The sequence below is a fragment of the Fusobacterium perfoetens genome (genome assembly GCF_021531475.1).
Taxonomy (GTDB): domain Bacteria; phylum Fusobacteriota; class Fusobacteriia; order Fusobacteriales; family Fusobacteriaceae; genus Fusobacterium_B.
This window is the reverse complement of the sequence record NZ_JADYTX010000001.1, coordinates 1-57,671: the sequence shown is the minus strand read 5'-3', so window position 1 is coordinate 57,671 and position 57,671 is coordinate 1. Positions and strand designations below refer to the sequence as shown.

Genomic DNA, 57,671 nt, shown 5'->3' with positions numbered 1-57,671 from the left:
TTTTCCACTATGTTTTTATTACTATTTTTTCCCTGTAATCTTATTATTATTCCAAAATCTTTTACAAGAAATTCATAATCTATTCCCTCTTCTGTAAAAAATCCACTTATCATTTGATCAAGGTGTGATTCTCCTATTCCATAAACAAGTAAATCTCTTATATAAATTTCATCTACCAATAATTTTTTCTCTTCTGAATACCATTTTAAAAATCTAGGGAACATATCATATACTTCTGAAGGAACTCCTGGAAAACAAACTATTCCATCTACATAAACAGCTGGACACATCCCCACTTGATTTTGAATTGAAACTGCTCCCTCTGGCTTTTCAACTTGTTTTATATTATTTGGAGTATATTTAACTTGTCTATCTTCAAATTTCTTTTTCATTATTGCTAAATCTTCATCATCAACAACAATTTTTTTATTCAAAAACATTGCCACAGCATCTTTTGTAATATCATCAATTGTTGGTCCAAGACCACCTGAAGTTATAATAAGATCACTATGCTTTCTTGCAAAATCTAAAGCTTCTAAAATATCTTCTATAGTATCTTTTGCTGTTAGCTTATATTTTATCTCAATTCCATATTTATTTAACTCTTCTGCCATAAAGATACTATTAGTGTCAACTGTTCCACCACTTAAAAGTTCCGTTCCAACAAGAATTATACTAGCTTTCATCTCTCCATCTCCCTTGATTATTTATTAAAAGAAAAATGTCCATATACAAAGTAATATAAAGTTTCCAATAACTCCTGCTAAAAAGTCGTCCATTGTAACTCCTATTCCATCTTTTAACTCTTGCACCTTATCTATTGGACCTATCTTTGTTATATCTAAAAATCTAAAAATTACAAAAGCAAGTACTATAGCTATCAGATGTTCTTTAAATCCAACAGGGTTTACAAGAAATAATGTAGTCATATATCCCAAAACTTCATCTATAACCACTTGTTGAGGATCCTCTTTTTTAAATATAATTCTCTCACTTACATCTGCCACATAAACACTTAAAGCAAAAAATGTCATCAAAAACATAAAGTAAAAAGAATTATATAATGTTATATTAGGAAATAGATTTCTTAAAAAACTAATCCCAATATAAAGAGGTATCCCACCTAAAGTTCCAAAAGTTCCCGGAGCTTTTGGCATATCTCCCAATCCAAACCAAGTAGCCAGATTTCTAATTGTCATCATTTTCATCTAAAATACTCCTCTCTCATAGTTGTATGGACTATAAGTATTTTCTTTTTTATCTATATTATTTATTATATCATTTATTTCTTGCTCTGTTTCATCTAAAAACTCAATAACAACCTCATCTATTCCTAATTTTCCAAGTCTTCTCACTTGACTTAATACATTTAAAGGTTTTTTGAAATAAATTTCGTCATTTCCAAGCTCGTTTATTCTTGAAATAAAAATATCATTTTGCTCATTCACAAAAGTATCTCCATCTCCCAATATTCCAAGCTCAATATACATTCCTTTTAATTTTGAATATCCAAGCATAGCTTTTCTTACAGGTACTCTTCCAATATTTTCAATTTCTTCATATTTAAGTTCTGGAGAAAGTATAATAGTTTTTACATTTGGAATTTTAGAAAACTCATTTAGAGAATAAATATTTCCAATATTTAAGTTCCAACCAACTGTTATATCTTTTGTTTTATTTTCTAAAACTTGATATAAATTTGTAGCTAAATGAGAGTTTAAATCAATTTTTTCAAGATTTCCCTCTTTTGCCACATCAAAACCTCTGTGATAAATTTTCTTTATTCCTAAATTTCTAACTATTTTTTCTTGCTCTTTAGTTGTTAACATTACAGAAATCTCTGGAGTTTTTACTATATCTTTTTCTATTTCTAGCCTAAAGATTTTTCTTTCTCCAAGTTTTCTTCTATAACTTTCAACTAATTTTTCCTCTAATATTTGAAGTAAATTTCTTCTTAACTCTTTTAAAACTGATACTGGCATAAAAATATTATTATCTATATACACTTTACAATCTGTTACAACAAAAGGTGTATCTCCTGTTTCACAAAGTTTTTCTTCAATATTTTTTGCATCAGCACTTTTTTTACTAGCTTGTTCTATAATATTTTCTCCAACTATTGTTTCAAATATCTCTTTTCCATAGTTATTAGTTATTTTTCCTTTTAGAACTGGTTTTTCTCCAAGTTTTCCTTCAAAAATAAGCTCAATCTCTTGCTTTTTATTTTCTTGTTTTAATCTTTGAGTAATTTCATCTATAACTTCTTTATCAAAGTTTTTGAAAACATATTTTGCACCTTTTGGAGCATTTCTAAGAATTATCTTATCTCCAATATTTGCTTCTTTAAATTTTTCCCTTTGATTTTTCTTTTCTATTCTATTGATATATTCTCCACCAAGAACTTCATAATCTCTTGAAAGATAAGTTATACCATCTCCTAAGATTATTCCATCTTCAAGAATTAACTCTTTTCCACTGATTATTCCAATATTTTTCCCCATTGTAGCAGAATAATTTCTATTCATTATATCACTAGACTTAGTATCTGAATAAAAATATCCTTTAGAGTAACCTCTATTAAATACATTTGAAAGTTTTTCATCTCTATCAATATCAGCTATCATATCTTTAAAATATGTCACAGCCTCATTAACATAAGTTTTTTCTTTCATTCTTCCTTCTATTTTTATACTATTGATACCTATACTTTTTAATTTTTGAATTTCTTCTTTTCCCATAAGTTGATCTTTTGGACTTAATAAGAAATTACATTTACTATCTTTAGTATACAGTTTTCTACAAGGTTGGGCGCACATTCCTCTATTTCCACTTCTACCACCTATAAAGCTACTCATATAGCAATTACCAGAATAAGAGATACATAAAGCCCCTGATACAAACACCTCTAATTCTATCGAAGTGTTTTCTCTGATTTTTTTTATCTCCTCAAAAGTCATTTCACGTGGTAAAACTACCCTTTTGAAACCTAATTTTCTAAGATATTCTGCCTCAAAATGATTTGCCACTGTCATTTGAGTACTTCCGTGAATATCTATATCAGGAAAGTTTTCTTTTATAAATCTAAAATATCCTAAATCTTGAACTATTATTGCATCTAATCCATATTCATAAAGAACTTTTAAATTTGTATATAAAAAATCTATCTCTACATTTTTCATAAGAGTATTTAAAGTTAAAAATATTCTACTTCCTCTTTTGTGAGCGTAATCAATAGCTTCCTTATACTCTTCTAATGTGAAATTCTCGGCATTTCTTCTTGCTCCAAATCCTTTTATACCCATATAGATTTCATCTGCTCCAGCATTAACTGCTGAATAAAATCTCTCTAAATTACCTGCTGGGGCTACTATTTTCATTTTTTCCTCCAATTATCTTATCTCTTCTAAAATTTTTTTATAAACTATCTCTACTTTTTCTTCTAATTCTTCCAATAAACCATTATTCTCTATAAGAATATCTGATTTTGATTTTTTTTCATCTAAACTCATTTGAGAATCTATGATTTTTTTTGCAAGTTCCTTTGTTATTCCATCTCTTGCTATCAATCTTTCTATTTGAATATCTTCATTTACATACACTAAAATGTTCTTGTCACATAAAGTATACATTCCTGTTTCAAATAGTAAAGGTACATCAAATATTATTATATCATTTTTAGAAGAATTTAACTTAATTTTTTTAAATTCTTCTCTAATTTTTGGATGATATATTTTATTAAGTATTTCTAATTTTGATTTATCACAAAAAACAATCTCTTTCAGTTTAGCTCTGTCCACGTTTCCATTTTTATCTATAACAGTTTTTGAAATTTTTTCTCCAATTTCATCTATAACATCTTTTCTATTTCCTAACTCTTTTGCTATCTTGTCTGCATCAGCTATATATATCCCATACTTTTTAAAAATATTGCTCACTGTTGATTTTCCACTAGCTATTCCACCTGTAAGACCTAATATCATTTTTTCCTCCTACAAAAATATCCTATCCTTTTATTGTAGTGTTTTTTTAATATTTTTTCAATAAAAATTTTTATTTCAATTTTCTTTTATAGTTTTTATTTTTGAAATAATTTTATTAAAAAGATATTTTTTTGAAACCACAAAGCAATAAAAAATTATTGTAATTTGAAATAAATTTTTTCATCAAAAAATTGCTGTAAATAAATCCACTTTTATTAGCAGCACTTGGTGTTGTTTCTGCAGTAGCTTACGCAGCACCTGAATTAACAGTTACATCAGTAGGACAAGAAGTTGAAATAGAACACACTAATGGATCTGATGATACAACAGCTTGGTTATATAACAATGTTGGATTAGCATATGGGGATTGGTCATTTGGATTCCAAGGTGCAAAACAATGGAACTATGATAATGATGACAATGGTGTGGATAAAGAAGGAAAAGGAATTTCTTCTGCTAACAACAGAGTACAATTTGATGCTTGGAGAAAAATAAATGACAATTTAAAATTAGGATTTAGATACAGAGGTCAAAAAGATATGGATAGATTCATGGCTAGATACGACTTCAACTATGGAATGTTCTTATCATCAGGAGATTTCTGGTATCAATTCAATAATAACAATGCTGAAGACAACATAGAAATGGAATGGTTCCCAATTGGAGTTAAAATAGGTCCAGTTACAGCTAAATATTTATTAAACTATAAAGAAAATAATAATGCTGTTAAATCTGAAGAAAGTTACACAGAACATCAAATTAGATTATATGCTCCACTATATAAATGGGATAGATTATCTTTATCAACTGAAGCAAGAATAACTTTACATGCTGAAAAAGATATGGTTAATGATAAAGACTATACTACATGGGAAGATTTCGGAAGAAATAGATTATATCTAAAAGCTAACTATGCTGTTTCTGAAGACTTAAATGTTTATGTAAACTATGCTTATGAATTCAATGAAAATGAAAGAAGAAATGGTTCTACAGCTGATGAATCAGTTGGAAATTATCAAAACTTAACATTTGGATGGAATTATAAATTTTAGTCTGAATTAAATTAATAAAAAATTTGAGGAAAGTGTAAAAACTTTCCTCTTTTTTCATTTGCATTTTAATTTATAATCAAAAAATATTTTATTATTGAAATGTAAAGCTTTTTCATTTACAAATTTCTAAAAAAATGGTATAATACCTGTAGAAACAAACCCGTAGGGTACTGAAATATTAGTTTAAAAGGTCAGATAGAAGCTCTCAGTTTTTTGGGAGCTTTTTTCTTTACAATTTATTGAGAAAATGATATAATACTTATAGAAACAAACCCGTAGGGTACTCAAAATAAATGATTATTAAGCTTAGGATAAAGGCTCTCAAATTTTTGGGAGCTTTTATTCTGCCCTTAAGCAAGGTAGAAAAATCATTTATTTTGAGGAGGGTGTACTTATGGTAGTATACATCGAAAACATCAATTTGAATGCAGGGATTTTAATAATTCTTTGTGTTTTTGCTTGGTGGTGGCATAGCAACAAATAGTATCCCTCAACCCTTCGGGGTCTTTTTTATTTTTATGAAAATATAGCACAAAAAAAGAGGGAAAATAAACATCCCTCTAATTTATTAATTTAGTTTATATCAAACTAGAATTTGTATGTCCATCCAAATCCTAATTCTCCATAGTAGTCATCTGCTTTAGGAGCTACATCGTGTTCATCATATTTGTTAAATTCATATTGATAATATCCATCAATTGTTAAGTTTTCTGTTAAATTATAAGCTGCATTTAATATTGCAATGTGTCTATTGTTTTCAACACCTTGTTTTCCATTTCCTAACTCAACATCATGTAAAAATTGATATCTATATTCTGCACCAATTCTATAATCTTCTGTTGAATATAAAGTTCCTCTTAATCTGATTTGATTTTTATAATCATGAGCTGTATCTGTTCCTTTAGCATCTCCAGTATATTTAACATATTCTAAGAAGTAAGCTAATTGAACTGGTCCAAGTTTAACTTGTAAAGGTTCTCCATCCATAAAGAATGCATCTTGTCCACCAGTAGTGTTATTGAATTGGTAACCAGGAGCAATATTTCCTGAGAACATTCCAAATTTATAAGAAACAGGTACTTGTAATCTGTCATAATCTTTTTGAGCTCTCCATTTTAAAGCTGCTGAATAATCTCCAAAGCTTCTAGTAGCTACTATTTCCATTCTATGATTAGTTGATTCAAATCCTTTGTGAACTTTATTGTTTGTATCTTTCCACTCATTAGTAGAAGCTGACCAAGTTTTTCTTGCTAAGAAATTGAATGTCCAATCTTCATAAGCTAATCCTAATTTATTTACAAATTGAACCGCTTCTCCTATATTTTGAGCTCCAGAAGTATTTTCAACTGCTAAAGTTTGTCCTATAGATGTTACTCTTAATTCAGGTGCTGCGTAAGCTGCTGCAGAAACAACACCAAGTGCTGCTAATAAAAGTGGAATTCTTTTCATTAATTTTTTGACAAAATTTTATCAAAAATCTTAAGAAAATAATCGGGCTTTTTTATTTAATTAAGATTTTCTTTAATTAAAAAATAATTTTTATTTTTTCACAAATAAATAGATAATATTTTATCTATTATTGACTTTTTTTAAAAAATTAGATAATATATTATATATGAAGTTAGATTTTTTTAAAATTAATACACCAAAAGATATTCAAAAAAAAATAGCAGAAAATGTTAGAGCCAGACGTAAAGAAATGAAATTAACTCAAGAGGAATTTGCAAAAAAAACGGGGGTGAGTTTAGGTTCTATTAAAAGATTTGAAAATACAGGAGAAATTTCTCTTTTTTCTTTAACAAAAATTGCTATTATTCTTGATTGTGATGATGAACTTATGCAACTTTTTTCTAAAAAGCACTATAATTCTATAGAGGAGATCTTAGATGAATAAAATTAAAAAATTGGAAGTAATATTCAATGAAAAAAAAATAGGAACACTTGCACTTCTTAATAAAAGTAAAATTGATTTATTAGCTTTTCAGTATGATGATGAATGGATAAAAAATGGTTTTTCTATAAGTCCTTTTAGTTTGCCTTTAGAAAATAAGGTTTTTATTCCTAAAATAGACCCTTTTAATGGAATGTTTGGAGTTTTCTCTGATAGTTTGCCTGATGGTTGGGGAAAATTACTAGTTGATAGAACTTTGAAAAAAAATAATATCGATCCTTTTGAAATAACTTCACTAGATAGATTAGCAATTGTTGGTAATTCTGGAATGGGTGGACTTGAATATATTCCTCAATATGATTTTGAAATAAAATCTGAAATAAAAGATTTAGATGAATTGGCTCTTTCTTGTAAAAAAATTTTAAATACAGAATATTCTGAAAATTTAGATGAATTATTTTTATTAGGAGGATCTTCAGGAGGAGCAAGACCTAAAATACTCACTAATATTAATGGAGAAGATTGGATAATCAAATTCCCTTCAAAATTTGATAATGATAATATTGGAAAACAGGAGTATGATTATTCTTTATGTGCTAAAAAGTGTGGAATTTTTATGCCTGAAACAAAGTTATTTCCATCAAAAAATTGTTCTGGATTTTTTGGAGTAAAAAGATTTGATAGAGAAAAAAATTCTGAAAATAAAATAAAAAAAATTCATATGGTTTCTGTCAGTGGGCTTTTAGAAACTTCTCATAGAATTCCAAATCTTGATTATGATATTTTGATGAAATTAACTCTAAAATTGACTAATGATTTTGAAGAAGTAAAAAAAATGTATAGACTTATGTGTTTTAATATTTTTGCACATAATAGAGATGATCATTCTAAAAATTTTTCATTTTTATACAATGAAGTTAAAAGAAAATGGGAGCTTTCACCAGCATATGATCTAACTTATAGTAACTCTATTGGTGGAGAACATGCAACAACAATAGCAGGAAATGGAAAAAATCCAACTATTAAAGATATTTTAAAAGTGGCCGAAAATATTGGATTGAAAAAAGATGAATCTGAAAAAATCGCTTTAGAAATAAAAAAAATAGTTGAAAATGATTTAAAAGAATATTTATAAAATGATACAATGGAGCTGTCTAATAATTTATAACAGCTCCATTTTTTCTAAATTTCAATATAATTTTTAATAAAATTTGCTACTGTTCCTCTATCCACTCTCAATCTTCTAGCTATTTCTGATTTTGAAATATTTTTATTTAATAATCCTTTTATATATCTCTCTTTTCCTGAAAGTTTAACAGTTTTAGCCTTACCTAAAGGACGACCTAACTTTACACCTTCAGCTTTTTTTCTAGCAAGAGCTTCTTTAGTTCTTTGGCTAATTAAGTTTCTTTCTATTTCAGCAGATAACCCAAAAGCAAAAGCTAATACCTTGCTTTGAATATCCTCTCCTAAACGATAGTTATCTTTGATAGTCCAAACCTTACATTCTCTAGTCATACAAATATTTAAAATTTCCATTATCATAAAAAGATTTCTTCCTAGTCTTGATAATTCAGAACAGATTATTAAGTCATCTTTTTTAATTTTTTTTAAAAGTTTTCCTAATTTTCTTTTATCATAATTTTTGGTGCCACTGATGGTTTCTTCAATCCAACCATCGATTTTTATTTTTTCTCTTTTACAAAATTTAATAATTTCAAATTTTTGATTCTCCACTGTTTGCCTATCACTACTAACTCTTACATATCCGTATATCATGGTGCACTCCTTTCAAAAAAAGTTATTATTTTTATTTTAATACTTTTATTGAAATAAGTGGAGTAATTAAATTAATGATAAAAATAAAAAAGAGGAAAGTTCTTACACTTTCCTCAAATTTTACTAATTTAATTCAGATTAGAATTTATAAGACCATCCTAAAACTAAGTTAGAAGTGTATGATTTTACATTATCCTTTTTAACTGTTTCAAATTCATAGTCTCTAAATTGATAGTAGTAGTTAGCATATACATTTAGGTTTTCAGTCATAACATAGTTAGCTTTTAAATAAACTCTGTTATTTCCGAAATCATCATAAACTTTTTGAGTAGCATTAGCTTCTCCGTTATATTCATTAGAAGCGTGGAAAGAGAATCTACCTTCTGTAGAAAGAGTTAGTCTTTCTCCTTTATATAATGGAGCGTATAATCTTATTTGGTGATCGAAAGCTTCTTCAACTTCTCCTACTTGAACATCCCCTAAAGTTTTTACATATTCAAAATAATATTTAACTTGAACTGGACCTAAGCTAACTCCAATTGGATGCCATTCAGCATGGAATGAGTCATGATCTGTTCCATTTACTGAATCATAGAAGAAATCTCCAGATGATAAGAACATTCCATATTTATAATCATAGCTTGCTTGGAATCTATCAAGATTATTTTGTCCTCTATATCTTCCTTTTAAAGTTAAATTATCTGTTACTGGTTTAGCTACATCAAATTGTAATCTATGGTTACTAGATGTAACATCATCATTTTTATCGCTATATTTCCATTGTTTTGCTCCTGTAGCAGTAAAAGACCAATCATCATATTTTAATCCAACAGAGTTAAATAACCAAGCTGTTGTCCCATCAGTTCCATTTTCATGTTCTATTTCTAATTCTTGTCCTACTGATGTAACTGTTAATTCAGGTGCTGCGTAAGCTGCTGCAGAAACAACACCAAGTGCTGTTAATAAAAGTGCTAATTTTTTCATAATAAACTTTCCTCCTTGAATGTACATAATATATTATCTAAGATGTTTATCTTTTTCATCCCTAAGACAATCATACATTATTTTTTGTATTTTGTAAACCTTTTTTTTGTTTTTTTTTAAACTTTTTTTGTTTTTTTTCAGACAATTCTTTTTTTTATTTCTTTTTTTATCTTAAAATATTTAATTTACATGTTTTATATAAATATATATTTTTTGAATGAAATAAATATAAAAAATAGATTTTATTTCAACAGATCCTTTAACTTTTTTTACATTGATATTTTTTCTTTTACACAATTTTAACATTTCTTAACTTTATTTCTTATTTTTGATTTATTTCTTCCGTTTTAAAACATATTAACTTTATTTCAATTTATAAAATCACTCTGTTTTAAATTTATTTCTTTTTTTTAATTAAAACAATATATTAACTAATTTTATAAATTTTTATTATTTTAATAAACTAACTTTTTATTATTGAAATATATGTTCTCGTGTGCTAATAAATGTTAATATTTTTTTACTTCTCTTTTTTACAAAAAATTTGTTTTGTTTTAAAATGAAAAAAATAAAAAAGAACAGAGGTATAATCAGCTATATATTTTTTGTTTTTTGAAAACCTTGAAAATAAAGGTTTTTTTATGGTATAATCCTTTTATATCAAGAAATTTTAAATAAAAATTATTTAATATATAGTTAGGAGACGATTTTTATGCAAACATTAAAATATGTATATGGTCCTATTCCATCAAGAAGACTTGGACGTTCTTTAGGAGTTAGTCCTATACCTAAAAAAACTTGTAACTATTCTTGTATCTATTGCCAACTTGGTAGAACTAATAAGATGACAAATACAAGGCAAGAATTTTTTAAACTTGAGGATATTGTAGCAGAATTTAAAGAATATCTTAAAAACTCTGATGCTTTTGATGTGGTTACAGTAGTAGGAGAGGGGGAACCTACTTTATATTCAAGACTTGGTGAACTTGTAAAAACTTTAAAATCTTTAACTACCAAACCTGTAGCAGTTATCACAAACGGAGCTTTACTTAATGATAAACAAGTACAAAAAGATTTAATGGAAGCTGACATAGTTCTTCCATCAATCAACGCTTATAATGAAGAACTTTCAAAAAAAATAGATAGACCTTATGGTTTAATTAAATATAATGAAATTTTAGAAGGACTTATTGAATTTTCTCATCTATATAAAGGAGAACTTTGGCTTGAAATTATGTTACTTGATGGAATGAATGATGATAAACATTCTATTGATGAGTTTAAAAAGATTTTGAAAAAAATAAAATATTCGAGAGTTTATCTAAATACTCCAGTAAGACCACCTGCTGAATCTTATGTAAATATGGTTTCAAAAGAAAATATGAAATATGCAGTAGAACAACTTCATGGAATCTCTATTGATATGTTAAGCTCTGGATCTTTTTATAGTGAGATTGATGACCACCACGAAGCTGTTTTAAGTCTTTGTAAAAGACACCCAATGAATCAATTTGAACTTAGAAGTTTTTTAGCAAGTAGAAATGTAGAAAATATTGAAGAACTTGTTCAAGAAATTGAAAATGATGAAAAAATAAATATTATAGATTATAAAGGAATTAAAACTTACCGTCTAAAATAAAAATATTAAAAATTTTTTGTTAATTTTTAATTAACAACTTTATTTTTATGTATTTTTTTAGAAAATATTTTTTTGACTAAAATAATATAAATACCAATTTTTATAGAAAGAGTAGACTAATCATCTACTCTTTTTTGTTTACTTTTAATTCATATGTTTTATCTTTATGTTTAAATTAATTTAAACTTGTACTTAAAATATACTTTTTTTAATTTTTTGTTATTGCTTTTTAATAATTTCCATGCTATAATCAAAGCATAAATGAAACAAATACAATTTTAAGAAAGTTAATAATTTTTCGATATAGGAAAGTTAAACGAAGGAGGTAGGTTATAATATGTCTTTTAAAACAACAGAGGTACACGAAAATCTTCGTCAAAAGGTTAGAGAGTTTGCAGAAAACGAAGTAAAACCAATAGCATTTATGTTAGACCAAAATAATGAATTCCCTACTGAGGCTATTAAAAAATTTGCTGAAATGGGACTTATGGGTATCCCTTATCCAACAGAATACGGTGGAGCTGGAATGGATACTTTAAGTTATGCTATCGCTGTAGAGGAATTATCTAGGGTTGACGGAGGAACTGGAGTTATTCTTTCGGCACATGTATCTTTAGGTAGCTATCCTATTTATGCTTTCGGTACAGAAGAACAAAAACAAAAATATTTAGTTCCATTAGCTAGTGGAGAAAAACTTGGAGCTTTTGGACTTACAGAACCTAATGCTGGATCTGATGCAGGAGGAACTGAAACTACTGCCGTTCTTGAAGGAGATCACTACATCTTAAATGGTGGAAAAATATTTATAACAAACGCTGACAAAGCTGACACATATGTAGTATTCGCTGTTACAACACCTGGTATTGGTACTAGAGGAATCAGTGCCTTTATAGTTGAAAAAGGTTGGGAAGGATTTACTTTTGGAGATCACTATGATAAGATGGGTATCCGTTCATCTTCAACAGCTGAATTAATATTTAATAATGTAAAAGTTCCTAAAGAAAATCTTTTAGGAAAAGAGGGAGAAGGATTTAAAATAGCTATGGCTACACTAGATGGTGGTAGAATAGGAATCGCTTCTCAAGCACTTGGAATCGCTCAAGGAGCTTTTGAAAATGCTTTAGCTTATTCAAAAGAAAGAATACAATTTGGAAAACCAATAGCTCAACAACAAATTATATCATTCAAACTTGCTGATATGGCAACAAAAATTAGAGCAGCTAGATTCTTAGTTTATAGTGCTGCTGAACTTAAAGAAAATCATGAACCATTTGGAATGGAATCAGCTATGGCTAAACAATATGCTTCTGATATCTGCCTAGAAGTTGTAAATGATGCTTTACAAATCTTTGGTGGAACTGGTTACCTAAAAGGAATGGAAGTTGAAAGAGCTTATAGAGATGCTAAAATCTGTACTATCTATGAAGGTACAAACGAAATTCAAAGAGTTGTTATCGCTTCTCATCTTATCGGAAAAATGCCAAAATCTGAAGGTTCTTCACCTAAGAAAAAATCAGCAAAAGGACACGCAACTGGTATCCGTAAAAATATAATTTTTAAAGATGGAAGTATGGAAGATAAAGTTAATGCTTTAGTTGAAAGTTTGAAGAAAGATGGATATGACTTCACAGTAGGAATCCCTGCTGACACTCCTATCTCTTCAGCTGAAAGAGTAGTAAGTGCTGGTAAAGGTATTGGAGCTAAAGAAAATATGAAACTTATCGAAGATTTAGCTTATCAAGCTGGAGCTGCAATCGGTTCTTCAAGACCTGTAGCTGAAACTTTAAAATACGTTCCATTAAATCGTTATGTTGGAATGTCTGGTCAAAAATTCAATGGAAATTTATATATAGCTTGTGGAATTTCTGGAGCAGGACAACACTTAAAAGGTATAAAAGATGCTACTACAATAGTTGCAATAAACAATAATCCTAACGCACCTATATTTAAAAATGCTGACTACGGTATCGTTGGAGATTTAAAAGAAGTTTTACCTTTACTTACTCAAGCTCTTGACAATGGAGAGGAAAAACTTCCTGCACCACCAATGAAAAAGATGAAGAGATCTATACCAAAACCAACAAGATCATCTTCTTGGAAACGTTATGTATGTAGTGGTTGTGGATATGAATACGACCCAGCTATCGGTGATGAGGAAAATGGAGTAGAACCAGAAACACTATTTACTAAACTGCCTGAAGACTGGATTTGTCCAGATTGTGGAGAAGAAAAATCTGCTTTCATTTGTATAGATGAAGATTAATTATATTAGTTAGTACTTTATAGAGGAGGAGTGTTTATGCACAATGTTAGAAAAGTAACTGATGATCTTTACTGGGTAGGAGGAGATGATCATCGTCTACACTTATTTGAAAATATACACCCAATTGACAGAGGTGTTTCTTATAACTCATATTTATTATTAGATGAAAAAACTGTTTTATTTGATACTGTTGATTGGTCTATCGGAAGACAATTTATAGAAAATATCAAATATGTTTTAGGAGATAGAAAACTTGATTATATGGTAATAAACCATATGGAGCCTGATCACGCAGCTATGATGCAAGAAGTTATGTTCCACTATCCTGATGTTAAAGTTATCAGTTCAGAAAAAGCTTTTTACCTTATGAATCAATTTGGTTATAGCGTTGATACTGAAAAATCTGAAATAGTTGCTGAAGGAGATACAAGAAAATTTGGTAAGCATGAAATATTATTCGTTGCTGCTCCAATGGTTCACTGGCCTGAAGCTATGGTAAGTTTTGATTTAACTAACGGAGTATTATTTAGTGCTGACGCATTTGGAAGTTTTGGATCACTAGATGGTAAACTTTTCAATGACGAAGTTGAATTTGATAGAGAATGGCTTGATGATGCAAGAAGATATTATACAAACATAGTTGGAAAATATGGTCCTCACGTTCAAGCATTACTTAAAAAAGCAGCTGGAATTGATATTAAAATTATATGTCCTCTTCACGGTCCTGTATGGAGAAGTGATCTTGGATATTTCTTAGATAAATATGACAAATGGAGTAAATACGAACCTGAAGACAAAGGAGTTATGATTGTATACGCTTCTATGTATGGAAATACTGAAAATGCTTGTTCTGTACTAGCTACAAAATTAGTAGAAAAAGGTATCACAAAAGTTAAGATGTATGATGTATCAAAAGTTCATGTATCTAACCTTATCTCTGATGCTTTTAGATACAGTCATATAGTTTTTGCTTCTGTTACTTATAACCTTGGAATCTATCCATTAATGCATAACTTCTTAATGGATATGAAAGCTCTAAATCTTCAAAAGAGAACTGTGGCTATCCTTGAAAATGGTTCTTGGGCTTGCAAATCTGGTTCTTTAATGAGAGAATGTTTAGAAGAAATGAAAGATATGAATATCTTAGATGAAAAAGTTACTCTAACATCTTCTATGACAGATGACACTCATCAAGATATGGATTCTTTAGTTGATGCAATAGTTGAAAGCATGAATAAATAAGATATTATAACCCCCCTAAGCAGGAAACTTTTGTTTCCTGCTTTTATTTTTTGCAATATTTAAAAAAAATAGGTATAATATTGTAAAAATTAATGCTTACTTTAGGAGGTTTTATGGAAAAAATAATAAAAAAAGTTGCAGCTATACATGACCTTTCAGGATTTGGAAGATCTTCCCTTACAAATATAATTCCTATTCTCTCTACTATGGGAATTCAAGTTTGTCCTCTTCCAACAGCTATTCTATCAACTCATACAGGAGGATTTACAGACTTTAGTTTTATAGATCTAACTGATAATATGGAGAAAATGATGGAACATTGGTCAAAACTAGATTTAGAATTTGATTGTATCTATTCTGGTTTTTTAGGTTCTCACAAACAGATAGATATCGTTTCAAGATTTATAGATAGATTTGGTCATAAAAATAATCTTGTAGTTATAGATCCTGTCCTTGGAGATAGTGGAGAACTTTATAGTACAATGGGTTGTGAAATGGTAGAAGAGATGAAAAAACTTATTACCAAAGCTGATATTATCACTCCAAATTTTACAGAAGTTTGTCTTTTATTAGATAAAGAATATGTTGAAAATATTGATGAAGAAATTGTTAAAAATTATCTTATTAAACTTGCTAATATGGGACCAAAAATAGTTATCGCCACTAGTGTTCCTGAAAATGAAACTATTTTAAATGAAAAATATTCAAATGTTATTGCTTATGATAAAGAAAATAATGTTTTCTGGAAGATAAGATGTAAATATATTCCTGCCTCTTATCCAGGAACTGGAGATTGTTACACAAGTGTGGTTATAGGAAGTCTTTTACAAGGAGATAGTTTGCCTATTGCCATTGATAGAGGTACACAATTTATCACTCAATGTATAAGAGCAAGTTATGGATTTAAATATGATACTAGAGAGGGAATACTTTTAGAAAGAATGTTAAATATTTTAAATATGCCTGTAATTTCTAGTAGCTACGAAATATTAAATAATAAATAAATTTAAAGTAAGAGGAGTTTTCCTCTTATTTTTTTAGAAAAATTTTCCAAAAAATAGAAAAAGCTGTACTTCATCACTAGTCAGCTTTTTCTACAATTTTTTAAAAGTTTAGGGTAGGAATCCGACTTATTTTAGGAGAGATAAATCGGACACTTTGAAACTCATCACCATCGTTTCAAAGAAGAAATATTCTTTTCTTGATATTATAATATCATAAAATATTTAGTTTGTCAAATAATTTTTTAAAAAAATTTTATTTTTTTCTTAAAAATTTATTTCAAAAAAATATTGACTTTTACCTAAAAAAGTTGTATCCTATTTGCATACATTTGTTTAAAAAATTTGGAGGAATTATGAAGGGGCATATTATATTTTTATCTGATTTAATAAATAATAACAATAATAATATGTTGGGATTTGGACTTAAGTAATATTTGCTTTAGGTACAAATCCATTTTCACTTAAAAATGATTTGTACCCGACCTTCTTAAGATATTAAGCCATTCGGGTACAACCGAATGGCTTTTTTATTAAAAAAATAATTTTATTAATTTATATATTTTTAAAGGAGTGATATTAATGATAAAAGATTACGATTGTAAACTAGACCTATATGAAACAGAGGTAGCCATAAAAAAAATAAAAGACTACTTTGAAAGAACATTAGCATATGAATTAAATTTAACAAGGGTTTCTGCACCTTTATATGTTAGAAGATCATCTGGATTAAACGATGACTTAAGTGGTAGTGAAAGACCTGTTATATTTGATACAAAATGGGATAAAGGAGAAGAATTTCAAATCATTCACTCTCTTGCTAAATGGAAAAGAATGGCATTAAAAAGATATAACTTCCCTAATCACTCAGGACTTTATACAGATATGAACGCTATCAGAAGAGACGAAGATTTAGACAATATCCATTCTATGTATGTTGACCAATGGGACTGGGAATTAACTATAAAAAAAGAAGAAAGAAATATGACTACTCTAAAAGCGATAGTTAAAGAAATTTATAGAGCTTTAAGAAAAACTGAGGAATATATTTTAAGAGAATATCCTATATTTGAAAAAAAATTACCTCATGATATTACATTCATAACTTCTCAAGAATTAGAAAATTTATATCCAGATCTTACTCCAAAAGAAAGAGAAGACCAAATTGCTAAAATTCATAAAGCAGTATTCATCTCTCAAATTGGTAAAACATTAGAATCTGGTAAAAAACATGATGGAAGAGCCCCAGACTATGATGACTGGAATTTAAACGGAGATATTCTTGTATGGAACCCTGTACTTGGACATGCTCTTGAGCTTTCATCAATGGGAGTAAGAGTAGACGGAGAAACTCTTGATGCTCAATTAAAAATCTCTGGACTTGAAGAAAGAAAAAAATTAACTTTCCACAAAGCTTTACTTAATGGAGAACTTCCTTACACTGTTGGTGGAGGAATAGGACAATCAAGAATTTGTATGTTCTTCTTGGAAAAATTACATATTGGAGAGGTTCAAGCATCTGTTTGGCCTGAAGAAATGGTTGAAGAATATGCAAAAATCGGAGCTTATTTCCTATAGAAATATCAAAAGATTGTTGTGAGTATCACAGCAATCTTTTTTATTGATAAATTTTTTTATGATTTTATGATATAATATATAGAAAAAACAGGAGGTTTTATAAAAGTTTTATGAAAAAAAATACTTATATTCTCACAGAGGGAAATATAAAAAGTCAGCTTATAAAACTTGCTATTCCTCTTCTTATTGGGAATATATTTCAACAATTTTATAATTTGGTGGATACTATTATTGTTGGAAAATATATAGGAGAAAATGCTTTTGCTGGGCTTGGAGTAGCTGGAACTGTTATGAATCTTTTTATATTTTTACTGGGAGGTTGTTGTACTGGAGTTTCTGTTATTCTTTCAATGTTCTACGGAAAACAGGATATGAAAGAGTATAGAAAAGAGTCTTTCTTAGCAATTACATTTGGTTTAGGATTTACTATTTTACTAAGTCTTATATCTATTCTATCTCTACCAACAATTCTAAAAATTATTAATACTCCACCAGAGATTGAACCCTATGTAACTGAATATTTAATTATAATTTTCTTAGGATTATTCGTTACTTTCCTATATAACTTATTTGCCTCTCAACTGCGTTCTATGGGAAATACAAAATTTGCTTTGATATTTTTGATTATTTCAATAATTTGCAATATATTTTTTGATATTATTTTCATAAAATATCTTCATCTTGGAATAAGTGGAGCAGCTTGGGCAACAGTTATTTCACAAGGAATTTCAGCTCTTTTATGTTTCTCATATATAAAGAAAAATTTTGCTGAATGTATTATTTCAAAAGCTGATATGATATTTGATGGCATTTTACTTAAGAAAACCCTATATTTTGCATCTATTTCAGCTCTTCATCAATCAAGTCTTTATATTGGAAAAATCTTAGTTCAAGGAGCTGTTAATACATTGGGAGCTTTTGGAATTGCAGCTTATACAGCTACAAATAGAATAGAAGGGATTGCCAATACTTTTGCTATAAGTGGTACAGATGCTATCTCTGTATTTATTGCTCAAAATATTGGAGCTGGAAATAAAAAAAGAGCCTTTGAGGGATTTAAAACAAGTATCGTTCTTATGTATTCTCTAGGAATTATAATGGCACTATTTATGTATTTTGGAGCCACACCATTTATGGAGGCTCTTCTTACAAATGCTAGTTCTGAAACTATAAAAAACGGAGTTAAATATCTTCGAATTATCTCTTATTTCTATATTTTATGTTTTAACGGAAGTGCATTTGTTGGATATTTTAGAGGAACTGGTATAATGAATATTCCTTTTATTGGAACAACACTACAAATTATCATAAGGGTAATTTTATCTTATGCTTTTATCAGTTCTTTAGAACTCGGAGGAGTTGCTCTTGCCACAGGTATTGGTTGGATAGCTATTTCAAGCTTTCATATTTATAATTTCTTTAAAACTAAAGATAAAGTTTTTTAATATAAAATTAATAGAGGGTATTGGAAAATTCCAATACCCTCTAATTTATTTTTAATAGTTTTCGCTTCTTACTTCAAAGAATCCTTGTGCATATCCACAAACTTCACAACTTTCAGGAGCTTTTTTACCCATTACTAGATGACCACAGTTTATACATTCCCACATAGTTTCTTCTGATTTTTCAAATACTTTTTTCATCTCAACATTACTTAATAATTTTCTATATCTTTCTTCATGAGCTTTTTCTATTTTTGCCACAGCTCTGAATTTTAATGCTAAATCATGGAATCCTTCTTCATCAGCTTCTCTAGCAAATTTATCATACATATCTGTCCATTCATAATTTTCTCCTTCAGCTGCATGTAATAAATTCTCACTAGTATCTCCTAACATTCCTAATTCTTTAAACCATAATTTTGAATGTTCTCTTTCATTATCAGCTGTTTTTATAAATAAATTATGAATTTGCTCATATCCTTCAGCTTTTGCAACACTAGCAAAGAAAGTATATTTATTTCTAGCCATTGATTCTCCTGCTAAAGCTTCTAAAAGATTTTTTTCTGTTTTAGTTCCTGAATATTTATTTTTTCCTTCTTCTTTTTTCTCTACTATTTCTTCAAATACAGAAGCTGGTTGTTTACAGATTGGACATACAAAATCTTCTGGTAAATCTCCTTCATGAATATAATTACATATTGTACAACGATATTTTTTCATTTTTTTTCCTCCTAATTGATTACTTTTATCAAAATAAATAGTGTGTAGTATTTCTTCAGCTATCTCACTTAATGGTTCCTTATAAAATTCTTTATATAAAGTTATTATCTCATCATTTTCATGACTTGTTCTAACTTCTAATTGAGAATCTCTATTATAAATACTTTCAATTCTCTTTAATCTAGCTTTATCCATATCTCCGTCTTTTGGTTTTGGTTGTCCTCCACCACCAATACATCCACCTGGACAAGTCATAACTTCTATAAAATGATATTTTTTATCTAATTTATCTAAATTTTCAATAAATTTTCCAGCATTATCAGTTCCATAAATAACAGCTACATTTAATTCTAAATCCCCTATTTTTAAAGAAGCTTCTTTTACTCCTTTCATTCCCCTTATTTCTGTTAAATTATAAAGTTCTTGAGGAGGGTTTGTTTTAGTTATATAATAATAAGCTGTTCTCAAAGCTGCCTCCATAACTCCACCTGTATTGGCAAATATTACTCCGGCTCCTGAAGCTTTACCCATTAAATTATCATATGAACTTTCTTCTAAAATACTAAAATCAATATTTTCTTCTTTAGCCCATAAAGCTAACTCTCTAGTTGTAATAACAAAGTCCATATCTCTCATATCATCAATTTTATGATATCTTGCTGAGGCGTTCATCTCATCTCTTTTTATCTCTGATTTCTTTGCTGTACAAGGTGTTACTGCTACATTTACTATTTTTTTAGGATTTAATCCCATTTTACTAGCAAAATATGTCTTTATAGTTGGACCTTGCATTCCTATTGGACTTTTAGCTGTAGATATATTAGGTAATATTTCAGGATAAAAAATTTCAGCATATTTTACCCAGGCTGGACAACAACTTGTAAATTGAGGTAATACTTTTTTCTTTGTTACTCTATCAATCAATTCACTGGCTTCCTCTATTATAGTTAAATCAGCAGCAAAGTTAGTATCTAATACATAACTTCCTCCTAATTTTCTTAATAGAGAGACCATTTTTCCCTCAACAAAACTTCCTTTTTCTAAATTGAATTCCTCTCCTAAAGAAACTCTTACAGCTGGTGAAGTAGAAAAGATTACAATATTATCTTTATCTTTTATAATCTCTTTTAATTTTTTATAATCATATTTTTCTGTTATACTAGAAGTTGGACATACATTTGAACATTGTCCACAATCTATACATATGGCTTTATCATTTGTATCTTTTAGAGAATATCTATTATTTACTCCTATATAATTATTACAAATCTCTTTACATAAACCACATTTTACACATTTTTCTTCATCTCTCATTATAGAAAAATTATCTTTTTCTATAGCTACTCTTATATCTGTAGATAAATGCTTCACCATGATTCCTCCTAAACTTTAAAATTGTAATTATTCCATATTTGTAAAAATAATATAACATTTTTTTAAAAAAAAATCAAGCTTTTTTTATAAAAATGTTATTTTATAAAAAAAGACTATCTCAATTATTTTCTTAATAAAATCAATAATTTAAAACAGTCTTTTTTATTTTTATTGTTCTCTATAGTATAATCTTAAAAAGATTTTCTAAAATTTATAATTGGTAAAACTGGTAAAATTCCATTAGCAGCATAGTTTACAAATCCAACTTGAATTCCTTCTAAATTTTGTGTTGCATTTACAAATCCAAATTGAAGTCCTCCTACTGATTGAGAATAGTTTACAAATCCAAGTTGAACCATAGCTTTTCCTTCAACATAGTTTACTCCACCAAGATTAAAAGTAGCATTTCCTCTAGTTGTATTTACTATACCGATAGTTCCTCCATTTAGATTTCCACCTACATCATTCCATAGAGCTAAAGATACTCCTGTCATATCTCCTGCTACTCTAAATGCTTCAAATCCAAATACAGCTAAATGTCCCCCATTAAAGTTTCCATTTATTTGTCTGTAACCGATCAATGATAAATCAAATCCTGACATACTTTGGTTTTCAGCTCCTAATAAGTTAAAACTGAAGTTATCAATGGAATCATATTTTGTAGCTCCAAATTGAAGACCTGGTGCCACTGACAATTGAGGTCCAGCTCCTAATGCCACTGTTGAGGTCAAAGTTAGTCCTGCTAATAACATTTTTAATTTCATATCTCTCTCCTCCACTTTATTTATTTTAAAAGCTTTCATTTTATTATTCTGTAATTAAAAAAAATTTCCTTTTTTATTTTTTATTATTTCTATTAAAAATAAAAAAGCAACCAACTAGTGGTTACTTTTTTGGGTATTATTATCTTTTTATGTTAGGCTGCTATTTCATCTGATTTATTAAATGTCTCTCTATCTAATTCTCCTTCCATTGCAGCAATACAAACTGAAGCTACTAAATCTCCAGAAGAGTTTGTAGATGTATGAGCTTGATCTATTATTCTATAAATTCCAGCTACTAATGCAGTTGCCTCCAATGGTAGACCCATTTGAGTTAAAAGTGTTATAGAAATTACCAATCCTATTTGAGGAGTAGCTGCACAGCCAACACTTAAAAATGTTGCTTGTATAACTAATAAAATTTGTTGTTGTATTGATAAATTTATTCCATATAATTGACTTGCAAATAAAACTATTACCCCAAAATATATGCAAGTTCCATTCATATTAGCTGTTGCCCCTAATGGTAAAACAAAGTTAGAAACATTTTTAGAAATCCCTAACTTCGGAGCAACCTCCATTGAAACTGGTAATGCTGCTGAAGAAGTGCAAGTACTAAAAGCAATTATCCAAGGTTGAATTGCTTTTTTCCAGAATTTTACTGGACTAACCTTTCCTATTACCACTAGTAAAATACTGTAAACTACTACTATCATAATTGCTGAAGCTAAATAATCTGTTAATATAAATTTTAAAACAGGTCCAAAGATTGCTGTACCATATTTTGCCATAGCTACTGACATAAGCCCAAAAACTCCATAAGGAATAATAGATATTATTAAACCTATAATATTAAACATTCCTTCTGCTAAACTATTTATTATGTTAGCCAATGGTTTTCCTTTCTCTCCCATCATTATAATTGCAAATCCTAATAATAATGAAAATACAATTATTGGCATCATATCACCTTTTGAAAGAGATTCAAAAGGATTGTTAGGTAATAAATCTAAAATTGTTTTATAAACTCCAGGTAACTCTTTTACAGCTACTTTTTGACCAGCCGTTCCTAAAAGAACACCTTTTCCTGGTTGAATTATATTTGCTAAAACTAAACCTATTGTTGCAGCTAATCCTGAAGTTCCCAAGAAAAATACTACTGTTTTTAAACCTATACTACGTAATTTTTTTATATCTCCTAATGACAATGCTGCATCTGTCACAGAAAAAAACACCAATGGAACTATTACCATTTTAATAGCTTTTATAAAAAAATCTCCTAAAAATTGTAAAAATGGTAAAATATGATTATTAATAATAGGATTTTCTACTCCACCCATAAAGTTTAAAACATAACCTGCAAATATTCCTAAAAATAATGCTATAAATATTTTAATATGCAATGGTATACTCTTTTTTGTCTCCATTTTCGCCCTCCTGTTTATTTTTAGAATTTTAAGTTTTGCTTTAAAGCTAACTTTCCGGATAAAAAAATTATACATTATTTTTTTTAATATTCAAAGTGTTATATGAATTTATTATAAATTATAATTTTTTTTTATATCTATTCAGTAATATATCAACAAAAATAATATTAATATCTTTTTTCGCTTAATTTATAATATAAATGGATATATTATTTCAAAACATATAAATAAAAATTATAACTTATATAACTTTTTGTATAACAATTGAAAAAAAATTTATCTTAAGATATCATTGAGTTATCAAAACAACAAACAAATATCCCAAATTTAAAAAGGAGTGATTTTAATGGAAGACAACAGAATAATCGAATGTATTGAAAGAGCAGATTATCTTATAGGAAATTTAATGGGTGTTAAACCTGGTGAAGAAGTTCTTATTGCAATAGATCCACAAACAGATATGAGAATGGCAAATGCTATCGCAGCGGCTGCTTTAAAATGTGGGGCTGAATACAATATATCTATGATGCCAGTTAGAGGAAAAGACAAAGCAACTATTTTCCCTAAAACTTTAGAACTAGCTATGGAAGCTTGTGATGTTTTCATTGGAATGACTACTGCTTCTGGAGCCGCTATTTACAACAACAGATTAAAAGAATTAATAAATGAAAAAAAATTAAGAGAATGTTCAATAGTTCTTAGAAATATAGATAACTTTACTCGTGGAGGAGCTCAAGCTGATTATGAAAAAGTTTATGCTGATGGAGTAAAATTACAATCTGTATGGAGAGGTAAGAAAAAAGCTCATATAACTACTCCTGCTGGAACTGACTTATATATGGAAATGAATCAAATGGAACCTATTATTGAATGTGGAATAGCTAGAAATCCTGGAGACGCAATGGCTTGGTCTGATGGTGAAGTTTCTTTAGGTCCAGTTATTGGAACTACTCATGGTAAATTAGTAATTGATGGTCCTATATGTTATTATGGATGTCCTACTACTCCTATCGAACTAAGAATAGAAGGTGGTCGTATTGTTGAGGTTGTTGGCGGAGATCCAAAAATTTGTACTGAGATCCGTAGACAAATAGCTGAAGTCAAAGATAGTGACAATATAGCTGAAATAGGAATTGGATTAAATAGAAATTGTCTATTTAACGGAGATTTTGAAGAAGAGAAAAAAGCCTATGGAACTTGTCATATAGCTATGGGTAACGGATTCTATTATGGACAACCTGCTAGATCTACTGTTCATATTGATATGGTTCAATATAATCCTACTATTACTTTTGATGATGAATTAATTGTCAAAGATGGAAAAGTTCTTTGTGTTGAAGATTAATAAAAACAAAAAAATTTATTTTTATATAATGATTAAAAAAGATAACCCTCTATGGGTTATCTTTTTTATTAATACTAATAATGGATTCAGAACAAGCAAGCTTTATAAATTCTTTTTCCAAAACGGAGATGTATTTACCTTTTTTTGTTGCAATGTATATTGGTCTAATAGATAATTCTTCATCTAACTTGTAATAAATTAATTTGTCTGTTTCTTGTTCATCAACAATTAACAAATCTCTGACAAAAACTACTGCACTTAAAGTAGAAATTGCAATATGATATCCTGTCATAATTTGATCTATTTTATAAGATGATTTTGGAGTAAAACCAGCTTTTTTACACAATGCTAATCCTCTCACATATTGATCATTACCTTTTTTCATAGTTATAAAAGAAAAATCTTTAAATTTAATAAGGGGTACAGATAATTTTTCTTTGCTTAAATGTCTATTATTTTTTATGTCTTCATATGTTAGCTGGTACTCTTTCAATTCATTATTTATTTTCCATTTTTTAGGAACTGCTAATAATATATTTTCATTTTTATAAAAATATGTTTTTAATTTTTCATCATCTGGAGAAACAGCTGTTTCCATTATTAAGTCTATTGTATTTTTTTCTAATCCTTCCCTTAATTCTTTTATATTTCCCTCTATTACTTCTATATCTACTTTTGGATAATTTTCTCTAAATTTTGATATTAACTTTGGTAAAGTAAAAGCACAAAAAAATGATGAAGCTCCTATAACTATTTTTCCAGAATCAAGATTTTTTAAATCCTTAAAATAACTCTCCATATTTTTTTCTATATTCAATATGTTCTCAACACATTTTATATAATATTTACCCTCTTTAGTAACTGTTAGAGGAATAGTATTTCTATCAAATATAAGATATCCTATTTTTTGTTCCACTTTTTTTACCATAGCACTTAAAGCTGGTTGGGAAATATATAATTTTTTTGCAGCTTTTGAAAAACTTTTTTCTTGATATATAGCATAAATATACTGCATTTCATTTGTCATGATTAACATCCTCCAAAAAGTATATTTTAATATTTTTTAATTAAATTCTTATCAAACATATCTTCTCTATAATCTTGCCATATTGGATACTCTTTTCGTATTTCTTCTACTTCTTCTAAATTTATTTCACAATAAATAACTTCTTCTTTTTTGGAACTAGCTCTTACAACTACTTCACCAAATGGAGATATAACTTGACTATTACCACAAAGTTCTTTATTCAAGGGAGTTGGACCTACAGTATTAACTCCAACAACAAAATATAAATTATTTATTGCTCCTGCCATAAGACTTGAATCCCATCGATGTCCTATCCATTCACTCCAAACAGCTGGACATATAACCAATTTAGCACCTTTAAAATGTAAAATTCTAAAGAGCTCAGGAAACTCCACATCGTAACAACTCAATAAACCTATTTTTCCAAATTTTGTATCAACTACAAATAGTTTATCACCTTGTTCAAAAGTTCTCTTTTCTTCTTTCCAACAATATATTTTTCTATAACTACACAATAATTTACCATCTTCATCAATATAAATTATGCTATTATAATATTTTTCTCCTTCTTTTTCTGGATATCCCATTATTATAGAAATGTTATGTTCTTTAGCTATATTTTTTAATTTTGAGTGAAACTCTTCTTTAGTTTCTGATATCTCATAAAATTTTTTTCTTCTATTAAAATATCCACTATAGTAAAGTTCTGGAAAAATAATTATATTTACTTTTTTATTTGAAGCTTCTTCTATTAACTTAATTGCTTTTTTCAAATTTAATTCTGGATCTCCATGAAAAGATTTTATTTGTGCCAAAGCTATTTTTATCATTTCTGAGTTTTCTCCTTAAAAACATTTTTTATTAAATTATAACATATTTTATACTTAAAGTACATAAAACTTTTATTACTGTATCTATATAAAAAAAGAGACCCTTTTCAAAAGAGTCTCTTGTTTATAAATGAAAATCTTACTATACTAAAGCGATTATTGCTAATTCAGCAGAGTCACCTTTTCTTACAGAAGTTTTGATTATTCTAGTGTATCCACCGTTTCTTTCAGCATATTTTGGTGCTAAATCATTGAATAATTTTGCTACTGCTTCTTCGTCTCTTAAGAAAGCAAAAGCTCTTCTTCTGTCAGCTAAAGTTCCTTTTTTACCTAAAGTTATCATTCTCTCAGCAAATTTTCTAAGTTCTTTAGCTCTAGTAACTGTAGTTTCTAATTTTTCTTCTTTTACTAATGATATTGTTAGGTTTTTAAGCATAGCCATTCTGTGGTCAGCTCTTCTTCCTAATTTTCTATATGATTTGTTGTGATTCATTAATTAGCTTCCTCCTCTTGTCGATATTATTCAGAATACTCATTCTGATTAAGGTCAAATCCTAATTCTTTCATTTTTTCAAGGATTTCATCAAGAGACTTTCTTCCAAGATTTTTTATTTTTAGAAGGTCGTTCATGCTTAGTCTTGCTAATTGTCCAACTTCTTCTATTCCAGCTTTCTTTAAGCAGTTGAATGATCTAACTGTTAAGTCTAGCTCTTCTATCTTAGTCTCTAATATATTGCCATCTTTCTCTTGTTTTTCTGTTTCTTCCTCTTCTTCTTCTACTTCATCTCTTAAGTATTCCATTCTGTTACCTAAGTCTAAGAATGGGTTAAGATATAATTTTAGAAGTTCTACTGCATAAGAAACAGTATCTCTTATGGCAACACTTCCATCAGTTTCTATGTTAATAATTAGCTTATCAAAATCTGTCATTCTACCAACCATAGTTGCTTCAACAGAATAAGACACCTTTCTAATTGGAGTATAGATAGCGTCAACTGCTATATACCCAACTGGCCAATCTTTTTTATCTATATCTTCTGATACGATAAACCCTTCTCCTACATCTACTAAGAATTCCATTTCTACTTCTCTGTCAGTAGTTATAGTACAAATAACTTGTTCTGGGTTTACTATTTCTAAGCCAATATCTGGAATTATATCAGCTGCTTTAACAATTTTAGGTCCTTTAACAGAAAGAGTCATTTTTCTCTCTCCAACTGATTCAGTTTTAACTACTATTTCTTTTATGTTAAGGATAATGTCAGTAACTGGCTCTTTAACCCCTTCCATGATAGAAAATTCGCTAGAAACTCCCTCAATTTTTACACCTTTTATTGCTGCACCAGGTATAGAAGAAAGTAAAACTCTTCTTAGAGCATTTCCAATTGTATTTCCATACCCTCTGTATAAAGGCTCAATTATGTATTGACCTTTAAATTCATTTTCTTTTACTTCACTTATGTTTATACCTCTAGCATGTTTTTCAATTTTTAACATTTGATCAACTCCTATTAAAAGGCTTATTATCTAGAATAGAACTCAACTATTAAGGCTTCATCTAAATCAAAGTCTAAATCTTCTTTAGTTGGATTTTGAAGAACTTTACCAGCAAAAGCTGCTCTGTCTAGTTCTAACCAAGCTGGAACTGTAGATGCTTCTACAGCTTCTTTTATTAATTCGATATTTTTAGAGTTTTCAATTACAGAAATAACATCTCCAACTTTAACTCTGTAAGAAGCTATGTTTACTCTTCTTCCGTTTACAGCAATGTGTCCGTGAGAAACGATTTGTCTAGCTTGTCTTCTAGTTTTTGCAAATCCTAATCTGTAAACAACGTTTTCTAATCTTCTTTCTAAGAATTCAACTAAAACTAAACCTGTAACTCCTTCTTTTCTAGTTGCTTCCTCATAAAGTTTTCTGAATTGGTTTTCCATTACATTATATATAAATCTAGCTTTTTGTTTTTCTCTTAATTGTATTGCATATTCTGTAGGTTTTTTGTTTGCGTTTGGTCTGAACCCTCTTTTTGAAGTTTTATTTACTCCTAAAATCATAGGCTCAATTCCAAGTGCTCTACATTTTTTTAATATAGGCTGTCTATTTCTTGCCATTCTCGAATATTCCTCCTTACTATTTTCTCATTACTTAAATAAATATTAAGTGACTACACTCTTCTTCTTTTTGGTGGTCTACATCCGTTGTGTGGAACTGGAGTTACGTCAGTTATTTTTGTAACTTCTAATCCAGCAGCTTGTAAAGATCTTACACAAGCTTCTCTTCCTGATCCAGGTCCTTTAACTTTAACTTCAATTTTTTTCATTCCATTTTCCATAGCTATTCCTGCTGCTTGTTCAGCTGCGATTTGAGCTGCGAATGGAGTTCCTTTTTTAGTTCCTTTGAAACCTGAAGTTCCACCTGATTTCCAACTTACTACTCTTCCTTCTGGGTCAGTAATAGCAATAATTGTGTTATTGAATGTTGAATGTATATGAGCTACTCCGCTAGGAATATTTTTTAATTTCTTTTTAACTTTAGCTACTTTTTTAGCCAATTGAGCTCCCTCCTTACTTCTAATTCTAATTCATCTCTAAAATGTGACACTAATTAACTTTCACGAAATTTTAAGTTAATCTTATTTTTTTACCATTTTTTTAGGACCTTTTCTAGTTCTAGCGTTAGTTTTAGATTTTTGTCCTCTTACTGGTAGATTCATTTTGTGTCTTAATCCTCTGTAACATCTGATATCTAAAAGTCTTTTTATTGAAAGTCTAACTTCTTTTCTTAAGTCTCCTTCTACTTTTAATCCGTCGATGATACCTCTAATTTTGTTTAATTCTTCTTCAGTTAAATCCTTTACTCTTGTGTCAAAATTAACTCCTGCTTGAGTTAAAATGTCTTGAGAAGTTTTTCTTCCAATTCCGTAGATATAAGTTAAAGATATTTCTACCCTCTTATTTCTAGGAACGTCTACTCCAGCGATTCTAGCCAAATCTGATTCCTCCTATTTCACAAAAATTTTATATATTCGCTAACATCTTAGGTTAGCCAACACTTTCCTCGATATGCCTTAGGTTTCCCTAAGAATAGACCCTACAGCCAAACATATCTTTACAGTACTTCCAATGTCAGTACTAAATTTGTTCCTGTTAGTAAAATAATCTAGTTTTCTTTAAAATAATTTTATCTTTAATTATCCTTGAACTTGTTTATGTTTAGGATTTTCGCAGATAACTCTTATTTTACCGTGTCTTCTGATTACTTTACATTTGTCACAAATAGGTTTAATTGATGTTCTTACTTTCATCTCTACCTCCTTTTTCGTGATGTAAAAAAACTATTTCTTTCTGTAAACTATTCTTCCTCTAGATAAATCATATGGAGAAATTTGAACAGTAACTTTATCTCCAGGTAAGATTTTGATATAGTTCATTCTCATTTTTCCTGAAATATGACCTAGAATAGTATGCCCATTCTCTAATTTAATTTGAAACATCGCATTTGGAAGGGCTTCTAAAATAGTTCCTTCTAATTCGATAACATCTTTTTTTGACATATCTCCTCCTATCGAACAGAAATTCAAAATATTTTACCATATTTTTTAAAAAATGTCTACTGATTTTTTGAGTTTTTTGAAAAATTTTTTAGTCTAATTTACTAAGTACCAATGGTTTTCCATCTACTATCGCAATAGAATGTTCAAAGTGAGCTGATTTTTTCCCATCCTTAGTTACTACTGTCCAACCATCTTCTAGCATACCAATTCTGTAACTTCCAGCATTAACCATAGGCTCTATGGCAAGTACCATTCCCTCTTCGATTTTTATTCCTCTACCCTTTCTTCCATAGTTAGCTACACAAGGATCTTCGTGCATCTCTTTTCCAACACCATGTCCTGCGTAATCTCTTACAACAGAAAAACCATTTTTTTCTACAAAAGATTGGATTGCGTGTCCAATATCTCCAAGTCTATTTCCTACAACAGCCTGTTCTATTCCGATATCTCTTGCTTTTTCAGTAACTTCTAAAAGTCTTTTTGTTTCTGCGTCTACCTCTCCAACTGGATAAGTTATAGCTGCATCTCCATAATATCCATCTAAAATAGTAACTGTGTCTACACTTATTATATCTCCCTCTTTTAGAATTATATTTTCACTTGGGATTCCGTGAACTACTGCTTCATTTACAGAAATACAAGTAGCTGCTGGGAATGAATTATAAAATCCTGGCACTCCAATACAACCTGGTATTGCTCCTTGAGATCTTATATAATCATCAACTATTTTATCTATCTCTTTTGTAGATATTCCCGGTTTTATATATTGTGGTAATACCTCTTCATAAAGTCTTGCGATTATTTGATTGGCTTTTTTTATTCCTGCTATCTCTTCAGGAGTTTTTATAATAACTGCCATATTCTTCCTTCCTAAAATTAACCTAAAATGTTAAATATTTCTTTTGTTATTTCATCAATTTCTTTTGTTCCATCTATATCAGCAAGGATTCCTCTTTCCATGTAGAAATCAAATAATGGTGCAGTTTGAGAGTGGTATTCTTGTAATCTTTTTCCAACTGTTTCAGCAGAATCATCTTTTCTTTGGATTAATTCTCCACCACAGAAATCACATACTCCTTCTACTTTTGGTGGATTAAATTCTACGTGGAAAGATCCTCCACAGTCTTTACAAACTCTTCTTCCTACTACTCTTCCTACGATTAGTTCATCTGGAACATTTAAAGATATAACTTTATCTAATTTTATTCCCATTTCTTGCATTAAAACTTCTAAAGCTTCAGCTTGAGCTATTGTTCTTGGGAAACCATCTAGGATAAATCCTTTTTTACAATCATCTTTTGCTAATCTGTCTTTTATGATTCCGATTATAATTTCATCAGAAACTAATTTTCCAGCTTCCATACAAGCTTTTGCTTCAAGTCCCATAGGAGTTCCTTCTTTTACAGCAGCTCTTAATATATCTCCAGTAGAGATTTGAGGAATTCCATATTTTTCGATTATATATTTTGCTTGAGTTCCTTTTCCAGCTCCTGGTGCTCCAAATAACATAATATTCATACTATCATCTCCTTCTAAATCTTTTCTTAATTATTTTTCTATTAACTCTCTTATTATACTACAGTTTTCAAAAAAAATATATATATTTCAATATTTTTAATAAAAAAATCCTGCAAAATTTATTTACAGGATTTTAAAATTTTATTTAACTACTATGTTTACTATTTTCTTAGGAACAACTATCACTTTTGCAACTGTTTTTCCCTCTGTGAATTTTTTAACATTTTCAATTTCAAAGGCTTGTTTTTCAATCTCTTCTTTTGAAGCATTTACATCTACTGTAACAGAACCTCTTACTTTTCCGTTTACTTGTACAGCTATTGTAACTTCGTCAGCCACTGTTAATTTTTCATCATATTCTGGCCAAGGAGCATTGAATAAATATCCCTCTTCTCCAATTTCTTCCCATAACTCATCACAGAAATGTGGTGTAAATGGAGAAAGCATTAAAATTATATTTTCTATAACTTGTCCAAATATTTTTTTAGATTCAGGTGTTTCTTTATCTGTTCCAAGTACATTTGCTCTATAATCATAAACATCATTGATAAGTTCCATTGTTCCAGCTATTGCTGTATTGAAGTGGTAGTTATCTTCTATTGAATCAGTGATTTTTTTGATTGTTTGATGAAGTTTTCTAACTAGTGCTTTATCTTCTTTAGAGATTTTTGAATAATCTATTTTGTCATCACTTATAAATTCTTTATTTTCTACAACTATTCTCCATACTCTATTTAAGAATCTAACTGCTCCTGCAAGTCCATTTTCGTTCCATTCTAATTCTTTTTCAGGTGGTGCAGTGAACATTATAAATAATCTTGTAGCGTCAGCACCATATTTTTCCATTATCTCTTCTGGGTCAACACCGTTATTTTTAGATTTTGACATTTTTTCCATTTTAATAACTAATTCTTCACCAGTTTCTTTTGCAAAAGCTTTACCATCTTTTAATTCAACTTCTGATGGGAATAAGAATTTATTTGTTGCTGGTGAATAATAAGAGTCAGCTAATACCATTCCTTGAGTAAGAAGTCTTTTGAATGGTTCATTAGCACTTACAAGTCCTAAATCTCTTAAAGCTTTGTAGAAGAATCTTGCATATAATAAGTGCATTACAGCATGTTCTACTCCACCTATATATTGATTTACAGAAGTCCAAGTATCTGCAGCTTCTTTAGAGAATGGAAGATTTGTATTTTTAGGGTCACAATATCTTAAGAAATACCAAGATGAATCAACGAATGTATCCATTGTATCTGTTTCTCTTCTTGCTGGTCCTCCACAGATTGGACATACTGCATGTTTATATTCTTCAGAAGTTTCAATAGGGTTTCCATTTCCTGTAAATTTAACATCTGTCGGTAATTCTACTGGAAGATTTTCATCTTTTTCCATTACCATTCCACATTTATCACAGTATAATACTGGAATAGGAGTTCCCCAATATCTTTGTCTTGAAATTCCCCAGTCTTTTAATCTATATTTTGTTGTTTTTTCTCCGTATCCTTTAGCTTGAACATAGTCAGCTATTTTTTCAAGAGCTTCTTTTGAGTTCATTCCGTTAAACTCTCCAGAGTTTACCATTACCCCAGCTTCCGTAAATGCTTCTTTCATCTCAGCTGGATTTAAAATTTCCTCTTGTCCAACTGGATTAATTACAACTTTCATTGGTAAGTTATATTTTCTAGCAAAAGCAAAGTCTCTTTCGTCGTGAGTAGGTACAGCCATTACTGCTCCTGTTCCATAGTTCATAAGAACATAGTCAGCTATCCATAAAGGTACTTTATCTCCAGTAACAGGGTTTATAACATGCCAACCTGTTGGTATTCCATTTTTCTCTTTTCCTTCAGCAGTTCTTTCGATTATATCCATATTTTTCATGTTGCTAACTGCCTCTTTTATACTTGGATTAGCTTCTATAACTTTATTTACAATTGGGTGTTCTGGAGCTACAACGCAATAAGTTACTCCATGGATAGTGTCTATTCTTGTTGTGAATAGTGGTAATTTTTCTCCAGTTTCTTCAACTGTAAATACTATCTCAGTACCAAAAGATTTTCCTATCCAGTTCTTTTGCATTGTAAGAACTTTTTCTGGCCAACCTTCTCTTAATTCTTCGTGACCAGTAAGTAATTCTTCTGCATAATCAGTTATTTTAAAGAACCATTGTTCTAAGTCTTTTTGAATAACTTGAGTATTTGAGTGTCTCCAACATTTTCCGTCTTCAACTTGTTCATTTGCTAAAACTGTTTGACATTCTGGACACCAGTTTACTGTTGATACTTTTTTATAAACTAAACCTTTTTCGTATAATTTTTTGAATATCCATTGGTTCCATCTATAATATTCTTTTGTATAAGTGGCAACTTCTCTGTCCCAATCATATGAAAGTCCCATTAATTTTAATTGTCTTTTCATATTTTCTATATTTGATTTTGTCCAGATTGCTGGGTGTGCTCCATGTTGAATAGCTGCGTTTTCAGCTGGTAATCCGAAAGAATCCCATCCCATTGGGTGAAGTACATTATATCCTTTCATTTTTTTATATCTAGCTATAACGTCACCTATTGTATAGTTTCTTGCGTGTCCAACGTGCAATTTTCCTGATGGATAAGGTAACATTACTAAAACATAATAGTTTTCTTTTCCATCTACTTTATCGTTAGTTTTAAAGAGTACACTATTTTCCCACTTTGCTTGCCATTTTTTTTCAATTTCTCTGAAATTATACTCTTTCATTGTTCCCCCTTTTCTAAAAAGTTTTTATATTTTAAATTTATACATTTCTAAAATCTTTAAGCCATCTTTTTACTTTATTTTTTATTCTTTGATAAGCATTGTCTATGACTTTTGCTGGTTTTCCTAAATTTTCAGCTATTTCGCTGTAGTTATATCCTTGAAAAAGTTTCTCTAAAACTTCTTTTTCTAAATCACTAAAATGTTCTTTTGTGTATTCTTTAAACTCTTCCATAAGCTCTTTATATAAAAAAACCTCTTCAGCATTTGGAGATTTTTCTACATATTCTTCCATCAAACTTTCATCAGTTTCTGATCCTGACAAACTTATAAATCTATTTTTCTTACTATTGGAAGATTTTATAGCTGTGATAATTTGTCTTCTCATACACATTATTACGAAAGTTTTAAAAGAAGCCTCTCTCTCACTATCATAGCTTTTTATTCCTTTTAAAAGTCCTATTATTCCTTCTTGAACCAAGTCTTCTCTCTCTCCATCAGCAAGAAAGTAATCCTTTGTATTCATATATATGTATTTTTCATATTTTTTTAAAAGAATTTCAAAGCTTTCATTATCACCAGCTTTGGCTTTCATCAAAATTTTTAATTCTGACGCGTCCATTTAACACACTCCAAATTTTTTAATAAATTGATTTTGCCACTTCTGACAAAAGAATTCCTCCTGCAACAGACACATTTAAAGAGTTTATCTTTCCGTGCATTGGTATTTTTATCAAAATATCACAGTTTTCCTTAACTTTTTTTCTTATTCCAAATCCTTCACTACCTAAAACTATTACTGTTTTGTCTGGATATTTTTCTTCTGAATATACTTTTGCTCCGTCACCTTCTGCTCCATATACCCAATATCCTAATTTTTTAAGATTTTTTAGTGCTTCTGTAATATTTACAACCTTAACTATATCAACATATTCTATAGCTCCTGTTGAAGTTTTTACAACTGTTTCATTTATACTTACAGAGTTTCTCTCAGGAATAACTATACCTGATACACCAAATATCTCAGCACTTCTTATTATTGCTCCAAAGTTTCTAGGGTCTTGTACACCATCTAAAACCAAAACTATATCTTTTTCTTTAGGAGCTATTTTTTCTAAAAACTCTCCAAATTCAACATAATAATCATAGGAACTTATATAAGCAATAACTCCTTGTGAATTATCAACTTTTTTCTTAATATATTGAACTTTTATATTTCTTTCAGAGGCTTTTTTTCTAATAAGATTAGCTTTATCTTCTTTTATTCCTTGAAATATTTCTATTTTCTCAATATTCTTTTCTTTATTTTCTAAAACCTCCATAACAGGGTTTATTCCGATTATTTTATCCATATCACTCCTATATCTCTTCTTTAACTCTTTCTATATCAGCACCAATATTTCTTAATTTAATTTCAAGATCCTCATATCCACGATCTATATGATAAATTCTATTTACAGTACTTTCTCCCTCACTTTTTAAAGCTGCAAGGACCAAAGCTGCTCCAGCTCTTAAATCACTTGACATAACTTGTGCTGAAGAAAATTTGTCAATTCCTTTTATTACTGCTATGTTTTTTTCTGTTGTTATCTCTGCACCCATTCTATTTAACTCAGGTACGTGCATAAATCTATTTTCAAATATTGTTTCTGTTATCTCGCTACTTCCTTTAGCTAAACACATAAGAGTCATAATAGGAGATTGTAAATCTGTTGGGAAACCTGGGTGAGGCATTGTTTTTACTTTTACTCCCTTTAGATCTTCTAATTTAGAAGTAACTTCAAAAAGTCCATTTTCATCAATGTGATAAGTTACTCCCATCTCTTGAAGTTTCATTAAAAAGCTTTCTAAATGCTCTGTTCTAACTCCTTTAACTTTTACCCCTTCAAACATTACAGCAGCGATTATAAATGTTCCTGCAACGATTCTATCTGGTATTATTTCATATTCACAAGGATATAGTTTGTCAACTCCTGTTATTGTAAGTTTTCCTTCTCCTATTCCTTCTATTTTTGCTCCCATTTTATTTAAGAAATGACAAAGATCATCGATTTCTGGTTCTCTAGCCACATTTTCTATTATTGTAACACCCTCTGCTTTTACTGCAGCCATTATTATATTTTCTGTTGCTCCTACACTTGGAAAATCTAAAATTATTTTATCTCCTTTTAGTTTTCCATCTTTTACTTTACCATATACATAACCATGTTCTATTGTTATTTCTGTTCCTAAAGCTTCAAAACCTTTTAAATGTAAATCAACAGGTCTTGCTCCTATTGCACAACCTCCAGGAAGTGATACTTTAGCTTCTCCACAGTGAGCAAGTATTGGTCCCATTACTAAAAATGATGCTCTCATTTTTTTTACTAACTCATAAGATGCTTCTATATTTTTTATACCATTATTTACAATTTTATATGAGTGTTTATCCAGTTGTTCTACTTCTAGCCCTAAACTTTCTAATAGTTTGATTAATGTTCTTATGTCCATAAGATTTGGAATATTTCTTAAAATGTATGTACCTTTCTCTATAAGAGTGGCTACAAAAATTGGTAATGATCCATTTTTAGATCCTTCTACTTCTAGTATTCCCGATAATTTTTTATTTCCTCTGATTTTAAAAGCTCCTACTCCCATTAAATATCTCCTTTGTTTGAATTTTCCTTTGTACAGATAGGACATTTATATCCCAACATTTTATCTAATATTCCCATTAAGTCAAACTTTTCTTTTTTTTCTGGATATTTCTCTTCCAGTAATTTATAATGTTTTTTACAGATCTTCTTTCCTTCAGCTTCCCAGTAATAAGGTGAAAGACCTGCTTTTACATATAACTCTTGTTCTCCCTCAAAAATGATATCCTCATTTTCATTTTCTAAAGGCTCCTTTGAAACAATTACCATTCCAATATCCCCTTCATATGATAAACCATCTACTAAACGATAGTTTAAATTTATTTTTTCAGCATACTCTATATATTTTTTTATATCTTTCATATTAAGCTCTCTGCTTATTTTTAAAAGTTTTGCATTTTTATTTTTCATTAGATTTAAAAAACGATATTGAATATTCTCATCTATATCCTGTTTTTTCAATGCAGAAATTACATTTTCTCTAAATTCTCCTAAATAAAAATTTTTTTCATTTTGTATTTTTTGAAAATTTATCTTTGTTTTTTCTTTTGCGTCATATATTTCCATACTCATTCCATTCCTTGCTAGAGTTTTGCCTAAATAATTATAGCATAAAAAAACAACTTTTAAAATATATTTTAAATATAAGAAAAGACTACCTAAAAAAGTAGCCCTTTGTATAATTCTAAATTATTTATTTTTTTATAAAAAAATGGTGCGAAGAGAGGGACTTGAACCCTCACGTCGGAGACACTAGATCCTAAGTCTAGCGCGTCTGCCAATTCCGCCATCCTCGCACTAAATTTATGGTGCGTCATACTGGATTTGAACCAGTGACAACACGATTAAAAGTCGTGTGCTCTACCTACTGAGCTAATGACGCATATTGTTATGGGGTGACTGACGAGGCTCGAACTCGCGACAACCAGTGCCACAAACTGGCGCTCTACCAACTGAACTACAGTCACCATTAATGGCGTGTCTGAAGGGATTCGAACCCCTGACCCACGCCTTAGAAGGGCGTTGCTCTATCCAGCTGAGCTACAGACACATAAACATAAAAATGGAGCGGGAAACGAGGTTCGAACTCGCGACATTCAGCTTGGAAGGCTGACGCTCTACCAACTGAGCTATTCCCGCAAATGGTCGGAATAGCAAGATTCGAACTTGCGGCCCCTTGCTCCCAAGGCAAGTGCGCTACCGGACTGCGCTATATTCCGACGTCCCCTAAGACAAGAATAATAATATCATATTATATAAAATCTGTCAACACTTTTTTTTATTTTTTATTCGTTTTTTTATTTTTTCTTTTATTTTCAATGGTTTTTATTTTAAGTTTTTTTGAAATTTTTTTAAATATTTTTTACAAATTTATTGATTAGTTAAGAATAATAGATTATAATTGTTATAAGAGGTTTATTTTTTTTATTTTATTACACGATTTAGGAGGTTCAATTATGAAAAATAAAAAAATAGTTGTTAGTTTCTTAACTACTGCCCTAATTTTAGGAGGATGTACTTCTAACTTTGTAAGACCTGAAGGTTCTATGTCTTATACAACTGGAGGAGCTCTTAGTGGAGCTGCGGCTGGTGCTCTTGCTGGTCAACTAATAGGTGGAAATACAAAAGGAACTTTAATCGGAACTGCAGCTGGTGCTTTAATAGGTACAGCTATCGGTGCTAACCTTCAAAAACAAGAAAACGAATTTAGAAATGTACTTTATAATTCTGGTGTTGAAATAGTTAATACTGGTTCTTCTATTTTATTAAATATCCCTGAAGGATTAACTTTCAATCTAAATAGTTCTGCTTTAAAATCTCAATTTACAAGACACTTAAACGGTATTGCTACTGTTTTAAATAATTATCCAAAATCTAAAATTGTAGTTACAGGACATACTGACTCAACAGGTTCTCGTGAATATAATATGGAACTTTCTCAAAAGAGAGCTTTATCTGTTGGAAATTACCTTGTATCACGTGGAGTATCTGCTAACAGATTTACAGTATTAGGAAAGGGACCAGATATGCCAATTGCTCCTAATAGCACTTTAGAAGGAAGAAAAGCTAATAGAAGAGTTACTATCGAAGTTCTTCCATAAGGAGATATATGACAGAAAGAGAAAAAATGTTAAATGGGATTCCATATAACGCTTTAGATAGGGAATTACAATCTCTTCAAGAGAATGCCCAAATATTACTTTATGAATATAATCATCTTTCTCCAGAAAATAAATTAAAAAAATCAAAAATTTTGAAAGAACTTTTTGGAGAATGTGGAGATTTAGTTTTTATTAATCAAGACTTTAAATGCGATTATGGAAAAAATATTTTCTTCAAAGGACTTGCTATTTTAAATTATAATTGTGTTATCCTTGATAACTCCATTGTCACTATCGGAGAAAATGCTTTTATAGGTCCAAATACAATTATTTCTTGTGCTAGTCACCCTATATTAGCTTCTGAAAGAAATAAAGGTATAACTCTTAGCAAACCTATCACTTTGGGAAATAATGTATGGTTAGGAGCTAACTGCACTGTCTTAGGTGGAGTTACTATTGGAGATAATTCTATAATAGGAGCTGGCTCTGTTGTTACAAAAGATATTCCTGCTGGAGTAATTGCTGTAGGAAATCCTTGTAAAGTTTTAAGAGAGATAACTGAAGAAGATTCCATTTTGCTAAAAAATAAATAATTTATATTAAAAGGGTTATCATAAAATTATTTATACTTGTGATAATCTTTTTTATTTTTAAATAAAAAAAATTATACTTTTCTATTAAAATTTAAAAAAAGCTGGGAAATTTTCCCAGCTTTCTTGACTTAAAGTTTAACTAAAACTATTTTCCTTCTTTAGCAGCTATAGCTTTTTTTAATTCTTCAGCTAATAATGCTGTTATTTTGTTAGCATCTCCAACGATTCCTAAGTCAGCTATTCCAAATATTGGAGCATCTTTATCTTTGTTGATTGCTACGATATATTCAGATTCTTCCATACCTGCAACGTGTTGGATTGCTCCAGAAATTCCACAAGCAAAGTAGATGTCAGGTCTAACTGTTTTACCAGTTTGTCCAACTTGTCTGTCGTGATCCATATATCCAGCGTCTACAGCAGCTCTTGATGCAGATACTTCTGCTCCGATTTGTTCTGCTACAGCTTGTAAGTTTTTGAAGTTTTCTGCAGATCCGATTCCTCTTCCTCCAGAAACTAGTATTTTAGCTTCAGTGATATCTATTTTATTTTTTTCTTCTTTAACAACTTCTAATACTTTTACTTTTAATTTAGATTGATCTAAAGCAAAGTCGAATTTTTCAACTACTCCTTCTCTAGCTTCATCTTTAGCTATTTTTTGCATAACTCCTGGTCTAACTGTAGACATTTGTGGTCTGTGGTTAGGACAGATGATAGTTGCCATTAAGTTTCCACCGAATGCAGGTCTTGTCATTTCTAATCTTTTGTTTTCGTCAGCAGAAATTTCAAGTTTTGTACAGTCAGCAGTAAGTCCTGTTGTCATTCTTGAAGATACTCTTGGAGCTAAGTCTCTTCCTAATGTTGTTGCTCCAAATAATACGATTTCTGGTTTTTTAGCTTCGATAACAGCTTTGAATGCTTGTGCATAAGCTTCTGTATCATAGTATTTTAATTCAGGTTTGTCTACTACTAATACTCTGTCAGCACCAAAAGCTATTAATTCTTTTGCTAATCCTTCTATTTCGCTTCCTATTAATATAGCAGTTACTTCTTTAGTATCTAAGTTTTCTGCTAGTTCTCTTGCTTTTCCTAATAATTCTAATCCTACGTTTTGTAATTGCCCATCTCTTTGTTCAGCAAATACAGCTATTCCTTTATAATCGCTTAAATTCATTATCCTATCTCCTTTATCTTAAGGTATTATTTTCGTTCTCAATTATATAACGAATTTTTCTTTTAATTTTTCTACAATTAAGTCTGCTGCTTGTTTAGCATCTAAGTCATCAAATACTTTTCCAGCTTGTTTAGCTCCTTTAGTAAATGATTTTTTAACTTGAGTTGGAGAACCTTTTAATCCAAGTTTTTCAACTTCAATTTTTACATTGTCAACTGTCCAAACTTCAACTTCTTTATCGAAAGCGTCAACTATTCCACCAACTCTCATGTATCTTGGGCTGTTAGCTTCAGATAATACAGTTACTAATGCTGGTAATTGAGTTTCTAATAAGTAGTATCCATCTTCAATAACTCTTTTTACAGTTATTGTGTTAGCTTCTTCATTGTATTTCATTTCTTTTAAATAAGATATTTGAGGTATTCCTAAGTGTTCAGCAATTTGTGGACCAACTTGTGCAGTATCTCCGTCGATTGCTTGTCTTCCTGCGATTATTAAATCATAATCTAATTCTCTTAAAGCTGCTGCAAGTGCATTAGATGTAGCTAATGTATCTGCTCCAGCAAATCTTCTGTCTGTTAATAGGATAGCTCTATCTACACCCATAGCGTAAGCTTCTCTTAAGATAGCGTCAGCTTGAGGTGGTCCCATTGTTATAACTGTTACATGTGCTCCATATAAGTCTTTTAATTTTAAAGCTTCTTCTAATCCACCTTTATCGTCAGGGTTCATTATACTTGGAACTCCGTCTCTGATTAATGTTCCTTTTACTGGATCAAGTTTTATCTCAGTTGTATCTGGAACTTGTTTTATACAAACTACTATTTTCATCTTTCGTCCTCCAATATTTTTCAATATGTTTTTTACCTAAAAATTTCCTATTTGAATAAGTGTCCTGCTATAACCATTCTTTGAACTTCTGAAGTTCCTTCATAGATTTCAGTTATTTTAGCGTCTCTCATCATTCTTTCTACTGGATATTCTCTTGTGTATCCGTATCCACCGTGGAATTGAACTGCTTTAGTTGTTACTTCCATAGCTGTTTCAGCAGCAAATAATTTTGCTCTTGCAGCGTCTAGTGTATAAGGTAATCCAGCGCTTTCTTTCCAAGCTGCTTTGTATACTAATAATCTAGCTGCTTCAACTTTAACATCTAAGTCAGCCATTTGGAATTGAGTATTTTGGAATTTAGCTATAGATCTTCCAAATTGTTTTCTTTCTTTAGTGTAAGCAACTGTTTCATCTAAAGCTCCTTGAGCGATTCCAAGTGCTTGAGAAGCGATTCCTATTCTTCCTCCGTCAAGAGTCATCATAGCAATTTTGAATCCTTTTCCTTCTTGTCCTAATAGGTTTTCTTTTGGTATTCTAGCATTTTCAAATATTAATTCACAAGTAGCAGATCCTCTGATTCCAAGTTTTTTCTCTTTTTTACCGATTGTGAATCCAGGAGTTCCTTTTTCAATTATGAAAGCAGAAATTCCTTTTAATCCTTTGCTTCTGTCTGTCATTGCAAATATTACATATACATCAGCATATCCTGCGTTTGTTATGAATATTTTTGAACCGTTGATTATCCATTCGTTAGTTTCTGGATCTAATACAGCTGTTGTTTGTTGTCCAGCAGCGTCAGTTCCTGCGTTAGGTTCAGTTAATCCAAATGCCCCTATTTTTTCACCTTTTGCTAATCCAGGGATATATTTTTGTTTTTGTTCTTCAGTTCCAAAATGAAGAATTGGCCAAGTTCCAAGAGATGTATGAGCAGAAACTATAACTCCTGTAGTTCCGCATACTCTAGATAACTCTTCTACTGCCATAGCGTACATTAAGTTATCTCCTCCAGCTCCTCCATATTCTTTTGGTACTGGTATTCCCATTATTCCTATTTCTGCCATTTTTTTAACAGTTTCTACTGGGAATCTTTCTTCTTCGTCAACCTCTGCAGCTAAAGGTTTTACTTCTTTTTCAGCAAATTCTCTTATCATTTGTCTGAAAAGTTCATGTGTTTTAGGTATATTGAATTCCATTCTATCTAATCCTCCTACTGATTTTTTAGCTAAACTTTGTCAATTATCATTTTATAATAAAAGTGTATGCAAAATCAACTATTTTTTCCATTTTTTTACTCTTTTTTTAAAAATGATTTTATTTTTATCGTTTTTTGATAAGTTTTTGTTCTAAACAATAGCTTACCAGCGATTTTATTCCACTGATAAGCTATTTAAAATTATTTGTTATTTATTTCTTTTTAAGATAACTGCTACTGACATCCCTCCACCGATACATAGAGTTGCTAATCCGTAAGTTAAATCTCTTTTTTCCATTTCATAAGCAAGAGTTGTTAGAATTCTGTTTCCAGAAGCTCCAATAGGGTGTCCTAATGCAATTGCTCCTCCGTTAACGTTAGTTCTTTCTAACATCCATTCTTTTGTTACTCCGTGCTCTTCACAAACTTCTCTTAAAACTCCAAGAGATTGAGCTGCGAAAGCTTCGTTTAATTCAAATAATTCTATATCAGTTATTTTTAATCCAGCTTTTTTCAATACGTCTCTGATTCCAGGAACTGGTCCAAGTCCCATATATGCTGGGTCTACTCCACCTTGTCCAACTGCATAAACTTCAGCCATTGGTTTTAAGTTATATTTAGCTACTGCTTCTTCAGATGCTAATAATACAGCTGATGCTCCATCGTTTAATCCAGAAGCGTTTCCTGCTGTAACTGTTCCATCTTTTTTAAATGCTGTTTTTAATTTAGCTAAGATTTCTGGAGTTGATTTTCTGTTAGGGTGTTCATCTCTAGCAAATAGAACTTCTTGTTTTTTGATTTTTACTGGAACTGGAACTATTTCATCATCAAATCTTCCAGCATCAACAGCTGCTATTGCTTTTCTTTGAGAGTTCATAGCAAACTCATCTTGCTCTTCTCTAGAAATAGAATATTTTTCAGCGATATTTTCTGCTGTAATTCCCATGTGATATTCATGGAATGCATCTGTTAATCCATCAGATACCATGTGGTCAACTAATTTTAAGTCTCCCATTTTAAATCCTGATCTTACTGATGCTGGTAATACGAATCCTGCTTGAGACATTGATTCAACTCCTCCAGCAATTATCATATTAGATTGTCCTGATTTTATTTCGCAATAAGCTAAGTAAACTGATTTTAATCCAGATCCACATATCATGTTTACTGAATATCCTGGTACTTCTTGAGGTATTCCAGCTTTTATAGCTACTTGTCTTCCTATTCCTTGTTTATGTCCTGCATGTAATACATTTCCCATTACTACTTCATCTAAGTCTGCAGGGTTGATTCCTGTATCATCGATTATTTTCTTTACTACTAATGCTCCTAAATCTCCAGGTTTTACATCTTTTAAACTTCCTAAGAAACTTCCGATTGGTGTTCTTTTAGCTGTTACTAAATATACTTTTGACATTTTTGCCTCCTAACGTTTTATTTTAATTGTCAGAAATACTATAATATAAATGAAACTAATTTTTAACCATTTAATCTTTGCTCAAATATGCTTTTCTATTTTTATTTTCTATTAATTCTTCGCACATTTTTTATTTTTTAATCGAAAAGTTTTAAAACATATTTTTTTATATTCAAACAGAAAAAATTATTTCAAACACTTCCCATTATATTATATACTCCTATTATATTGCAATTTTTATTTTTTTTAAAATATATTTTATATATTATTTTTTATAATTTTAATTTTTTTATTTATTCAATAATTTTTTATTTTATTAAAGATTATAATTTAAAACTATTTTTTCAAGAATGATTTTGCCATCTATTTTATTTATAAAATAAGCTCGAAAGAATTTTTCGAGCTTTTTTAAAACAATTTTAATTAATTATTTTGTATAGTCATAGAATCCTTTTCCAGTTTTCATTCCTAATTGTTTTCCACGAACCATTTTTCTTAATAATGGATGAGGTCTGTATTTTGAATCTCCCATTTCGTTATAAAGAACTTCCATTATAGCTAGACATACATCTAGTCCTATTAGGTCTCCTAATGCTAATGGTCCCATTGGGTGGTTAGCTCCTAATTTCATAGCAGCGTCTATTCCTTCAACAGAAGCAACTCCTTCAGCATAAATTCCGATAGCTTCGTTTATCATAGGAATTAATATTCTATTTACAACAAATCCAGGTGCTTCTTCAACTTGTACTGGTACTTTTCCAATTGCTTCAGAAATTTCTTTTATTTTATTAACCATTTCTACTGGTGTGTTAAGTCCTGCTATAACTTCTACTAATTTCATAACAGGTACTGGATTGAAGAAGTGCATTCCTATCACAGGTCTAGCAAGTCCAGCTCCTATTTCAGTTATTGATAAAGATGAAGTATTTGTTGCAAACATTGTTTCTGGTTTGCAAATTCCATCTAATTCTTTAAATGTTTGTTTTTTTATTTCCATATTTTCAATAGCTGCTTCTATTACTAAATCACAATCAGCACAGATTTCTTTAGTTCCAGTAGTTATTTTAGCTAGGATTTCTTCCGCTACTTTTGCATCCATTTTACCTTTAGCTATTCTTTTTTCGAATCCTTTTGCTATTTTATTTTTTCCGTTTGCAGCAAATGTTTCGTTGATGTCACATAACATTACTTCAAATCCTTCTGTTTGTGCAAATGTTTGGGCAATTCCTGAACCCATAGTTCCTGCTCCGATAACTCCTATTTTCATTTCAATTCCTCCTGATTTTATTTATTATATCTATTATTAATTTTAGTAAAATTTATTATCTATTTTTAAATCCTTCTACTTTTCTTTTTTCTAAGAAAGCTTTCATTCCTTCAACTTGATCTTCAGTTTCAAAGCAACTTCCAAATGCTTTTTCTTCTACAACAATAGCTTTGTCCATATCTACATCAAGACCTTCATTCATAGCAGATTTGCAAGCACGAACAGCTATTGGAGCATTTCTTGCTATTTTATTAGCTAATTTTTTTGCCATATCCATTAATTCTTCTTGTGAATAAACAGCATTTACAAGTCCTATTCTATAAGCTTCTTCAGCTTTTATATTACTAGCTGAATATATCATTTCTTTTGCTTTTCCAACACCTATGATACGAGCTAATCTTTGAGTTCCTCCAAATCCTGGTGTTATTCCTAATCCTACTTCTGGTTGTCCAAACACAGCATTTTCAGAACAAATTCTTATATCACAACTCATAGAGATTTCACATCCTCCACCAAGTGCAAATCCATTTACTGCAGCGATTACTGGTAATGGGAATGTTTCTATTTTTCTAAATACATCATTTCCTTTTTTACCAAAAGCTTCTCCCTCTTCTTTTGTTAAAGTACTCATTTCAGCTATATCTGCTCCAGCAACAAATGATTTAGTTCCAGCTCCTGTTAAGATTATTACCCTTGTAGTTTCTAAATCAACTTGATCAAAAGTCGCTTCTAATTCCTCTAATACTCCACTATTTAAAGCATTTAAAGCTTTAGGACGGTTAATTGTTACCACTCCTACAAATCCTTCTTGCTCATAAGTTACAAATTCCATCTTGCTCCTCCTTAATTCTAGCCTATTTTCACTTAAAAAACTAATCAAGGATTAATTTTTAACACTACTGAAAATTTATTTAGGTCATTTTTTTATCTTATTCATTTATTTTTTGAACTCATATTTTTATTTATCTGTATTATAGTCCAATTTCACTAACTTTTGAAATATATTTTTTATATTCAACAAATCTATTTTTTATATTCTGGGCATTTTCTTGCTATATTTGTTCTAAAAAAAGTCTTTTTTTAACCAATAATGTCATTTCATCTTGTTTTATATAAGGAGTATAAAATAATCTTTTTTAGATTAATAAAATCTCTTTTTATATAATAATTTATTTTATAACTATTCTATATTAATCAAGTATATAATTATTATAGCACATTTTTTCTTTATTTTCTTATTATATTTTTTTATTATGCTATAAGTTTTTCTAATATTAACTCAAAACAAAAATAAGAGCTATTATAAATATATTTCTATATTTACAACAACTCTTACATTTTTTTATTTTACAAAATAATAGTCCTTATTAATATCTGTAAAGTAAATTCTTATTTTTTTATAACCTCTATTTTCCAAATAATCAAAAAAAGCTTTTGATACTTTTTCTCTCATTTCCATAGGTCTTGGCATCCAGTCTATATCTATTATAATCCTATCTTCTACGAAACTTTTTTCAACAATTTCTTTCATAGGATTATAAAAAATTCTTATTCTTTCTTTAGGAGTATCTGTTTCTTTATTTACTATATCAATTAAATCTTCTGATATATCACAAAGAAATTTTTCTGGTAACCCAGCAATTTTTATAAATGGCATATTATTCCCCCTTTGTTAATAAAACTACTGAATAGGATTTTATTCCTTCTCCACTTCCTGTAAAACCTAATTTTTCTTCAGTAGTGGCTTTTATACTTATATTTTCTATAGAAGTTTTTAAAACATTAGATATTTTTTCTCTCATCATAGGTAAAAAATCTTTTAGTTTAGGTCTTTGTGCCACAATTATAGCATCGATATTTCCTATTTTATAACCTCTGTCTTCTATAAGTTCCATTACTTTCTCTAAAAGAATCATACTATCAATATTCAAGTATTTATTATCATTATCTGGAAAATGTTGTCCTATGTCTCCAAGAGCTAAAGCTCCCAAAAGACTATCCATTATAGCATGAACTAAAACATCTGCATCAGAATGTCCTAAAAGACCTTTTTCATAAGGAATCTCCACTCCACCTAATATCAGTTTTCTTCCCTCTACAAGTTTATGGACATCATATCCGTTTCCTATTCTTATCACTAATTCCACTCCTTATAAATTTCATCATAAAAACTTATAATTTCATCAACCGTAACTGTTGACGTTCCTATTTTACCAACTACAACTCCTGCTGCTGTATTTGCAATTTTAGCAGCTTCTTCCCAAGTTGCCCCTGCAGCTTTAGCCAATGTATAAACAGAAATAACTGTATCTCCAGCTCCAGTTACATCAAAAACCTCCTTAGCAAAAGTAGGAATATTTGTTACCTTATCCTCTTCATAAAGGCTTACTCCCTCTTCACTTCTTGTCATAAGAAGATTTTCTAATTCAATTTTTTCTCTTATCTCTTTTCCTATTTCGTCTATAGACTTTTTACGAGAATTTCCCAAGCAAAGTTCAGCTTCTTTTCTATTTGGTGTCATAGATGAAGCTCCTATATAATTTTCTACATTAGATGGTTTAGGGTCTACTACAACTATTTTTCCTTTTTTCTTAGCCATTTTTATAATCTCTGTAGAAACTTTTGGAGTTAGTACTCCTTTATCATAATCTGATAATATTATTCCATCAATCTCATCTATTTTTTCTTCAAATTTTTCTAATATTGCATCTTCTAATATTACATTTATGTCACTTGGATCTTCCCAATCAAGTCTTAAAAGTTGTTGACTTCCTCCAAGAATTCTTCTTTTTACTATTGTTGGTCTTTCTTCACTTCTGATTATAGCTGAAGTATCTACTCCAAGATTCTTCATAGAAGCTATCAAACGATCTCCATCTATATCATCTCCAACTAAACCATAGCAATAACTTTTAGCACCAAGAGTGGCAAGATTGTTTATAACATTTCCCGCTCCCCCTAAAACAAATTTTTCTTTTTTTATTAAAACTACTGGTACTGGAGCTTCTGGAGATATTCTATCAACAGTTCCTATTAAATAATCGTCCAACATTATATCTCCTACAACAGCGATTTTTACTTTCTTAAAATTAGAGATAATCTCTACAAGTCTTTCTTTTTCCATATTTCCTCCGAATTAATACCTAGTAATAATTTTTCTTCCCTCATATCTATTATTTTACTAATAATTCTAAAGAATATCAATCCTTTTAGTCAATTTTTTCAAAATTTTTCACATCAAAATCCTTAAAACCACTATTTTCTACCACATCAACTCTCATTCTTATATAAAGTTCTGTAGCTTCTTTACCTTTTTTAGTATTTCTAAATAAAACTCCAATCCCCGGAATGTCTCCTATGAAAGGAAGTTTACTTTGTTGATTTTGTTCAATATCCATTTTTAATCCGCCTATAAAAACTGTTTCTCCATTTCTTACTTTAAGAGAAGTTTCCAAATTTCTTGATACTTTATTTCCTAAATTTTCATTTTCACTATCTTCGCTGACATTTTGTCCATTCAAATTTTTAAAATCACTACTCTCAACCACAACTTTTAAAGCTGTGTGTTCACCATCTATAATCTCTGGCAAAACTTTAAAAACTGTACCAGCTTCTCTAAAAATTGGAAGATAGGTATTTTGAGAATTTTCAATATTTTCTACCCTTTCTTGACCAACGATTTGTTCCCTTGTAACTTTCAATTCTCCCTCTTTTCCATTGGTAGTTACAATAGATGAAGTGGTACTTATTTTTAAATCTTGATTAGTTTTTAAAAGATTTATCCCAAAGTTTAAATAAGAATCTTCACTTCCAAAATTTTTAATATAATTAAAAGTAGAATTAAAAATACTTCCAACTCCTTGAGTATAAGAATTATCTAATATTCCACCTACTAGCCCTGTTTTATCAAAAGGATTTTCTCTCCCATATATCCAAGAAAAACCAAGCTCTTGAAAAAGATTATCAGTTATATCTAAAATTTGTACTGATATTCTTATTCCTTTATTTGAGTGACAAATCTCCTCTACAATTTTTTCAGCTTCTTTAACATTTTTTTCAATTCCACTTATATATAAAATATCTTTTTTATTATCCCTTGTTAATTTTATTTGAGTTTTTACTCTATCTGGCAAAATTTCTTCTATCTTTATATTTTCTAAATCTCCAACCTTTATCTTCTTTATAATAAAATTTTCTGAAGTATTATCCTCTCTATTTTCTAATTGATAATTTTTTTCTAATAAAAGTTTTATTCTATTTTGCTTTTTATTTATATCAATTATCTCTCCAACAACTTCATAACCATCTTTCTCACCTTTTATAAAATAGGAACCATAAGGAATATTATTTATTCTAAAAATTCCATCTTTTGTTGTATAACAAGGTTTCGAATAATCATCTAATAAACTAATTTTTACTCCTTTTAAACGCTCATTATGTTCTGAAGAAAAAACTTCTCCCAAAAGTACTCCTCTATTTTCCTCCGTATTTTCTCTTTTACTTATCAATATATGATTTCCTCTATCTTTCATCACATATTCTTTTGAACTACAAAACACATCTAAAATATCTAAAAAATTTTTATTTTTGTCCATATACAGATAAACTTCACTATTTTTTATATCCTCACTTGAAACTAAAGTTACTCCACTTTCTTCTGACAAAAAAATTAAAAAATTTTCTACTGTAATTCCTGATACATTTACCTCATTTTCAAAAATTTTACCTTGCAGTTTTTTAAAATTTTCTCCCTCATATCCAAAACTACATATAAAAATAAAAAAATATAAAATAATACACATTCTATTTTTCATACTCCCCATCCTTTACAAAAACTTTTTTATTTTTTAAGACAATTTTATATTTTATTCCATTTACTTCTATAATTTTTTCTTTATTTATATAAAATTTTTTATTTTCAATCTCAATAATTCCAGTATCATTATTTATAAACTCTACTTTTCTCATATCTATAAATTTATTGGATAAATTTCTTCTAACTCCCTTATTTATTTCAATATTTTCATTTTCTACAAAAATATAAAAATATAAAGAAAGTTCAAAACTATCATTGATTTTTTTTATTTCAAAATTTTTAGTAAGCAGTAAAACCTTATTATCTTTCTCTATATATTCTACAAAATCTATTATATTTTTTTCATCTCCTACCACTCTATAAGGAATTAAATAATTATTATCATCTAAAACTTCTATTCTTCCTATTTCAAGAACTTCTAGGATATACTTTTCTAAAAAATTTGATATATAGATATTTCCCTCGCTGACAGATGCAAATTTATATTTTTTTTCTTCTAAATTTATTATGGAATTTTCTAATTTTTCAAATTCTTTTAATTTTTCATCTAATTGTTTTTCTACTTCTTTTATTTTTTTACTTGAAACATAGATTTTTTTATTATAATTTTCAATTTCATTTTTTACTTCCAAAGTTTTTTCAAGTGGTAAAAGAACAAAAATATATAGAAATATCATTCCTATCCCAAAAATTGCTATTTTATTTTTTAAATCAAGCTCCTCCATTTTCCACCCTCATCTCTATAACAAATTCATAATTTTTATCTTTTTCCAAAATAGAATCAAAATTTATATTTTCTATTCTCTTATCTTTTTCAAGTTTGGTTGCAAATTTAAAAATTTCCTCTATATTTTGACTTTTTCCCTCAAGGATTACACTTCCCTTTTCCCAATACAAATTTTTTATTTCACAAGTTCTCGGCAAAATATTTATAATCCAAAAAATCTCATCAATAAATTTTTTATAAGAGATATTTTTCTCAGCTTTCTCCTTTTCTAAAATGGTTATCTTTTCTTTTATATCTTCTAATTCTTTTTTCTTCGAATCAAGAATTTTCTCTTTTGAATAATATTCATTTTTTAAAAATTCCAATCTTTTTTCTAAATTCTTTTTATAAAAAAAGTTAAATATGAATATAAACAATAATAATAAAATAAATCCTATCACAATCTTAGAGAAATTTGATTTTTTACTATTTTTTAAAAGTTTTTCATAATCTTTCAAAATATATTTTTCATTAGATACACATATTTTTAAAATACTTAGATTATTTTTTATTATATATTCTATTAAAGTAGATATAAAAATATCTTCTCCTATAAAAATTTCACAATTTTCATCTTTATCAAAAAAATAGCAAGAAAAATAGAAATCTTTTTCCTCTGAAAGATTTTCTAAAATTTCTTGCTCTATATATTTTTTTATATTAATTTCACTAGCATCTTCTTTATCTAAAAAAAACTTTTTAATAAAAATATCATCATCTAACAATATCTCTATATCTTTTCTAACAAAGAATTTTTTTATTTTATCTAAGTCCTCACCTAAAGAGATAAACTCTCTTCTAATGGAAGTGACTTCTTTTTTATCAGAAATTATTTCTATTTTATTATCACTTATTTTTAAAGTTACTGTCTCCCTTTTCAAAAATTTTAACATCTATCTCTCCTTGAGATTTTTCTATATTCTCCAAAGGATATTTGCTTCCTTTAAAAAAATATTTTATCTCTACCATTCCAAAAATTTCTATCCAATACTTTTCCAAATCTCCTATTCTAAAATTTTTTATATCTTTTTTCAAAATTATTCTTATGGTATTACTTCTATTTATACTTGAAAAATTTTTTATAATCCCAAAATAATTATTTTTTTGACCACTTTCTTTTGAATATATTTTTTCAAAACTTGTATCTATTCCTTGAAATTTTCTTATATAAATCTCATCTATATAATATCCACCATCAGTTAATGAAAAACTATCTCCAAAATTTTCTTCCCATATCTCTTTTTCTCCCTTTTTTAAAAGGTAACTAGCTATGTCTTTTATATTTTTATTTTCTAAGTTTTTCATATAAATTTTATAGAAACTATTGGCAATTTTTTTATTTTCTTCTAAATTATCTCCATTTTTCTCTATAAAAATTTTATTATAATGATCTTTTAATATAAAACTTCCTGTAAAAATACTCCAACTTAAAACACTCAATATTCCTATTACAATAAAAAGAACTGCCCCTTTATTTTTCTTGGACATAAATAACATACTCCTCTTCATTTCCCTTAAAAATAAATTTTATTCTTAAAAGATTATTCTCAAGAAAAAACTCTCCCTTTATCTCTTCCAAAAATTCCTCCAATTTTTCAGAGTTACTTGCTTTTCTATAAAATGATGTTCCAGAAAAATAATAATATACTCCTACTATTTTATTTTCTAAAAAAATTTCATATTTTAATTTATTTTTGTCTATATACGCATTTTTTCCTTGATGTACCTCATCTAAAAAATATTCTATATTTTTTCTATAATTTATCTCTTGATTTTTAAAATCCAAAATTTTATTTTTTACTTTTAAAGAATTAGAAAATATTAAAAAACTTGCAGAAATAATAACCGAAATAATTCCTAAAACAACTATACTTTCTAAAGCTAAGTAACCTTTATTTTTCATATTTTTCCTCTATAACTTTTTCTATTTTTTTACCTTTTATTTTGACAGAGATATAAAACATCTCTCCTATATTTTCATTATTTAAAGCAACTTCTCTTTTAAAAATTTTTATATTTTTCAAATTATCCAAAGAAATATATTTAAATTTTCCTATACTTTCATTTTTAGATTTTTCCCCTAAAAAAATTTCATTTTTCTCTTGATAGATTTCATAATTTTTTTCTTTTTTCTCTAGGTCAAAATCTCTTTTTAATATATTTTCAATATTAAAAATGGCTCTTTTTTCCTCTTGAAGATCCATAATCTTTCTAGTATTTTCAATATTTTTGTTCATAAGAATAAGAAGACTAAATATAACAGTTGAAAAAATAGCTATAGATACTAAAACATCTACCAACAAAAATCCCTTTTTCTTCATATAAAATTTCCTTGTAAAAAATAGAAAATAAAAGTTCCAATTACTATTACAGGAGCAAAAGGAACTTCATTATTTTTAAAATAAAATTTATAAATCAATCCATAGAAAAGAGAAAATGAAAATATAATATTATAAAACACCATCAAAGAATAAATTCCTAAATACCCAATATAAAATCCTATGGAACTTAAAAGTTTTATGTCCCCAAATCCAACTACTTCTTTTTTAAAAAGAAACTCCCCATATCCATAGAGTAATAAAAAAATTACTGGATAAGTTCCCATTCCTATTATTTTATTTTCTATATCCTCTTGAAAAAATATTATTTTTATAACTCCCAATAAAAGAATAAATAATGTCATTTTATCTGGAACTATTTTTTCCTTAAAATCTGATTTTACAATAAAAGATAAAACAATCCAAAAAATTATCTCTATTATAAATCTCCCCATTTTATTCCTTTCATAGTGTAAGCTCCCTCTTTGTCTGCTGGTGTTATCCAAATTTTTACACCATCAGAAGTTTCTCCTTCTGGAGCTTTAAAAGTAAATTTTACTTTTCCCCCATAAATAATATCTCCTAACTCTTTACCTTCTCCAGATTCTGATCTGCTTCCACCTATTTCATATAAAATTTCATTTGTATTGTTTTCTAAATTTTTTGTCAAATCTTTATATCCACCTGAAATAAAATCTTTTAATTTTTCTACATCATCTTTTGTTAAATTTCCATCAAGTTTTCCTTTTCCTAATGCCTCTCCTTTTTCTAATTGATACATCTCCGAAGCCGTTCTTAAATTATTTAAAGTGGCAATTGCCTTTGTTTCTTTTCCAAGAGCTAAATAATATGATATTTTGGGAGTTAAAAATGTAGTAAATAATCCGATTATTCCAAGAACTACCAAAATTTCAATCAGTGAAAAACCTTTTTCTTTTTTCCTCATAATACTTCCTCCTTAAATACTACTCATCATATTTAAAATTGGAGAATAAACTCCAATAAATATCACTCCCACAAATAAACCTATTATGATTATTGTTAATGGCTCTAAAAATTTTATATATCTGTCTATTTTATATTCTTGTGTTTCTTTTCTCCTTATAAATATCAACCTGAACATCTCTGATAGCTCTCCAGTTTCTTCTCCTGTCTTTATAAGTTCAAGCTCTCCCTTATTAAAAATTTTCATCTCTTTTATCGATGTATAAATATCTTCTCCATTTTTTAATAACTCTTTTGTAATATCTAGTTTTTCTCTAAAAAACTCATTGGAAATTGAATTTCTTATAATTTCTATTCCATTACTAACGGTTATACCTGATTCTAAGAAAATATTTATCATTTGAGAAAAATATAAGATAAAATTATTTTCTATTATTTTTCTTATAAAATCTATTTTTAAAAATATTCTAAATAATATTTTTCTAAATTCCTGTTTTTTTAACAAGAATTTTATTATTCCACAAAAAAAAGCAAAAATAAAAAATACCCATAAGATATTTTCTGAAAAAAATATTATACTTTTTGTAACTAAAGCTGTGTTCTCCATTCCTATGATCTCTACAAAATTTGGTAAAATAAATTTCCCCAGAAAAAATAAAAGAATTAATATAACACCACTGACAATTTTAGGATAAATCATTATTTTTCCTATTTTCTTTTCTCTATCTAACTCCTCTTTTAATCTCTCAGCTATACCTTTAAAAGATTCATATACATTCCCTGTTTCTTCACTTGCTCTTAAGATAGCCAAGTCCATCTCTTTAAGAGGTAGACCACTATTTTTAAAAATCTCACTCAGTTTCTCTCCATTTCTAATAGAAAGTTTTATTTTTTGTATATAATAATAAAATTTCTCATCTTCTTCTAAAAATTCTATTATTTTATAAAACTGATAACCATTCTTTACAAAAAATTCAAGTTTTATAAAAAAATCTAAAAGATACTTCTTTGAAATCTCTTTTTTAAAAATATTTATTTTTAAAATCTTTATAACAAAAAATTTATTTTCTTTTAATTTTTTTAAAACATCTTCTTTTTCATAATCATCTGAAAATCCAACTCTCTTTTTTCCATTTCTATCTACAACATAATAAATAAAATTTTTCATATTAGCACTCTCTTATTAACTCATCAAGAGATGTTATACCTTTTTTTACAAACTCTATTCCATTTTCTAAAAGAGAATTTATTCCTAATTCTTTTAATCTATCTTCAAAATCAGAAATATTTATTTCAGATGTTATAAATTTTTCAATATTATTGTCTATATACAAAAACTCTCCAATAACAACTCTATCTTTATACCCTGTAAAATTGCATTTCTCACACCCTTTGTGAGTATAAATTTTTTCATCAAAATCTATATTTTTTATTCCTAAAATTTCCAATTTTTCTTTATAATTTTTATCCTCCATTTTACAATGAGGACAAAGTTTTCTAACAAGTCTTTGATTTTGTATTCCTTTTACTCCTGCTGAAATCATAAAAGGCTCTACTCCTAAATTTATAAGTCTTTTTATAGCACTAACTATATTTTTAGTATGAAGAGTTGTTAAAATAAGATGTCCAGTCAGTGAAGCTTTTATTGCTATCTCTGCTGTTTCTCTATCTCTTATCTCTCCAATCATAATTATATCTGCGTCTTGTCTTAAAATAGATTTTAATATTTTTGAAAAATCAAGTCCGATCTCATTTTTACATTGAATTTGATTTATTCCTTCAATAACATATTCAACAGGATCTTCTATTGTAACTATATTCTTTTCTATACTATTTATCTCATTTAAGATAGCATACATTGAAGTGGTTTTTCCACTTCCCATTGGTCCAGATATAATAAGCATTCCTGATTTTCTTTTTATTATATCAAAAAGTTTTGAATAATTTTTTCTATCAAATCCCAATTCTTCCAAAGTTTTTTTAGCTGTGACTTTATAGAGTATTCTTATTACAACTTTTTCTCCAAAATATGCAGGAACTATAGATATTCTAAAATCCAACTCTTTTCCTCTATAATTTCCGTCTACTCTTCCATCTTGAGGGATTCTCTTCTCGGTTATATCTAAATTACATAGTATTTTTATTCTAGAAACAAGTGGTAAAAAATCATCTTTGCTATACCTACCTTTTTCTAATAAAATTCCGTCTATCCTGTATCTTATTCTAAAATAATCGCCACAACTCTCAATATGAATATCACTAGCATTCATATTTATTCCTTCAATAAAAATCTTATTTAAAAAAATTTCAACTTTTGAATTTTCCTTAGAGCTGATTGAAAAATTTGTATTTGAAAACTTTATTTTATCATTCTTTTCTCCAATCATTCTTCAATTCCTCCACAGAAAATAATAAATTATGGTAATCTAATAGGTTTTCCTGAGAAACATCTTTCCCAGAAATTTTTTTATAAATATTTATTTTTAAAATTTTATTTTCTTGAAAACTATAAGTAGCTATTCGATAGTTTATTTTTTGAGAGTAATCTAATATGTAAGTAGTAAAAGAATCGGATAAATTTCCATTGATAGTAGTATGTATTTCAAGCTGGTCAATAAGTCTTTCCTTACCGTTTATTGTGTAAGGTACTAAATAAGTAAGTTTTTCAGGTAAAGAAACAACTTCTTCAAAATTATTATTCTCATCAGAAGTTTTTCTTATCTCCATCTTTTTATTTTTATAATCAAGATTTATTTTATATAAAACTTTAGTTTCAAAGCTTCTAAAAGTATATTTATCTATTATAGATGATATTTTAATAACACTTTCTTCAAGATCTTTCATCTCTTGAATACTTTTTAATTTAATAAAAAAAATAGAAATAATTATTGATATGACACCAAAAATTATTAAAAATTCTATTAATAAAAAGCCATTTTGCTTTTTCTTTCTCATAACAACACCTATTTTCTTTATCCTTACTATGTATTTACTACATTTTTTGCAATAAGTCAACCATAAATTTTTTCTTTTTTCTATATAAAATTTTTATTATTAAATTTTATTTACATTTATTTAAAAAATTTTTTTCAAAAAAAAATAAAAAATTGACTTGAAAATTAATATCTCAAATCAACTTCACTCATATAATATTTAATATCCTTGTCAGCTTTTTTCTAAAAAATATTTCATCTTTTTAAATATGATCAATATTTTAGGTTTTGAGGTAAAATTTAAAGAAAAAAAATAAAATCAACTTGAAATGCTATGGAAAATGCTCCAGCTTTTAAATAACTTTATTTTTTCTATTCTTAAATAAAAAATCAACTTTATAATTCTCTTCTCATTAAAAGTCTTTCCAAAATTATCACTTTTTCCAACTTTTACAAAAAATTAAAAAGTTGGCAAGTTCCTATCCTCCCAGAGGGCTGCCCCCCAAGTACTTTCAGCGTTTACGAGCTTAACTGCTAGGTTCGGT

58 protein-coding genes and 6 tRNA genes (1 of these 64 running past the window's edge) are annotated in these 57,671 nt (G+C 28.7%); 12 read left to right on the top strand and 52 right to left on the bottom strand.

Annotated elements, in window-relative coordinates; genetic code table 11:
• The 4 genes in view from I6E15_RS00325 to coaE are tightly spaced (at most 24 nt apart) and all read right to left on the bottom strand, a layout consistent with a single transcriptional unit that may run on beyond the window.
• Window positions 1–686 carry the 5' portion of a CinA family nicotinamide mononucleotide deamidase-related protein gene (locus I6E15_RS00325; protein WP_235243365.1) on the bottom strand. 520 nt of this gene lie to the left of the window's left edge, so 686 of the gene's 1,206 nt are visible here — the first part of the coding sequence; its start codon is at window positions 684–686; its stop codon lies beyond the left edge, outside the window.
• Window positions 687–710: 24 nt separating this feature from the next.
• On the bottom strand, window positions 711–1,208 hold the full coding sequence (locus tag I6E15_RS00320) for a phosphatidylglycerophosphatase A (protein ID WP_235243363.1): 498 nt from the start codon (window positions 1,206–1,208) through the stop codon (window positions 711–713).
• Window positions 1,209–3,377, bottom strand: coding sequence for a peptidase U32 family protein (locus tag I6E15_RS00315; RefSeq protein ID WP_235243361.1), 2,169 nt, complete (start codon window positions 3,375–3,377; stop codon window positions 1,209–1,211). It abuts the gene before it with no gap.
• A gap of 12 nt (window positions 3,378–3,389) precedes the next feature.
• Window positions 3,390–3,980 (bottom strand): dephospho-CoA kinase, encoded by a 591-nt coding sequence (coaE, locus tag I6E15_RS00310; protein ID WP_235243359.1) that lies wholly within the window; start codon window positions 3,978–3,980, stop codon window positions 3,390–3,392.
• Window positions 3,981–4,405: 425 nt separating this feature from the next.
• Here coaE and I6E15_RS00305 point away from each other — a divergent pair, with 425 nt between their 5' ends.
• A complete protein-coding gene (locus I6E15_RS00305; protein ID WP_235243357.1) occupies window positions 4,406–5,032 on the top strand; it encodes a hypothetical protein in 627 nt (208 codons plus the stop codon).
• Window positions 5,033–5,620: 588 nt separating this feature from the next.
• Here the strand turns inward: I6E15_RS00305 and I6E15_RS00300 are convergent.
• A complete protein-coding gene (locus tag I6E15_RS00300) occupies window positions 5,621–6,481 on the bottom strand; it encodes a hypothetical protein (RefSeq protein WP_235243355.1) in 861 nt (286 codons plus the stop codon).
• Window positions 6,482–6,647: 166 nt separating this feature from the next.
• Here I6E15_RS00300 and I6E15_RS00295 point away from each other — a divergent pair, with 166 nt between their 5' ends.
• The gene (locus I6E15_RS00295) at window positions 6,648–6,926 is read left to right on the top strand and encodes a helix-turn-helix domain-containing protein (protein ID WP_177161367.1); all 279 of its coding nucleotides are present in this window, start codon (window positions 6,648–6,650) and stop codon (window positions 6,924–6,926) included.
• The gene (locus I6E15_RS00290; RefSeq protein WP_235243354.1) at window positions 6,919–8,058 is read left to right on the top strand and encodes a type II toxin-antitoxin system HipA family toxin; all 1,140 of its coding nucleotides are present in this window, start codon (window positions 6,919–6,921) and stop codon (window positions 8,056–8,058) included. The genes I6E15_RS00295 and I6E15_RS00290 overlap by 8 nt, the downstream gene beginning before the upstream one ends.
• 47 nt (window positions 8,059–8,105) lie before the next feature.
• Here I6E15_RS00290 and I6E15_RS00285 read toward each other — a convergent pair whose 3' ends face one another.
• Complete coding sequence (locus tag I6E15_RS00285) at window positions 8,106–8,702, bottom strand: master DNA invertase Mpi family serine-type recombinase (protein ID WP_235243352.1); 597 nt, start codon at window positions 8,700–8,702, stop codon at window positions 8,106–8,108.
• A gap of 138 nt (window positions 8,703–8,840) precedes the next feature.
• Window positions 8,841–9,686 (bottom strand): DUF2490 domain-containing protein, encoded by an 846-nt coding sequence (locus I6E15_RS00280; protein WP_235243350.1) that lies wholly within the window; start codon window positions 9,684–9,686, stop codon window positions 8,841–8,843.
• 712 nt (window positions 9,687–10,398) lie between these two features.
• On the opposite strand from I6E15_RS00280, the gene I6E15_RS00275 reads away from it, so the two are divergent.
• The 6 genes from I6E15_RS00275 to I6E15_RS00250 all read left to right on the top strand — a co-directional run bounded on the left by I6E15_RS00275 (window position 10,399) and on the right by I6E15_RS00250 (window position 18,854).
• Window positions 10,399–11,325: a radical SAM protein gene (locus tag I6E15_RS00275; protein WP_235243348.1), complete on the top strand. Its 927-nt coding sequence runs from the start codon at window positions 10,399–10,401 to the stop codon at window positions 11,323–11,325.
• A gap of 337 nt (window positions 11,326–11,662) precedes the next feature.
• On the top strand, window positions 11,663–13,588 hold the full coding sequence (locus tag I6E15_RS00270; protein ID WP_177161517.1) for an acyl-CoA dehydrogenase family protein: 1,926 nt from the start codon (window positions 11,663–11,665) through the stop codon (window positions 13,586–13,588).
• A 36-nt stretch (window positions 13,589–13,624) separates the two neighbouring features.
• On the top strand, window positions 13,625–14,830 hold the full coding sequence (locus I6E15_RS00265) for an FprA family A-type flavoprotein (RefSeq protein WP_235243347.1): 1,206 nt from the start codon (window positions 13,625–13,627) through the stop codon (window positions 14,828–14,830).
• A gap of 113 nt (window positions 14,831–14,943) precedes the next feature.
• Window positions 14,944–15,834, top strand: a complete 891-nt coding sequence (locus I6E15_RS00260; RefSeq protein ID WP_235243345.1) for a pyridoxamine kinase — start codon at window positions 14,944–14,946, stop codon at window positions 15,832–15,834.
• A gap of 579 nt (window positions 15,835–16,413) precedes the next feature.
• On the top strand, window positions 16,414–17,409 hold the full coding sequence (gene asnA / locus I6E15_RS00255) for an aspartate--ammonia ligase (RefSeq protein WP_235243343.1): 996 nt from the start codon (window positions 16,414–16,416) through the stop codon (window positions 17,407–17,409).
• 110 nt (window positions 17,410–17,519) lie between these two features.
• Window positions 17,520–18,854 (top strand): MATE family efflux transporter, encoded by a 1,335-nt coding sequence (locus I6E15_RS00250; protein WP_235243341.1) that lies wholly within the window; start codon window positions 17,520–17,522, stop codon window positions 18,852–18,854.
• 51 nt (window positions 18,855–18,905) lie between these two features.
• Here the strand turns inward: I6E15_RS00250 and rbr are convergent, their stop codons facing one another.
• The 3 genes from rbr to I6E15_RS00230 all read right to left on the bottom strand — a co-directional run bounded on the left by rbr (window position 18,906) and on the right by I6E15_RS00230 (window position 23,133).
• Window positions 18,906–20,945 carry a rubrerythrin gene (gene rbr / locus I6E15_RS00240; RefSeq protein WP_419180941.1) on the bottom strand — a complete coding sequence of 680 codons (2,040 nt, stop codon included), beginning with the start codon at window positions 20,943–20,945 and terminating at the stop codon, window positions 18,906–18,908.
• A gap of 191 nt (window positions 20,946–21,136) precedes the next feature.
• Window positions 21,137–21,709, bottom strand: coding sequence for an LA_2272 family surface repeat-containing protein (locus I6E15_RS00235; RefSeq protein ID WP_235243340.1), 573 nt, complete (start codon window positions 21,707–21,709; stop codon window positions 21,137–21,139).
• Between the two features lie 152 nt (window positions 21,710–21,861).
• On the bottom strand, window positions 21,862–23,133 hold the full coding sequence (locus I6E15_RS00230) for a dicarboxylate/amino acid:cation symporter (RefSeq protein WP_235243338.1): 1,272 nt from the start codon (window positions 23,131–23,133) through the stop codon (window positions 21,862–21,864).
• A 346-nt stretch (window positions 23,134–23,479) separates the two neighbouring features.
• On the opposite strand from I6E15_RS00230, the gene I6E15_RS00225 reads away from it, so the two are divergent.
• The gene (locus tag I6E15_RS00225) at window positions 23,480–24,478 is read left to right on the top strand and encodes an aminopeptidase (RefSeq protein WP_235243336.1); all 999 of its coding nucleotides are present in this window, start codon (window positions 23,480–23,482) and stop codon (window positions 24,476–24,478) included.
• Between the two features lie 49 nt (window positions 24,479–24,527).
• Here the strand turns inward: I6E15_RS00225 and I6E15_RS00220 are convergent, their stop codons facing one another.
• The 22 genes from I6E15_RS00220 to I6E15_RS00115 form a co-directional block, all read right to left on the bottom strand.
• Window positions 24,528–25,505, bottom strand: coding sequence for a LysR substrate-binding domain-containing protein (locus I6E15_RS00220; RefSeq protein WP_235243335.1), 978 nt, complete (start codon window positions 25,503–25,505; stop codon window positions 24,528–24,530).
• 26 nt (window positions 25,506–25,531) lie between these two features.
• Window positions 25,532–26,335, bottom strand: a complete 804-nt coding sequence (locus I6E15_RS00215) for a carbon-nitrogen hydrolase family protein (RefSeq protein WP_235243333.1) — start codon at window positions 26,333–26,335, stop codon at window positions 25,532–25,534.
• 142 nt (window positions 26,336–26,477) lie between these two features.
• Window positions 26,478–26,828, bottom strand: coding sequence for a 50S ribosomal protein L17 (gene rplQ / locus I6E15_RS00210; RefSeq protein ID WP_027128737.1), 351 nt, complete (start codon window positions 26,826–26,828; stop codon window positions 26,478–26,480).
• 26 nt (window positions 26,829–26,854) lie between these two features.
• Entirely contained in the window at window positions 26,855–27,832 is a 978-nt protein-coding gene (locus tag I6E15_RS00205) for a DNA-directed RNA polymerase subunit alpha (RefSeq protein WP_177161511.1), read from the bottom strand.
• Between the two features lie 26 nt (window positions 27,833–27,858).
• Window positions 27,859–28,446, bottom strand: coding sequence for a 30S ribosomal protein S4 (gene rpsD, locus I6E15_RS00200; RefSeq protein ID WP_177161510.1), 588 nt, complete (start codon window positions 28,444–28,446; stop codon window positions 27,859–27,861).
• A 53-nt stretch (window positions 28,447–28,499) separates the two neighbouring features.
• On the bottom strand, window positions 28,500–28,886 hold the full coding sequence (rpsK, locus tag I6E15_RS00195) for a 30S ribosomal protein S11 (protein ID WP_177161509.1): 387 nt from the start codon (window positions 28,884–28,886) through the stop codon (window positions 28,500–28,502).
• Between the two features lie 81 nt (window positions 28,887–28,967).
• Window positions 28,968–29,324, bottom strand: coding sequence for a 30S ribosomal protein S13 (gene rpsM / locus I6E15_RS00190; protein ID WP_177161508.1), 357 nt, complete (start codon window positions 29,322–29,324; stop codon window positions 28,968–28,970).
• Window positions 29,325–29,525: 201 nt separating this feature from the next.
• Entirely contained in the window at window positions 29,526–29,639 is a 114-nt protein-coding gene (gene rpmJ, locus I6E15_RS00185; protein WP_027128732.1) for a 50S ribosomal protein L36, read from the bottom strand.
• A 30-nt stretch (window positions 29,640–29,669) separates the two neighbouring features.
• Window positions 29,670–29,888: a translation initiation factor IF-1 gene (gene infA, locus I6E15_RS00180; RefSeq protein WP_027128731.1), complete on the bottom strand. Its 219-nt coding sequence runs from the start codon at window positions 29,886–29,888 to the stop codon at window positions 29,670–29,672.
• Window positions 29,889–29,976: 88 nt separating this feature from the next.
• The gene (gene map, locus I6E15_RS00175; protein ID WP_235243331.1) at window positions 29,977–30,747 is read right to left on the bottom strand and encodes a type I methionyl aminopeptidase; all 771 of its coding nucleotides are present in this window, start codon (window positions 30,745–30,747) and stop codon (window positions 29,977–29,979) included.
• Between the two features lie 17 nt (window positions 30,748–30,764).
• The gene (locus I6E15_RS00170; RefSeq protein WP_177161506.1) at window positions 30,765–31,406 is read right to left on the bottom strand and encodes an adenylate kinase; all 642 of its coding nucleotides are present in this window, start codon (window positions 31,404–31,406) and stop codon (window positions 30,765–30,767) included.
• Between the two features lie 141 nt (window positions 31,407–31,547).
• Entirely contained in the window at window positions 31,548–34,145 is a 2,598-nt protein-coding gene (gene leuS, locus I6E15_RS00165) for a leucine--tRNA ligase (protein WP_235243329.1), read from the bottom strand.
• A 37-nt stretch (window positions 34,146–34,182) separates the two neighbouring features.
• Window positions 34,183–34,764, bottom strand: coding sequence for a sigma-70 family RNA polymerase sigma factor (locus I6E15_RS00160; RefSeq protein WP_177161504.1), 582 nt, complete (start codon window positions 34,762–34,764; stop codon window positions 34,183–34,185).
• A 19-nt stretch (window positions 34,765–34,783) separates the two neighbouring features.
• Window positions 34,784–35,494, bottom strand: a complete 711-nt coding sequence (rlmB, locus tag I6E15_RS00155; RefSeq protein WP_177161503.1) for a 23S rRNA (guanosine(2251)-2'-O)-methyltransferase RlmB — start codon at window positions 35,492–35,494, stop codon at window positions 34,784–34,786.
• 7 nt (window positions 35,495–35,501) lie between these two features.
• Window positions 35,502–36,779 (bottom strand): UDP-N-acetylglucosamine 1-carboxyvinyltransferase, encoded by a 1,278-nt coding sequence (gene murA / locus I6E15_RS00150; RefSeq protein WP_235243328.1) that lies wholly within the window; start codon window positions 36,777–36,779, stop codon window positions 35,502–35,504.
• Window positions 36,779–37,348: a DUF1694 domain-containing protein gene (locus tag I6E15_RS00145; protein WP_235243326.1), complete on the bottom strand. Its 570-nt coding sequence runs from the start codon at window positions 37,346–37,348 to the stop codon at window positions 36,779–36,781. Before I6E15_RS00145 ends, murA begins: the two co-directional genes overlap by 1 nt.
• 140 nt (window positions 37,349–37,488) lie before the next feature.
• Window positions 37,489–37,572, bottom strand: a tRNA-Leu gene (locus I6E15_RS00140).
• A 10-nt stretch (window positions 37,573–37,582) separates the two neighbouring features.
• Window positions 37,583–37,658: transfer RNA gene (locus I6E15_RS00135), tRNA-Lys, on the bottom strand.
• Window positions 37,659–37,667: 9 nt separating this feature from the next.
• Window positions 37,668–37,743, bottom strand: a tRNA-His gene (locus I6E15_RS00130).
• A 6-nt stretch (window positions 37,744–37,749) separates the two neighbouring features.
• Window positions 37,750–37,826 (bottom strand) — tRNA-Arg (locus I6E15_RS00125).
• A 13-nt stretch (window positions 37,827–37,839) separates the two neighbouring features.
• Window positions 37,840–37,915, bottom strand: a tRNA-Gly gene (locus I6E15_RS00120).
• Between the two features lie 3 nt (window positions 37,916–37,918).
• A tRNA-Pro gene (locus I6E15_RS00115) sits at window positions 37,919–37,995 on the bottom strand.
• A 237-nt stretch (window positions 37,996–38,232) separates the two neighbouring features.
• Between I6E15_RS00115 and I6E15_RS00110 the strand changes: the two genes are divergently transcribed.
• Entirely contained in the window at window positions 38,233–38,877 is a 645-nt protein-coding gene (locus I6E15_RS00110; protein WP_235243325.1) for an OmpA family protein, read from the top strand.
• Window positions 38,878–38,885: 8 nt separating this feature from the next.
• Entirely contained in the window at window positions 38,886–39,470 is a 585-nt protein-coding gene (locus tag I6E15_RS00105) for a sugar O-acetyltransferase (protein WP_177161499.1), read from the top strand.
• A gap of 145 nt (window positions 39,471–39,615) precedes the next feature.
• Here I6E15_RS00105 and I6E15_RS00100 read toward each other — a convergent pair whose 3' ends face one another.
• The 20 genes from I6E15_RS00100 to I6E15_RS00005 form a co-directional block, all read right to left on the bottom strand.
• Complete coding sequence (locus I6E15_RS00100; RefSeq protein WP_177161498.1) at window positions 39,616–40,641, bottom strand: electron transfer flavoprotein subunit alpha/FixB family protein; 1,026 nt, start codon at window positions 40,639–40,641, stop codon at window positions 39,616–39,618.
• 42 nt (window positions 40,642–40,683) lie between these two features.
• Entirely contained in the window at window positions 40,684–41,472 is a 789-nt protein-coding gene (locus I6E15_RS00095; protein ID WP_177161497.1) for an electron transfer flavoprotein subunit beta/FixA family protein, read from the bottom strand.
• 47 nt (window positions 41,473–41,519) lie between these two features.
• Complete coding sequence (locus I6E15_RS00090; RefSeq protein ID WP_177161496.1) at window positions 41,520–42,665, bottom strand: acyl-CoA dehydrogenase; 1,146 nt, start codon at window positions 42,663–42,665, stop codon at window positions 41,520–41,522.
• 207 nt (window positions 42,666–42,872) lie between these two features.
• Window positions 42,873–44,081 carry an acetyl-CoA C-acetyltransferase gene (locus I6E15_RS00085; protein WP_177161495.1) on the bottom strand — a complete coding sequence of 403 codons (1,209 nt, stop codon included), beginning with the start codon at window positions 44,079–44,081 and terminating at the stop codon, window positions 42,873–42,875.
• 427 nt (window positions 44,082–44,508) lie between these two features.
• Window positions 44,509–45,348: a 3-hydroxybutyryl-CoA dehydrogenase gene (locus I6E15_RS00080; RefSeq protein ID WP_235243323.1), complete on the bottom strand. Its 840-nt coding sequence runs from the start codon at window positions 45,346–45,348 to the stop codon at window positions 44,509–44,511.
• Window positions 45,349–45,403: 55 nt separating this feature from the next.
• A complete protein-coding gene (locus tag I6E15_RS00075) occupies window positions 45,404–46,180 on the bottom strand; it encodes an enoyl-CoA hydratase-related protein (protein WP_235243320.1) in 777 nt (258 codons plus the stop codon).
• Between the two features lie 510 nt (window positions 46,181–46,690).
• Window positions 46,691–47,005, bottom strand: coding sequence for a DUF1904 family protein (locus I6E15_RS00070; RefSeq protein ID WP_235243319.1), 315 nt, complete (start codon window positions 47,003–47,005; stop codon window positions 46,691–46,693).
• A gap of 1 nt (window position 47,006) precedes the next feature.
• The gene (gene ispF, locus I6E15_RS00065) at window positions 47,007–47,486 is read right to left on the bottom strand and encodes a 2-C-methyl-D-erythritol 2,4-cyclodiphosphate synthase (protein WP_177161271.1); all 480 of its coding nucleotides are present in this window, start codon (window positions 47,484–47,486) and stop codon (window positions 47,007–47,009) included.
• Window positions 47,486–48,472 carry a D-glycero-beta-D-manno-heptose-7-phosphate kinase gene (gene rfaE1 / locus I6E15_RS00060; protein WP_177161270.1) on the bottom strand — a complete coding sequence of 329 codons (987 nt, stop codon included), beginning with the start codon at window positions 48,470–48,472 and terminating at the stop codon, window positions 47,486–47,488. The genes ispF and rfaE1 overlap by 1 nt, the downstream gene beginning before the upstream one ends.
• 85 nt (window positions 48,473–48,557) lie before the next feature.
• Window positions 48,558–50,162, bottom strand: a complete 1,605-nt coding sequence (locus I6E15_RS00055) for a hypothetical protein (protein ID WP_235243317.1) — start codon at window positions 50,160–50,162, stop codon at window positions 48,558–48,560.
• Window positions 50,152–50,889 carry a hypothetical protein gene (locus I6E15_RS00050; RefSeq protein ID WP_235243315.1) on the bottom strand — a complete coding sequence of 246 codons (738 nt, stop codon included), beginning with the start codon at window positions 50,887–50,889 and terminating at the stop codon, window positions 50,152–50,154. Before I6E15_RS00050 ends, I6E15_RS00055 begins: the two co-directional genes overlap by 11 nt.
• Window positions 50,876–51,823, bottom strand: coding sequence for a PilN domain-containing protein (locus tag I6E15_RS00045; protein WP_235243314.1), 948 nt, complete (start codon window positions 51,821–51,823; stop codon window positions 50,876–50,878). The genes I6E15_RS00050 and I6E15_RS00045 overlap by 14 nt, the downstream gene beginning before the upstream one ends.
• On the bottom strand, window positions 51,777–52,418 hold the full coding sequence (locus I6E15_RS00040; RefSeq protein WP_235243312.1) for a hypothetical protein: 642 nt from the start codon (window positions 52,416–52,418) through the stop codon (window positions 51,777–51,779). The genes I6E15_RS00045 and I6E15_RS00040 overlap by 47 nt, the downstream gene beginning before the upstream one ends.
• Window positions 52,402–52,833 carry a hypothetical protein gene (locus tag I6E15_RS00035; protein ID WP_235243311.1) on the bottom strand — a complete coding sequence of 144 codons (432 nt, stop codon included), beginning with the start codon at window positions 52,831–52,833 and terminating at the stop codon, window positions 52,402–52,404. Before I6E15_RS00035 ends, I6E15_RS00040 begins: the two co-directional genes overlap by 17 nt.
• Window positions 52,823–53,251 carry a PulJ/GspJ family protein gene (locus I6E15_RS00030; RefSeq protein WP_235243309.1) on the bottom strand — a complete coding sequence of 143 codons (429 nt, stop codon included), beginning with the start codon at window positions 53,249–53,251 and terminating at the stop codon, window positions 52,823–52,825. Before I6E15_RS00030 ends, I6E15_RS00035 begins: the two co-directional genes overlap by 11 nt.
• Entirely contained in the window at window positions 53,248–53,703 is a 456-nt protein-coding gene (locus I6E15_RS00025; protein ID WP_235243307.1) for an A24 family peptidase, read from the bottom strand. Before I6E15_RS00025 ends, I6E15_RS00030 begins: the two co-directional genes overlap by 4 nt.
• Entirely contained in the window at window positions 53,688–54,194 is a 507-nt protein-coding gene (locus I6E15_RS00020; RefSeq protein ID WP_235243306.1) for a type II secretion system protein, read from the bottom strand. Before I6E15_RS00020 ends, I6E15_RS00025 begins: the two co-directional genes overlap by 16 nt.
• A gap of 12 nt (window positions 54,195–54,206) precedes the next feature.
• Window positions 54,207–55,361 carry a type II secretion system F family protein gene (locus I6E15_RS00015; protein ID WP_235243304.1) on the bottom strand — a complete coding sequence of 385 codons (1,155 nt, stop codon included), beginning with the start codon at window positions 55,359–55,361 and terminating at the stop codon, window positions 54,207–54,209.
• A 1-nt stretch (window position 55,362) separates the two neighbouring features.
• Window positions 55,363–56,580 carry a GspE/PulE family protein gene (locus I6E15_RS00010; RefSeq protein ID WP_235243303.1) on the bottom strand — a complete coding sequence of 406 codons (1,218 nt, stop codon included), beginning with the start codon at window positions 56,578–56,580 and terminating at the stop codon, window positions 55,363–55,365.
• Window positions 56,561–57,148 (bottom strand): hypothetical protein, encoded by a 588-nt coding sequence (locus I6E15_RS00005; RefSeq protein WP_235243301.1) that lies wholly within the window; start codon window positions 57,146–57,148, stop codon window positions 56,561–56,563. The genes I6E15_RS00010 and I6E15_RS00005 overlap by 20 nt, the downstream gene beginning before the upstream one ends.
• Window positions 57,149–57,671 lie beyond the last annotated feature (523 nt).

What these genes read in the sequence shown, in the direction of transcription:
- I6E15_RS00320 (WP_235243363.1), bottom strand. Translation starts at nt 1,208, where the DNA reads ATGAAAATGATGACAATTAGAAATCTGGCTACTTGGTTTGGATTGGGA.
- I6E15_RS00315 (WP_235243361.1), bottom strand. Translation starts at nt 3,377, where the DNA reads ATGAAAATAGTAGCCCCAGCAGGTAATTTAGAGAGATTTTATTCAGCA.
- coaE (WP_235243359.1), bottom strand. Translation starts at nt 3,980, where the DNA reads ATGATATTAGGTCTTACAGGTGGAATAGCTAGTGGAAAATCAACAGTG.
- I6E15_RS00300 (WP_235243355.1), bottom strand. Translation starts at nt 6,481, where the DNA reads ATGAAAAGAATTCCACTTTTATTAGCAGCACTTGGTGTTGTTTCTGCA.
- I6E15_RS00295 (WP_177161367.1), top strand. Translation starts at nt 6,648, where the DNA reads ATGAAGTTAGATTTTTTTAAAATTAATACACCAAAAGATATTCAAAAA.
- I6E15_RS00290 (WP_235243354.1), top strand. Translation starts at nt 6,919, where the DNA reads ATGAATAAAATTAAAAAATTGGAAGTAATATTCAATGAAAAAAAAATA.
- I6E15_RS00285 (WP_235243352.1), bottom strand. Translation starts at nt 8,702, where the DNA reads ATGATATACGGATATGTAAGAGTTAGTAGTGATAGGCAAACAGTGGAG.
- I6E15_RS00280 (WP_235243350.1), bottom strand. Translation starts at nt 9,686, where the DNA reads ATGAAAAAATTAGCACTTTTATTAACAGCACTTGGTGTTGTTTCTGCA.
- I6E15_RS00275 (WP_235243348.1), top strand. Translation starts at nt 10,399, where the DNA reads ATGCAAACATTAAAATATGTATATGGTCCTATTCCATCAAGAAGACTT.
- I6E15_RS00270 (WP_177161517.1), top strand. Translation starts at nt 11,663, where the DNA reads ATGTCTTTTAAAACAACAGAGGTACACGAAAATCTTCGTCAAAAGGTT.
- I6E15_RS00265 (WP_235243347.1), top strand. Translation starts at nt 13,625, where the DNA reads ATGCACAATGTTAGAAAAGTAACTGATGATCTTTACTGGGTAGGAGGA.
- I6E15_RS00260 (WP_235243345.1), top strand. Translation starts at nt 14,944, where the DNA reads ATGGAAAAAATAATAAAAAAAGTTGCAGCTATACATGACCTTTCAGGA.
- asnA (WP_235243343.1), top strand. Translation starts at nt 16,414, where the DNA reads ATGATAAAAGATTACGATTGTAAACTAGACCTATATGAAACAGAGGTA.
- I6E15_RS00250 (WP_235243341.1), top strand. Translation starts at nt 17,520, where the DNA reads ATGAAAAAAAATACTTATATTCTCACAGAGGGAAATATAAAAAGTCAG.
- rbr (WP_419180941.1), bottom strand. Translation starts at nt 20,945, where the DNA reads ATGGTGAAGCATTTATCTACAGATATAAGAGTAGCTATAGAAAAAGAT.
- I6E15_RS00235 (WP_235243340.1), bottom strand. Translation starts at nt 21,709, where the DNA reads ATGAAATTAAAAATGTTATTAGCAGGACTAACTTTGACCTCAACAGTG.
- I6E15_RS00230 (WP_235243338.1), bottom strand. Translation starts at nt 23,133, where the DNA reads ATGGAGACAAAAAAGAGTATACCATTGCATATTAAAATATTTATAGCA.
- I6E15_RS00225 (WP_235243336.1), top strand. Translation starts at nt 23,480, where the DNA reads ATGGAAGACAACAGAATAATCGAATGTATTGAAAGAGCAGATTATCTT.
- I6E15_RS00220 (WP_235243335.1), bottom strand. Translation starts at nt 25,505, where the DNA reads ATGACAAATGAAATGCAGTATATTTATGCTATATATCAAGAAAAAAGT.
- I6E15_RS00215 (WP_235243333.1), bottom strand. Translation starts at nt 26,335, where the DNA reads ATGATAAAAATAGCTTTGGCACAAATAAAATCTTTTCATGGAGATCCA.
- rplQ (WP_027128737.1), bottom strand. Translation starts at nt 26,828, where the DNA reads ATGAATCACAACAAATCATATAGAAAATTAGGAAGAAGAGCTGACCAC.
- I6E15_RS00205 (WP_177161511.1), bottom strand. Translation starts at nt 27,832, where the DNA reads ATGTTAAAAATTGAAAAACATGCTAGAGGTATAAACATAAGTGAAGTA.
- rpsD (WP_177161510.1), bottom strand. Translation starts at nt 28,446, where the DNA reads ATGGCAAGAAATAGACAGCCTATATTAAAAAAATGTAGAGCACTTGGA.
- rpmJ (WP_027128732.1), bottom strand. Translation starts at nt 29,639, where the DNA reads ATGAAAGTAAGAACATCAATTAAACCTATTTGTGACAAATGTAAAGTA.
- infA (WP_027128731.1), bottom strand. Translation starts at nt 29,888, where the DNA reads ATGTCAAAAAAAGATGTTATCGAATTAGAAGGAACTATTTTAGAAGCC.
- map (WP_235243331.1), bottom strand. Translation starts at nt 30,747, where the DNA reads ATGGCAGTTATTATAAAAACTCCTGAAGAGATAGCAGGAATAAAAAAA.
- I6E15_RS00170 (WP_177161506.1), bottom strand. Translation starts at nt 31,406, where the DNA reads ATGAATATTATGTTATTTGGAGCACCAGGAGCTGGAAAAGGAACTCAA.
- leuS (WP_235243329.1), bottom strand. Translation starts at nt 34,145, where the DNA reads ATGAAAGAGTATAATTTCAGAGAAATTGAAAAAAAATGGCAAGCAAAG.
- I6E15_RS00160 (WP_177161504.1), bottom strand. Translation starts at nt 34,764, where the DNA reads ATGGACGCGTCAGAATTAAAAATTTTGATGAAAGCCAAAGCTGGTGAT.
- rlmB (WP_177161503.1), bottom strand. Translation starts at nt 35,494, where the DNA reads ATGGATAAAATAATCGGAATAAACCCTGTTATGGAGGTTTTAGAAAAT.
- murA (WP_235243328.1), bottom strand. Translation starts at nt 36,779, where the DNA reads ATGGGAGTAGGAGCTTTTAAAATCAGAGGAAATAAAAAATTATCGGGA.
- I6E15_RS00145 (WP_235243326.1), bottom strand. Translation starts at nt 37,348, where the DNA reads ATGAGTATGGAAATATATGACGCAAAAGAAAAAACAAAGATAAATTTT.
- I6E15_RS00110 (WP_235243325.1), top strand. Translation starts at nt 38,233, where the DNA reads ATGAAAAATAAAAAAATAGTTGTTAGTTTCTTAACTACTGCCCTAATT.
- I6E15_RS00105 (WP_177161499.1), top strand. Translation starts at nt 38,886, where the DNA reads ATGACAGAAAGAGAAAAAATGTTAAATGGGATTCCATATAACGCTTTA.
- I6E15_RS00100 (WP_177161498.1), bottom strand. Translation starts at nt 40,641, where the DNA reads ATGAATTTAAGCGATTATAAAGGAATAGCTGTATTTGCTGAACAAAGA.
- I6E15_RS00095 (WP_177161497.1), bottom strand. Translation starts at nt 41,472, where the DNA reads ATGAAAATAGTAGTTTGTATAAAACAAGTTCCAGATACAACTGAGATA.
- I6E15_RS00090 (WP_177161496.1), bottom strand. Translation starts at nt 42,665, where the DNA reads ATGGAATTCAATATACCTAAAACACATGAACTTTTCAGACAAATGATA.
- I6E15_RS00085 (WP_177161495.1), bottom strand. Translation starts at nt 44,081, where the DNA reads ATGTCAAAAGTATATTTAGTAACAGCTAAAAGAACACCAATCGGAAGT.
- I6E15_RS00080 (WP_235243323.1), bottom strand. Translation starts at nt 45,348, where the DNA reads ATGAAAATAGGAGTTATCGGAGCAGGAACTATGGGTTCAGGAATTGCC.
- I6E15_RS00075 (WP_235243320.1), bottom strand. Translation starts at nt 46,180, where the DNA reads ATGGAATTTGTAACTTATGAGCAAGAAGGATTTGTAGGAGTGGTAACA.
- I6E15_RS00070 (WP_235243319.1), bottom strand. Translation starts at nt 47,005, where the DNA reads ATGCCATTTATAAAAATTGCTGGGTTACCAGAAAAATTTCTTTGTGAT.
- rfaE1 (WP_177161270.1), bottom strand. Translation starts at nt 48,472, where the DNA reads ATGGAAAAAGAAAGACTTGTAGAGATTATCTCTAATTTTAAGAAAGTA.
- I6E15_RS00055 (WP_235243317.1), bottom strand. Translation starts at nt 50,162, where the DNA reads ATGAAAAATAGAATGTGTATTATTTTATATTTTTTTATTTTTATATGT.
- I6E15_RS00050 (WP_235243315.1), bottom strand. Translation starts at nt 50,889, where the DNA reads ATGGAGGAGCTTGATTTAAAAAATAAAATAGCAATTTTTGGGATAGGA.
- I6E15_RS00045 (WP_235243314.1), bottom strand. Translation starts at nt 51,823, where the DNA reads ATGTTAAAATTTTTGAAAAGGGAGACAGTAACTTTAAAAATAAGTGAT.
- I6E15_RS00040 (WP_235243312.1), bottom strand. Translation starts at nt 52,418, where the DNA reads ATGTCCAAGAAAAATAAAGGGGCAGTTCTTTTTATTGTAATAGGAATA.
- I6E15_RS00035 (WP_235243311.1), bottom strand. Translation starts at nt 52,833, where the DNA reads ATGAAAAATAAAGGTTACTTAGCTTTAGAAAGTATAGTTGTTTTAGGA.
- I6E15_RS00030 (WP_235243309.1), bottom strand. Translation starts at nt 53,251, where the DNA reads ATGAAGAAAAAGGGATTTTTGTTGGTAGATGTTTTAGTATCTATAGCT.
- I6E15_RS00025 (WP_235243307.1), bottom strand. Translation starts at nt 53,703, where the DNA reads ATGGGGAGATTTATAATAGAGATAATTTTTTGGATTGTTTTATCTTTT.
- I6E15_RS00020 (WP_235243306.1), bottom strand. Translation starts at nt 54,194, where the DNA reads ATGAGGAAAAAAGAAAAAGGTTTTTCACTGATTGAAATTTTGGTAGTT.
- I6E15_RS00015 (WP_235243304.1), bottom strand. Translation starts at nt 55,361, where the DNA reads ATGAAAAATTTTATTTATTATGTTGTAGATAGAAATGGAAAAAAGAGA.
- I6E15_RS00010 (WP_235243303.1), bottom strand. Translation starts at nt 56,580, where the DNA reads ATGATTGGAGAAAAGAATGATAAAATAAAGTTTTCAAATACAAATTTT.
- I6E15_RS00005 (WP_235243301.1), bottom strand. Translation starts at nt 57,148, where the DNA reads ATGAGAAAGAAAAAGCAAAATGGCTTTTTATTAATAGAATTTTTAATA.